This is a genomic window from Streptomyces sp. G45, from assembly GCF_049542095.1.
In the GTDB taxonomy this organism is placed as follows: Bacteria; Actinomycetota; Actinomycetes; order Streptomycetales; family Streptomycetaceae; genus Streptomyces.
The window spans coordinates 2,523,077-2,580,747 of record NZ_JBMUZU010000001.1 but is presented as its reverse complement, the minus strand read 5'-3'; the positions used below and the strand labels follow the sequence as shown (position 1 = coordinate 2,580,747).

The following is a 57,671-nucleotide window of genomic DNA, read 5'->3' as shown; positions in this document are numbered from 1 at the left end:
GCTGTTCACCCGGCCCGAGTACCCGGCCTGGTACGTCGAATCGATCATGGTGCACGAGCTGGCGCACCAGTGGTTCGGCGACAGCGTCAGCCCCCGCACCTGGTCCGACCTGTGGCTGAACGAGGGGCACGCCACGTGGTACGAGGGCCTCTACGCCCAGGAGAAGGCGGGCAAGTCCCTCACGGCCCGCATGCGGAACGCCTACCAGTACTCGGACCGCTGGCGCGCCGCCGGAGGGCCGCCCGCCGCTCCGAAGGGGGCGGCTCCGGGGAGAAGCTCAGCATCTTCCGGCCCGTGGTGTACGACGGCAGCGCGCTGGTGCTCTACGCGCTGCGCCAGGAGATCGGCCGCCGCGCCTTCGACCGCCTGGAGCGGAGCTGGGTGCTCCGCCACCGCGACGGGACCGCCACGACCGCCGACTTCACCAGCCTCGCCACCCAGATCTCGGGCCGTGACCTGCGGGACTTCTTCGACGGCTGGCTCTACGGCGAGAAGACGCCGCCGATGCCGGGCCACCCGGACTGGAGGGCGGCGGCACCGACGGCAGGGCAGCCGGGGGCGAGGAAGAACGGCTAGCCGGGGCGGCGCGTGGCCCGGGCGACGCGTTAACCAGGTGACGAGACGGGCCGTGCCGTGCAACCATCGTCAGGTCGACGGCGCGGCCCATCCGGGAAAACCCCTCGGGGACATCTCAGGGCCGGTCCCGGCCGGTCCGGGGAATCCTGGGACGGCCGAGCGCGTTGTCGCATGTGACGGGTGGCGCCGTCGCAGCCCGGGGGCGAGCCGTCTCCGGACGCGGCAGGCGCGGCAGACGCCCGCGACCTGCCCCGTATCGCATTCGCATCGACGTAAAGGACCCAATGACCTCCTCTTCTTCCTTTTCCCAGGACGCACAGAGCTTCGCGCAGAACTACACCGAAGGTCTTCGGGCCGATGCCCTGATGGAAGAGGACGTCGCCTGGAGCCACGAGATCGACGGAGAGCGCGACGGCGAGCAGTTCGACCGCGCCGAGCGCGCGGCCCTGCGCCGTGTCGCGGGCCTCTCCACCGAGCTCGAGGACGTCACCGAAGTCGAGTACCGACAGCTCCGTCTGGAGCGCGTGGTCCTCGTCGGTGTCTGGACCTCCGGGACGGTTCAGGACGCGGAGAACTCCCTCGCCGAGCTGGCGGCCCTCGCGGAGACGGCGGGCGCGCTCGTGCTCGACGGCGTCATCCAGCGCCGCGACAAGCCCGACCCGGCGACGTACATCGGCTCGGGCAAGGCCCTGGAGCTGCGCGACATCGTGCTCGAAACGGGCGCCGACACGGTCGTGTGCGACGGTGAGCTGAGCCCCGGCCAGCTCATCCACCTCGAAGACGTCGTCAAGGTCAAGGTGATCGACCGGACCGCCCTGATCCTCGACATCTTCGCCCAGCACGCCAAGTCCCGAGAGGGCAAGGCCCAGGTCGCCCTCGCCCAGATGCAGTACATGCTGCCCAGGCTGCGCGGCTGGGGCCAGTCCCTGTCCCGGCAGATGGGCGGCGGCAAGGGCGGCGGCCTCGCCACCCGCGGCCCCGGTGAGACCAAGATCGAGACGGACCGGCGGCGGATCCGCGAGAAGATGGCGAAGATGCGCCGGGAGATCGCGGAGATGAAGACCGGCCGCGAGCTCAAGCGCCAGGAGCGCAAGCGCAACAAGGTCCCGTCCGTCGCCATCGCGGGCTACACGAACGCGGGCAAGTCCTCCCTGCTCAACCGCCTCACCGGCGCGGGCGTGCTGGTCGAGAACGCGCTGTTCGCGACCCTCGACCCGACCGTGCGCCGGGCCGAGACCCCGAGCGGGCGGCTGTACACCCTGGCGGACACCGTCGGGTTCGTCCGCCACCTGCCGCACCACCTCGTCGAGGCCTTCCGCTCCACGATGGAGGAGGTCGGCGAGTCCGACCTGATCCTGCACGTGGTGGACGGCTCGCACCCCGCGCCCGAGGAGCAGCTCGCCGCCGTGCGCGAGGTGATCCGCGAGGTGGGCGCGGTGGACGTGCCGGAGATCGTCGTGATCAACAAGGCGGACGCGGCCGACCCGCTGACCGTCCAGCGCCTGCTGCGCACGCAGCGGCACGCGATCGCGGTGTCGGCCCGCACCGGGCTGGGCATCGAGGAACTGCTCGCGCTCATCGACGCCGAGCTGCCCCGGCCCGAGGTGGAGATCGAGGCCCTCGTGCCGTACACCCACGGCAAGCTCGTCGCCCGGGCGCACGCCGACGGCGAAGTGCTCTCCGAGGAGCACACGGCCGACGGCACGCTGCTCAAGGCACGGGTGCACGAGGAGCTGGCGGCGGAGCTGGCACCGTTCGTGCCGGTGGCGCACTGACACTGCCGAGGCTCGGCGCCGGGTGGCCTGCCCCGACAGGGGCGCACCGGCCGCCGGGCACGGCGGCGCCCTGATCGCCCGCGCCTGGGGCACCCGCAGACGCCGTACACCCCGCGGACCTCGTACGCCATGCACATGGTGAAGGCCCCGCCCTCCTTCAAGAGGGGGCGGGGCCTTCGTCGTATAGAGAGGGCGAGGGTGGCCGGAGGGGCCAGAGGGCAGGCGGCGGGCCACCGAGGCGACCCCGCCCGCCGGGGCGATCCCGCCCGCCGGGGCGATCCCGCCCGCCGGGGCGATCCCGCCCGCCGGGGCGATCCCGCCCGCCGGGGCGATCCCGCCCGCCGGGGCGATCCCGCCCGCCGGGGCGGCCCCGGCCCGCCCCCTCAGTGATCCGCGAGGATCACTGAGCCCCGTACTTCTCGCTCATCATGTCGAAGATCTGCTTCGCCCCGGTGCCGAGCTGGGGACCGGCCAGCCAGGTGTTCTGCGCCGGGCCGATCGAGGTGTTGGAGGCGAGCTTCGTCTTGCCGTCCACCACGCGGAACCAGCCGCCACCGGAGGACCCGCCGGTCATGGTGCAGCCGATGCGGTACATCGTCGGCTGCGCCGGGTCAAGGGACAGGCGCCCCGGCCTGCTGATGCACTTGTGCATGGTCAGGCCGTTGAACGGCGGCGCGGCCGGGTAGCCCCAGGCGCCCATCGAGCCCACGCTCTGCGCCGACGGAGTCGAGAAGTCGACATCCAGCGCGTTGCCGACCGTCTCCTCCAGCGACTTGGTGCCCTCCTGCGGCTTCACGTGCATCACGGCGTAGTCGTACGGCGCACCGGCGCCGCCCGACGCCGCGCCCTGGTCGATCCACTCGCCGGAGGTCGACACCCAGTCCGCCCACCACTGGCCGTACGGGGCGATCTCCTGCGGAGCCGCGTTGCTCAGCTCCGCCTCGGACTTGCCCAGGTCGTTGTACGCGGGCACGAAGGTGATGTTGCGGTACCAGCCGCCCTTGGAACCGGCGTGCACACAGTGGCCCGCGGTCCACACCAGGTTCGACTTGCCCGGGTTGCGCGGGTCCTTCACGACCGTGCCCGAGCAGACCATCGAGCCCTCGGGGGAGTCGAAGAAGATCTTGCCGACCGGCGCCGCGTTCTCGTGATACGGGGTCTTCTCGGGCTTCGCGCGCACGGGAGTGGGCTCCGGATCGGTCGCGCCCTGGTCGGCCGCCGCGTCCTTCGCCGCGATCGTCTTGTTCGGGTCCTTGGCCTTCCGCATCCGCTCGGGCTTCCACAGGCCCTCGATGACCGGGTTGACGAAGTCCTTGGCCTCGCGCAGCCAGTCGTCCTTGCTCCAGTCCTTCCAGGCACCGTCCTTCCACTTGTCCGGGTCGATGCCGTGCTCCTTGAGCCGGTCGGCGAGGTCGCCGGGCAGGCCGGAGCCCGAGTCGGAGCCCTGGTCCGCGCCCTGCGAGGCGGAGGCGTCCGGCTTGTCGCTCGCCTTGTCGTCGCTCGGCCCGCAGGCCGTGGCGGTGAGCGCCAGGGCCGCGGTGAGCCCGGTGGCGGCGAGAGCGGCACGGCGAGCGCCGCGGCGCCCGAAGGGCGCACGAATGGAACGCATGGAGCTGTAACCCCCGTGAGAACGTGTGTTTGCCATGTGCGTGTCAGGCATGGGCGCGGAGCCCGCCCCGCCGACGTGACATCCCACTATGCCTGTGGAGTTGAGGACGAACAGGGGCGGGGCCGTGAAGGTTTCGGCGACCTCGCGCTGCCCGGCGCGGGGTGGATCCGCCTCGGGGAGCGGAGCCACTCCGGGGAGCGGGGCCCGGGTGCCCGGGGGGCGGGCCCGCACCAGGGGGCGGGCCCGCCCATCACCGCGTCGACCGGCCTACCGGCCCGCGAACTTCTCGCTGACCGCGTCGTAGACGCCCTTGGCCTCGTCACCCAGGCGCGGCCCCGCGAGCCAGCCCGCCGTGACCGGGCCGATCGAGGTGTTGGACACCAGCGCGGGCTTGCCGTCCTTGCCCGTGGCCACCCAGCCACCGCCGGACGAACCGCCGGTCATGGTGCAGCCGATGCGGTACATCGTCGGGTCGGGCTTGTTGAGGGACAGCCGCCCGGGCTTGTCCGCGCACTGGAACTGCTTCTGGCCGTCGAACGGCGGCGCCGCCGGGTAACCGGTCGCCGTCATGTCCTTGATCTGCGGCACGGCCGGGGCGTTGAAGTCCACCGGCAGCGCCGCGCCGACGATCTCCTCGAGGGACTTGGCCTTGCTGCCCTTCTCCGGCGTCACATGGATCACCGCGAAGTCGTACGGAGCGCCCTTGCCGCCGGTCGGGCCGCCCTGCTCGATCCACTGGTCGGAGGTCTGCGCCCAGTCGCCCCACCAGACGCCGTACGGAGCGACCTCCTCCTTCGGCGCGCCCTGGAGGTCCGCGGTGGCCTTCCCGCCGTTGTTGTACGAGGGGACAAAAGCGATGTTCCGGTACCAGCCGCCCTTGGCGCCCGCGTGCACGCAGTGGCCCGCGGTCCACACCATGTTCGACTTGCCCGGGTTCTTCGGGTCCTCGACGACCGTGGCCGAGCAGACCATCGACCCCTCTGGCCCGTCGAAGAACAGCTTCCCGGCCGCGGGGACCTGGCTGTGGTACGGCGGCTTCACCGCGGCGGCCTCGACGGGCTCCGGCGTCGGGTCCGTCACGCCCTGGTCACCGGAGATGTCGTTGTCGTCGACCCCGCGGTCCGGGTTCTTGTCCGCGTCCCGCATGCGGTCCGGGTCCCACAGGCCCTCGATGATCGGGTTGACGAAATCGCCCGCCTCGCGCAGCCAGTCGTCCTTGTCCCAGTTCCGCCAGGCGCCGTCCTTCCACTTGTCGAGATCGATGCCGTGCTCCTTGAGCCGGTCCTCGATGTCGCCGGGAAGCTTGATCTTGCCGTCGCTGTCGCCGCCGCCCGGCTGCTCCGCGGACGTGTCGTCCTTGCCGTCGTCGCCGGGGCCGCAGGCCGTCGCGGTCAGAACCAGGGCCGCGCCGAGCGCGACAGCGGCCGCCACGGGGAGGTCCTACCGCGCGCGCTCCTCCCACGGCGAGCGGCGAAAAGCGGGCGTATGGGTCGCATGGTGAGAATCCCCCTGGGCCTCGAATCGTTCCAAAGTGCCGGACATCGCGCCGTCGGACGCCTTCTCGTACGGCGCCGACGCCAGTGGTGCTCAGGGGTGCTGAACACCTCGGTGCTGATGAACGGCCCCCCACACTATGCCGGTGCCGTCGGGGACGGCCGACGGGACTGCAACGGTTCCGTCACGGCAAGGATCTTCAGGCAACCCGTGATCCCCCGCACTCACCGTCGTTGGTACGTACGGGGGATACGCGGTCCGCGTTCACCCCCGCGCCAACTCGCCCGCCGCACCGGCCGGATGCGGCGGGTCCTGCCACAGTCCCAGCGGGAGGACCGAAAGCCGTGGCCGTGACCGAGCCTGCCCCCGCGGTGGTGTCCGCGGCGCACGAGGGGATCCTGCGCCGCCAGTCGGCGCGCGAGTCGGCCGCGCGCACCTATGCGCGCGCCCTGCCGATCGTGCCGGTCCGGGCGCGCGGGATGACGATCGAAGGCGCCGACGGACGGCGCTACCTCGACTGCCTCTCCGGCGCCGGGACCCTCGCGCTCGGGCACAACCACCCCGTCGTGCTGGAAGCCATCCGCGCCGTCCTCGACTCCGGGGCGCCGCTGCACGTCCTCGACCTGGCCACTCCCGTCAAGGACGCCTTCACCACCGAGCTGTTCCGCACCTTGCCGCCGGGCCTCGCCGAGCACGCGCGCGTCCAGTTCTGCGGGCCCGCGGGCACGGACGCGGTGGAGGCCGCGCTGAAGCTGGTGCGCACGGCCACCGGGCGCGACGGCCTGCTCGCCTTCACGGGCGCCTACCACGGCATGACCGCGGGGGCGCTCGAAGCATCCGGCGGCGCACAGGACGTACGGGTGGCGCGCCTGCCCTATCCGCAGGACTACCGCTGCCCCTTCGGCGTCGGCGGCGACCACGGCGCCGAACTCTCGGCCCGCTGGACCGAGTCCCTCCTCGACGACCCCAAGTCGGGCGTGCCCACCCCCGCGGGCATGATCCTCGAACCCGTACAGGGCGAGGGCGGTGTCCTGCCCGCCCCCGACGCCTGGATGCGCCGGATGCGCGACATCACCGCGTCCCGGGGCATCCCGCTCATCGCGGACGAGGTGCAGACCGGAGTCGGCAGGACCGGTGCCTTCTGGGCGGTCGAGCACAGCGGCGTGGTGCCGGACGTCCTCGTCCTGTCCAAGGCCATCGGCGGCAGCCTCCCCCTGGCCGTCGTCGTCTACCGCGACGACCTCGACGTCTGGCCGCCCGGCGCCCACGCGGGCACGTTCCGCGGCAACCAGCTCGCCATGGCCGCGGGCGCCGCCACCCTCGCCTACGTCCGCGAGCACCGCCTCGCCGACCGCGCCGCCGCCGTCGGCGCCCGCATGCTCACCGGCCTGCGCGCCCTCGCCGCCGACCACCCCTGCGTCGGCGACGTCCGCGGCCGCGGACTGATGCTCGGCATCGAACTCGTCGATCCCGACGACGCCCAAGGGGTCCGAAACAGGGGGAACAGGGGCAAGACGGCTCCCCGTCTCCGTACGCGGCCACGACCACCGCACCGGAACGGCCACCCCACGCCGCCCCGGACCCCTTGACGCACGAACCCGACAGCGCCGACCCCCGAAGCCATGCCCAAAGCAACGGCTCGCGCGGCGACGCGGCGCGAGCCGTGCCCGCCCCCCGACCCGCGACGCCCACCGGAGCCACCCACCCCGAGCCCACCGCACACCCCCGCGACCCCGCACCAGGCCACCAGTCCGACGCACACCCGCATCCCCACCAGCCCGACAACCCCCACGACGACGCGTACGGCGTCCCGCGCACCCAGCCCCGCCCACCAGCCCCCGAACTCGCCGCCGCCGTCCAACGCGAGTGCCTGCGCCGCGGACTCATCGTCGAACTCGGCGGACGGCACTCCAGCGTCGTCCGCCTCCTCCCTCCACTCACGATCACCGACGAACAGGCGACCGCGGTCCTCGACCGCCTCGCCGACGCCCTCGCCGCGGCCACCCGATCCCACCACCGGTAACCCCCTGCCCCGCGCCACCTTGCCCCCCCTGTGGACTTTTTCCTATCCATCCCCGTCCCCCCCCGTACCTCCCGCCCGTCCCAACCGACCCCTCCGGGTACGCACCGCCCCGGCGGCGCCGCGCATGTCCCGCCTGCCTCCCCGGCCCTGCCCGTCGCCCACGGAGCCCGCACACACCTCAAGGAAGCCCACTTGAACCCCACCCCCGCATCCGACGGCCGTCCCCAACCCCACCCGTCCGGCGCCTGCGGCACACAACCCCCGACGACCCCGGAGCCCGGCACCGTCCCCCGGCAGAAAGGCCGGGGCCAGGAGGCCGAGCGCCCGCGCCCCACCTGCCCCGACCTCCTCGACCACCCCGACCCGAACACCGCCGCGCAGGTCGCCGCCGTCGAGAACCTGCTGCGCTGCTGGGTGCGCGAGAAGGGCATCGCCCCACCCGACCACGGGACCCTCCGCATCCCCCTCGACGCCAGCGGCACCGCCCTCCTCGTCCCCGTCCTCTACTGCTCCCCGACCGGGTGGCACCGCTTCGGCCTGCCCCGCCTGGAGGACGGCCCACGGACCGCGCCCCCAGCGGACGCCGTCACCGTCGCCGCCCTCCTGAGCCGCGAGACGACCCGCACCACAGCATCCGAAGTCACGACACCCGACCCCACGGCTGCCACGCACTCACACGACGTCAAGGCGCCCAGGCGCCCCGAGGGGCCCGAACCGGCGGAGGGAGCCGAGTCTGCGGAGGCGCCCGAGGAGCCCGAGGCGCCCGACGTGTCCGACGTGTCCGCGGGGCCCGACACGTCCGCAGAGCCCGCGCCCGACGCCTCCAGCACCTCCGCCCCGCACGTCACGTCCGACACCCCCACCCCTCCCGGCGGAGTGACACTGGCCCCCGAAGCGTCGGCCCAGACTCCCGACCGCTCCGAGCCCTCTGAGCCCTCCGAGCCCTCTGATGGTGCCGACCTCGTCGCCCGCGTCGCCGACTCCGTACGCCGCACCGCCGACTTCATCGCCGACCGCCGCGAGAATCCGAAGGAGACCCCCGACCTCTTCCTGGCCGCCGAACAGTCCCTGCTCCTGGGCCATCCCCTGCACCCGACGCCCAAGAGCCGCGAAGGACTCTCCGACACCGAGGCCCGGCTCTACTCACCGGAACTGCGCGGAGCCTTCCCCCTGCACTGGCTCGCCGTCGACCGCTCCGTCCTGGACACCGAATCCGCCTGGACCGAACGGGGCCGCCAGGTCTCGGCGGAACAACTCACCGCGCGCCTTGCCGGGCCCGACCTGGCGGCACCGGACGGCCACGCCCTGCTCCCCGTACACCCCTGGCAGCTCCGGGAGCTGAAGCACCGCTCCGTAACGGCGGCCCTCCTGGACGCCGGACTGCTCAAGGATCTCGGCCAGCACGGCGACCCCTGGTGCCCCACCTCCTCCGTACGCACCCTCTACCGCTCGGGTGCCCCCGCCATGCTGAAGCTGTCGCTCGGCCTGCGCATCACCAACTCCCGCCGGGAGAACCTCCGCAAGGAGCTCCACCGCGGCGTCGAGGTCCACCGACTGCTGCGCAGCGGGCTCGCCGAACAGTGGCAGGCGGCGCACCGCACCTTCGACGTGGTCCGCGACCCCGCCTGGTTCGCCGTCACCGGCGCCGACGGCGTCCCCGTCACCGGGCTCGACGTCATGATCCGGCACAACCCCTTCAGCCCCGTCGACGACGCCACCTGCATCGCGGGCCTCGTCTCGCCCAAGCCCGCCGTGCGGCCCATCGGTCAGGACCGTCCGCCGATGCGCTCACGGCTCGCCGAGATCGTCATTCGGCTCGCCGGTCGCACCGGCCGCCCACGCGGAGCCGTCGCCGCCGAGTGGTTCCTGCGCTACCTCGAAAGCGTCGTACGCCCCGTGCTCTGGCTTGACAGCGAGGCGGGCGTCGCCCTGGAGGCACACCAGCAGAACACCGTGCTGCTGCTCGACCCCGACGGCTGGCCGAAGGGCGGACGCTACCGCGACAACCAGGGCTACTACTTCCGCGAGTCCCGCCGCGCCGAACTCGACAAGCGTCTCCCCGGCATCGGGCAGCACAGCGACACCTTCGTCTCCGACGCGGTCACCGACGAGCGCTTCGCCTACTACCTCGGCATCAACAACGTGCTCGGGCTCATCGGAGCCTTCGGAGCCCAACGCCTCGCCGACGAGAGGCTGTTGCTGGCGGCCTTCCGCCGCTTCCTCGCCGACGCCGCGTCAGGCCCCAGAGCGCTGCGCACCCCCCTGCCCTCCCGGCTGCTCGACTCGCCGGTGCTGCGCTGCAAGGCCAACCTGCTGACCCGGCTGCACGGCCTCGACGAACTCGTCGGCCCGGTCGACACCCAGTCCGTCTACGTCACCATCGCCAACCCCCTCCACGAATGAACCCCCGGCGGTGAACTCCCCTCACCGCCATGCCCCTTGTCCCCGCCTGCCCCCTTCCCGAGGACCGTGCCCCGCCTCCACTGAACCCGCCCCCTGCCGAGAGGAGCGACGCCGTGCCTCCCACCGACGCGAGCACCGACGCCGGAACCGAGCCCGCCACCGCGCGCACCCCGGACTGCGAAGACACCCTGGACCTGCGGCTGCCCGACGACCTCCTCGCCCTGATCGCCGAGCGCGGCGAACACCCCCCTCCTCGGCACCCGACGGCAACGGCGACCTGCCCGCGACGCCGAGCGGCCGCGCGGGCACGGCAGGCGCGGCAGGCATGGCAGGAACGGCAGCCGTCAGGCCAGGGGGCACGGCACGGGGCGCTCCCCGCGACCTGCTCGACCACGTGGCCGCCTGGCGCCCGGCCGCAACCGAAGCGGGCACCTTCCGCCTGGTCCCCGTCCGCCTCGAACGCGACCTGCCGCTCATCAGCCGGTGGATGAACGACCCGGCCGTGGCCGCGTTCTGGGAACTGGCGGGGCCCACCTCCGTCACAGAGGCCCACCTGCGGCCGCAACTCGACGGAGACGGCCGCAGCGTGCCCTGCCTCGGCGTCCTCGACGGCACCCCCATGAGCTACTGGGAGATCTACCGCGCCGACCTCGACCCCCTGGCGCGCCACTACCCCGTACGCCCCCACGACACCGGACTTCACCTCCTCATTGGCGGTGTCGCCGACCGCGGCCGGGGAATCGGCACCACCCTGCTGCGAGCCGTCGCCGATCTTGTCCTCGACCACCGCCCCTCCTGCGCACGCGTCGTCGCCGAACCAGACCTGCGCAACACCCCCTCCGTCTCCGCGTTCCTCAGCGCCGGCTTCCGCTTCGCCGCGGAAGTCGACCTGCCCGACAAGCGAGCGGCGCTCATGATCCGTGACCGAGCCCTGCGAGCCGTCCTCTGACCCGCCCGACCGGCCCGCGCACTGACCACTCACCTCTGTTGCACCGCTCGACTCTGTTACACCGCTCGACCCGATCCGGTTCCCTCACCGAGGAGTCCCCGTGCCGAATCCCGACGACCAGCAGCCGACCCGCAGCGCGCACAAACCGGCCCGCACACCGGTGCCCCACGACCCCACCGCGCTCTTCGACCCGCCCGAGCTGACCCAGGACCGCTGGGAGCAGGCCGGGCGGCGCCTCCTCGCCAAGATCGTCAGCGAGTTCGCGTACGAGGAGATCGTCGAGCCCATCCCCACCGGGCCGACCGAGGATGGCGCGTACGGCGGCACCGGCAGCTATCGCCTGCTCCTCGACGCCCCCGGCGGGGAGAGCCAGCCGCCCCCGCCGAGGGGGAACGCGATTGCGCCGACGGGGAGCCCGAGGCCTCCGCCGAGAGCGAGCGGGCCCGCCCCTGTCTGCTCTTCCGCGCACGCCGCGGCGCGTACGGCGGCTGGCGCGTGGACCCGGCCAGCCTCGCGCTCACCGACGGCGCCGGTGCGCTGCCCGCGACCGACCCGCTGTGGTTCCTGACGGCCGCCCGCCGGACCCTGGGCCTGGACGGCGCCACGCTCGGCCACCTCATCCGTGAGCTGACCGTCACCCTCAGCGCCGACGCCCGCCTCGACCACACCGCCCGCACCGCCGCCCAACTCGCCGACCTCGACTACGCGGAACTCGAAGGGCACCAGACCGGCCACCCCTGGCTCGTCCTCAACAAAGGGCGCATCGGATTCTCCGCGACCGACGCGCAGCGCTGGGCGCCCGAGGCCCGCGTCAGCTCCGCCATCCCCTGGATCGCCGTCCACGCGAGCCTCGCCACCTACCGGGGCGTGCCCGGCCTGGACGGCCCCGACCGGCTCTACGCCCGCGAACTCGACCCCGCCACCCGGGAGACCTACGCCGCCGTCCTCCGCTCACGGGGCCTCGACCCCGGGGAGTACCTCTACCTTCCCGTGCACCCCTGGCAGTGGGACGACGTCGTGCTGCCGCTGTTCGCCCCCTCCGTAGCGGCCGGACAGATCGTTCCGCTGCCCAGCGACGGCGACCAGCGCCTCCCGCAGCAGTCCATCCGCACCTTCCTGAACACCACCCGCCCCGAGCGGCACACGATCAAGCTCCCGCTGTCGGTCCTCAACACCCTGGTGTGGCGCGGCCTGCCCACGGAGCGCACGCTCGCCGCGCCCTCCGTCACCTCCTGGGTGCACACGGTGCGCGACGGAGACCCCTTCCTGCGCGACGAGTGCCGGGTGATCCTCCTAGGAGAGGTCGCCTCCGTCGCCGTGGAGCACCCCGTGTACGACGCGCTTCCGGAAGTTCCCTATCAGTACAAGGAGTTGTTGGGCGCCATCTGGCGCGAGCCGCTCAAGCGCTACCTCGCGCCGGGGGAGCGCGCCCGTACGCTCGCGTGTCTGCTGCACACCGACCCCCAGGGGAGGGCGCTCGTCGCCGAGCTGATCAGCCGCTCGGGGCTGCCGCCCACCGTGTGGCTGAGTCACCTGTTCGCGGCGCTGCTGCCGCCGCTCCTGCAGTTCCTGTACCGGTACGGCACCGTGTTCTCGCCCCACGGAGAGAACGCCATCGTCGTCTTCGACGAGAAGGACGTGCCCACGCGGCTCGCGGTGAAGGACTTCGTCGACGACGTCAACGTGAGCGCCGAGCCGGTTCCGGAGCACGCCGACATGCCCGACGACGTGCGCGCCGTCCTGCTCACCGAGCCACCGGCCTTCCTCACGCAGTTCATCCACGCGGGGCTGTTCGTCGGCGTCTTCCGCTACCTGGCGCCGCTGTGCGAGGAGCAGCTCGGCGTCCCGGAGCCGGACTTCTGGTCGCTGGTACGCGCCGAGATCCTGCGCCACCAGGCCCGCGCTCCAGAGCTCAAGGAGCGGTACGAGATGTTCGACCTGCTCACACCGCGGATCGACCGACTGTGCCTCAACCGCAACCGGCTCCACCTCGACGGCTACCGCGACCGGCCCGAGCGCCCGCACGCCGCCGTGCACGGCACGGTGCCCAACCCCCTCCACGAGCCTTGATCGTGGCGTTGTCAGTGGCGCACCGTAGGCTGGTCGGCCTATGACGAAGCCCTCTCTTCCCGAGCTCCTGCACGCCGCCGTCACCGCCGTCGGCGGCACGGAGCGCCCTGGTCAGGTGACCATGGCCGAGACCGTCGCCGAGGCGATCGACGACGGTTCCCACCTGCTGGTCCAGGCAGGCACCGGCACGGGCAAGTCCCTCGGGTACCTGGTGCCCGCGCTGGCGCACGGGGAGCGCGTGGTGGTGGCGACGGCCACCCTCGCGCTCCAGCGGCAGCTCGTGGAGCGGGACCTGCCGCGCACGGTGGACGCGCTGCATCCGCTGCTGCGCCGCCGCCCCGAGTTCGCCATGCTCAAGGGCCGGTCGAACTACCTGTGCCTGCACCGCCTGCACGAAGGGGTGCCGCAGGACGAGGAGGAGGGCCTCTTCGACCAGTTCGAGGCGGCCGCGCCCACCAGCAAGCTCGGCCGGGACCTGCTGCGCCTGCGGGACTGGGCGGACGAGACGGAGACCGGTGACCGCGACGACCTCACTCCAGGGGTCTCCGACCGGGCCTGGGCCCAGGTGTCCGTCTCGTCCAGGGAGTGCCTGGGGGCCACGCGGTGCGCGTACGGGCAGGAGTGCTTCGCGGAGGCGGCCCGCGAGCGCGCCAAGCTCTCCGAAGTGGTAGTCACCAACCACGCGCTGCTCGCGATCGACGCCATCGAGGGCGCCCCGGTCCTGCCGCAGCACGAGGTGCTGATCGTGGACGAGGCGCACGAGCTGGTCTCCCGCGTCACCGGCGTCGCCACGGGCGAGCTCACGCCTGGGCAGGTCAACCGCGCGGTGCGCCGTGCGGCGAAGCTGGTCAACGAGAAGGCCGCGGACCAGCTCCAGACCGCCGCCGAGGGCTTCGAGCGGCTGATGGAGCTGGCCCTGCCCGGCCGCCTGGAGGAGATCCCGGAGGACCTGGGGTACGCGTTGATGGCGCTGCGTGACGCCGCCCGGACGGTGATCACGGCGCTCGGCTCCACCCGCGACAAGTCGGTCCAGGACGAGGACGCCGTCCGCAAGCAGGCCCTGGCGTCCGTGGAGACGATCCACGACGTGGCGGAGCGCATCACGAACGGCTCCGAGTACGACGTCGTCTGGTACGAGCGCCATGACCGCTTCGGCGCCTCCTTGCGGGTGGCTCCCATGTCCGTGTCAGGGCTGCTGCGCGAGAAGCTCTTCACGGACCGCTCCGTGGTCCTCACGTCCGCGACGCTGAAGCTGGGCGGCGACTTCAACGGGGTGGGGGCGTCCCTCGGCCTCGCTCCGGAGGGCACGCAGTCCGAGGACAGCCCGGCCTGGAAGGGCATCGACGTCGGCTCCCCGTTCGACTACCGCAAGCAGGGGATCCTGTACGTCGCGCAGCACCTGGCCCGCCCGGCCCGCGAGGGCACGCGCGGTGACATGCTGGACGAGTTGGCCGAGCTGATCGAGGCGGCGGGCGGGCGCACGCTCGGCCTGTTCTCCTCGATGCGGGCGGCGCAGTCCGCGGCGGAGGAGCTGCGGGGCAGGCTGGACATGCCGATCCTGCTCCAGGGCGAGGAGACCCTGGGCGAGTTGATCAAGGGTTTCGCGGCCGACCCGCAGACGTGTCTGTTCGGCACGCTGTCGCTGTGGCAGGGCGTGGACGTGCCGGGTGCCAGCTGCCAGCTGGTGATCATGGACAAGATCCCGTTCCCGCGCCCCGACGACCCGCTGATGAGCGCCCGCCAGAAGGCCGTGGACGAGGCCGGGGGCAATGGCTTCATGGCGGTCGCGGCGACGCATGCGGCGCTTCTCATGGCGCAGGGCGCGGGGCGTCTGGTGCGTGCCTCGGGAGACCGCGGTGTGGTGGCCGTCCTGGATCCGCGCCTGGCCACCGCTCGGTACGGCAGCTATCTGCGGGCGTCGCTGCCGGACTTCTGGTACACGACGGACCGCAACCAGGTGCGCCGCTCGCTGGCCGCGATCGACGCGGCGGCGCGGGAGAAGGGCGAGTAGCGACGCGGGGCCTCTGCGCGGCGGCGGGGCGGGGTGCCCGTCGCCACGGGCGGGGCTCCGTGGGCGCGTGGTGGGCTCTGTCGGCCTCTTTCGGTGCCCCTGGCTGGGGTGGGGCCGATCTGATTGCGGGGCGCGGCCGTGACGGCTCTGAGCGTGTGCGGAGCGTACGGCGCCGGGGCCCAGGGCGGCCCGTCGGGGCCCCGTAGTGGATTCAGGAACCCCGTGGTGGACTCAGGTGCCCCGGGGCCCGGACATGGCAGGGCCCCGGAACCGGCGCAGTGGGTCCCGGGGCCGGTCAGGGGCGGGGGTCACACGCGCCGCAGCACGGCGACCACCTTGCCGAGGATGGTGGCCTCGTCGCCGGGGATCGGCTGGTACGCGGCGTTGTGCGGCAGCAGCCAGACGTGGCCGTCCTCGCGCTTGAAGCGCTTGACCGTGGCCTCGCCGTCGAGCATGGCGGCGACGATGTCACCGTTCTCGGCGACGGGCTGGCGGCGGACCGTGACCCAGTCGCCGTCGCAGATCGCCGCTTCGATCATGGAGTCGCCGACGACCTTCAGGACGAACAGCTCGCCGTCGCCGACGAGCTGCCGGGGGAGGGGGAACACGTCCTCGACCGACTCCTCGGCGAGGATCGGGCCACCGGCGGCGATGCGGCCGACCAGTGGGACGTACGAAGCGGCGGGCTTGCCCGTGGTGTCCGTGGCCTGGGTGCTCGGCTGGTCCGAGCCGCGGACCTCGTAGGCGCGGGGGCGGTGGGGGTCGCGGCGCAGGAAGCCCTTGCGCTCCAGGGCCATGAGCTGGTGGGCCACCGAGGAGGTGCTGGAGAGGCCGACCGCCTGTCCGATCTCCCGCATCGACGGCGGGTAACCACGACGCTGGACCGAGTCCCTGATGACTTCGATCACCCGGCGCTGGCGATCGGTGAGCCCCGAGCTGTCGGCGCGGATGCCTGGAGGTCGGCCCGGCAGGGAGCGCGTGGGCTTGGGCCCCTCCTGGTTCGTGGCTGCGTCAGTCATGGCATGCACCGGCTCGAATCGGCTCTGGGAGCGGTCCTGGGCAGTGATGGTGGCGCTGTCTGCGGTGGTGGTCACGTCGGTCGGCCCCTCTCGAAATGTTCTCCCTAGTTAGCCAACGGTAGTTGCTTTCGAAAGGTTGCGCCAAACACACGTTCGAGTGAAAAATCGTAGATTGCCTGACGTGATCATGTGTCTGGGTGTATGGCTAACGCGTGGACCGAAAGGCAATTCGGTTCATTACGGTACGCTTCACCGCCGGGGTCGTAACCCTGCCGGGTGAGAGTCTCATACTGCCACCCTGACCCCCGTCAACCCCGCACCGGTCTCACCGGCGGCGTTGCCCGTGTGGGCGGCGACATGGCCCGCATGGGCGCACTGGCGCCCGCGCGCGAGTCCGGCGGTGCGGCGCGCGGGCGGGCCTGGCGCCGTGAACGAGATGCCTGGCGCCGTGCGCGAGGGCGCGGAGGGCTGCGCCCAGGAGCGCCGGGCGCCATGCCTGAAGGGTGCCGAGCGCCGCCCTCGGAGGGGCTGAGCCTCCGCGCCCGCCGGGCGCCGGGCGCCGCGCCGCGAGCGGTGCGCGCCCGCGACACGCGACGGCGCCGAAATCACGGCAAACCCCAGATCTAGTGGTTGGATTGGTGCCGCAGCCCACAAGTTGTGGTCCCCGGTCTTCCGGGCCTCCGGGCATCGCCTATGCTGGGGGCTGCTTCGAGGGGCTCAAGGGCCCGCTGAGGCCTCTGAGTCGTGCCGTTAAGGAGGGTTGGACGTTCCATGCACTGCCCCTTCTGCAGGCACCCCGACAGCCGCGTGGTCGACAGCCGCACCACGGATGACGGCACGTCGATCCGCAGGCGCCGTCAGTGCCCGGACTGCTCGCGCCGTTTCACGACGGTCGAGACGTGCTCACTGATGGTGATCAAGCGCTCCGGCGTGACCGAGCCCTTCAGCCGCACCAAGGTCATCAACGGCGTCCGCAAGGCATGCCAGGGGCGGCCCGTGACGGAGGACGCGCTGGCCCAGCTCGGCCAGCGGGTCGAGGAGGCCGTGCGCGCCACCGGAAGCGCCGAGCTGACCACCCACGACGTGGGGCTCGCCATACTCGGCCCGCTACAGGAGCTCGACCTCGTCGCCTACCTGCGCTTCGCGTCCGTCTACCGGGCGTTCGACTCGCTGGAGGACTTCGAGGCCGCGATCGAGGAGCTGCGGGGCCAGCGGGACGCACGGCGCGACGACGCGCCGGACAGCTCCGGCACGGAGCGTGCCGCGACCGGCCGCGGGCCCGGAGGGACTCCCGAAGTCCCGCAGCCTGCCACCGCCGCCGACTGACCGTCCCACGGACGGTACGACGGCGCACCAGACCTGTCGCGGGGTGCCCCTGAGAGGGGTGCCCGCGACACCAGACACACACCGTGCTGCGGGAAGAACGTGGCACTTCAGGGCGTTTTAGCCTGATACAGGGAGGCGGCATGACCGAGACGACGAGCGGCCCGGCACGAGGTTCCCGCGCCAAGGGATCCAAGGGCGCCAAGGGCCTGCGTATCGAACGCATCCACACGACCCCCGGCGTGCACCCGTACGACGAGGTGACCTGGGAGCGCCGCGACGTCGTCATGACCAACTGGCGCGACGGTTCGGTCAACTTCGAGCAGCGTGGCGTCGAGTTCCCCGACTTCTGGTCGGTGAACGCGGTCAACATCGTCACGAGCAAGTACTTCCGCGGCGCGGTCGGCACGCCGCAGCGCGAGGTGAGCCTGAAGCAGCTCATCGACCGCATCGTGAAGACGTACCGCAAGGCCGGTGAGGACTACAAGTACTTCGCCTCCCCCGCGGACGCCGAGATCTTCGAGCACGAGCTGGCGTACGCCCTGCTCCACCAGATCTTCAGCTTCAACTCCCCGGTGTGGTTCAACGTCGGCACGCCCCAGCCGCAGCAGGTCTCCGCCTGCTTCATCCTGTCCGTCGACGACTCCATGGAGTCGATCCTCGACTGGTACAAGGAAGAGGGCATGATCTTCAAGGGCGGCTCCGGTGCCGGCCTGAACCTCTCCCGCATCCGCTCTTCGAAGGAGCTGCTCTCCTCCGGAGGCAACGCCTCGGGTCCGGTCTCCTTCATGCGCGGTGCCGACGCCTCCGCCGGAACGATCAAGTCCGGTGGCGCGACGCGCCGCGCCGCGAAGATGGTCGTCCTCGACGTCGACCACCCGGACATCGAGGACTTCATCGAGACCAAGGTCAAGGAAGAGGAGAAGATCCGCGCCCTGCGCGACGCGGGCTTCGACATGGACCTGGGCGGCGACGACATCACGTCCGTCCAGTACCAGAACGCCAACAACTCGGTCCGTGTGAACGGCGAGTTCATGCGCGCCGTCGAGTCGGGCGGCAAGTTCGGCCTGCGCGCCCGCATGACCGGCGAGGTCATCGAGGAGGTCGACGCCAAGGCGCTCTTCCGCAAGATGGCCGAGGCCGCCTGGGCCTGCGCCGACCCCGGCATCCAGTACGACGACACCATCAACCACTGGCACACCTGCCCCGAGTCCGGCCGGATCACCGCGTCGAACCCGTGCAGCGAGTACATGCACCTGGACAACACGTCCTGCAACCTCGCCTCGCTGAACCTGATGAAGTTCCTCAAGGACGACGGCAAGGGCAACCAGTCCTTCGAGTCCGAGCGCTTCGCCAAGGTCGTCGAGCTGGTCATCACGGCGATGGACATCTCCATCTGCTTCGCGGACTTCCCGACCCAGAAGATCGGCGAGAACACCCGCGCCTTCCGCCAGCTCGGCATCGGCTACGCCAACCTCGGCGCCCTGCTGATGGCCACCGGCCACGCCTACGACTCCGACGGCGGCCGCGCCCTCGCCGGTGCCATCACGTCGCTGATGACCGGCACCTCGTACAAGCGCTCCGCGGAGCTCGCCGCGGTCGTCGGCCCGTACGACGGCTACGCCCGCAACGCCGAGCCGCACAAGCGCGTCATGAAGCAGCACGCCGACGCCAACGCCGCGGCCGTCCGCATGGACGACCTGGACACCCCGATCTGGGCCGCCGCCACGGAGGCCTGGCAGGACGTGATCCGCCTGGGCGAGAAGAACGGTTTCCGTAACTCCCAGGCCTCGGTGATCGCGCCGACCGGCACCATCGGTCTCGCGATGTCCTGCGACACCACCGGTCTGGAGCCGGACCTGGCCCTGGTCAAGTTCAAGAAGCTCGTCGGTGGCGGCTCGATGCAGATCGTCAACGGCACCGTCCCGCAGGCCCTGCGCCGCCTGGGCTACCAGGAGGAGCAGATCGAGGCGATCGTCGCCCACATCGCCGAGCACGGCAACGTGATCGACGCCCCGGGCCTGAAGACCGAGCACTACGAGGTCTTCGACTGCGCCATGGGTGAGCGCTCCATCTCCGCGATGGGCCACGTCCGCATGATGGCGGCCATCCAGCCGTGGATCTCCGGCGCGCTCTCCAAGACGGTCAACCTGCCGGAGACCGCGACCGTCGAGGACGTCGAAGAGGTCTACTTCGAGGCCTGGAAGATGGGCGTCAAGGCGCTCGCGATCTACCGGGACAACTGCAAGGTCGGCCAGCCGCTCTCCGCCAAGAAGAAGGAGGACGAGAAGGCCGAGGTGACCGAGAAGGCCGAGGCGACGATCCGCGAGGCCGTCGAGAAGGTCGTCGAGTACCGCCCGGTCCGCAAGCGCCTCCCGAAGGGCCGCCCCGGCATCACCACGTCCTTCACGGTCGGTGGCGCCGAGGGGTACATGACCGCCAACTCGTACCCCGACGACGGCCTCGGTGAGGTCTTCCTGAAGATGTCCAAGCAGGGCTCGACCCTCGCGGGCATGATGGACGCCTTCTCCATCGCCGTCTCCGTCGGCCTCCAGTACGGCGTGCCCCTGGAGACGTACGTCTCGAAGTTCACGAACATGCGCTTCGAGCCCGCGGGCATGACCGACGACCCGGACGTGCGGATGGCGCAGTCGATCGTCGACTACATCTTCCGCCGCCTGGCGCTGGACTTCCTGCCCTTCGAGACGCGCTCCGCGCTCGGCATCCACTCCGCCGAGGAGCGCCAGCGCCACCTGGAGACCGGTTCGTACGAACCGGCCGACGAAGACGTCGACGTCGAGGGCCTGGCGCAGTCCGCGCCGCGTCAGACGGAGACCCTGAAGGCGGTCGCCGCGCCCAAGGCGCAGGCCGAGGCTCCGGCCCCGCAGCAGGCGCACACCAGCGCCGAACTGGTCGAGATGCAGCTGGGCATCCAGGCGGACGCGCCGCTGTGCTTCTCCTGCGGTACGAAGATGCAGCGCGCCGGTTCGTGCTACATCTGCGAGGGCTGCGGCTCCACCAGCGGCTGCAGCTGACGCCGGGGGCACCTGAGGCGGCGGTGGGAACGCGGCTGCTGAGGGTGCCCGGGCTCCGCGCCTGACGGGCCCGGGGCCCGAGGGTCCGGCCTTCGTACCGGAGGTGTCCGGGCCCTGTGCCTGAGTGCTCGGGCTCCGTGCCTGGAGAGAGGGTGCCGACTGTCGGTCGGCGCCCTCTCGTCTGTCTGCCGCCGGGGGCAGCCGTCCGCGGGCCGGGTGTGACCGTCCGCCGCCGGGGGCTCACCGCGCTGTCAGCGCACGCTCCCCATTGCGGCAGCGAAGGCCGTCAGGTCCGTGTCGAAACCCTGGACCAGCTCGCGGAAGGACCACTGCCCGCCCTCGTCGCGGCGGAACTCGCCGACCACGGCGGCCGTGCATCCGGTCACGTCCGCGAAGCCGTTCTCAGCCAGGACCGTGTACCCGTCGCGGAAACGGACCGATGCGTTCAGTATGTCGTCGAACACCCGCCCCTCCGGGGGCTGCTGGATGGCCACGCCGATGACCACGCGCACATAGCGCTCGGCGAGCCGCCCCAGCTCAAGGACCATCACCTCGTCGTACCCGAAGCCCTGCCCCGTCTTGCTGTCGCGGCTGAGCGTGATCGTGCCGTCCGGGGAGCGGCTGTCGAAGTGGACCAGGTAGGCGGGGCTGCCGTGGGGGTCGTCAGAGGTGTACGTCGCAGCGATGATGTCCAGGTCGTGGGACGGTGCGCCGAGAGGGCTCGGGTCCCATTTCAGGCCGACCTCGACCTTCGTGAGTCCCTTCCTGATGCTGCTCACCGAACTCCCCCTCACCGTTGGCCGGTTACCAGTGCTACGGACACGCTACGGCCTGCCACTGACATCGGTGCCGTGAACCCCGCGCTTTGCACCCGGAGAGACCGCCGGGATCATTGGGGACATGACATGGAGCGGGGAAGAAGTTGACCTTGAGGCCTATTTCGCCCGGATCGGATACGTCGGATACGAGGGAGAGGCCAAGCCCGATCTGGCGACGCTGCGCGCGCTGCACCGGGGGCACGTGACGTCGATCCCCTTCGAGAACCTGGAGATCATGGTCGGCCGCCCGGTCGTCCTGGACGTCGCCGCCCTCCAGGACAAGATGGTCCACCGCAAGCGCGGCGGCTACTGCTACGAGCAGAACCTGCTGTTCGCCGCCGTACTGGAGCGGATCGGCTTCTCCGTGACCGGACTCGGCGCCCGCGTCAGGGCGGGGGCCAGCACCACGCGACCGGTCACGCACATGCTCCTCAAGGTGGAGGTGGACGGCGAGCCCTGGCACTGTGACGTCGGCTTCGGAGGAGAGGGCCTCCTGGAGCCGCTGCCGCTGCGCGACGGTGTCGACCTGCGCCAAGGAGAGTGGCGGTTCAGCCTGTTGCGCGAGACGGACGACGTGTGGGTGCTGCGGACCGAGCACGCTGACGGCTGGTTCGACCTCTACGCGTACACGCTGGCGGAGTGCCTGCCCGTCGACTACGTAGTGATGAACCACTTCACCTCCACCTACCCCAGGTCCGCGTTCATGCGGCGTCCCGTGCTCCAGCGGGCGACCGCGGAGGCGCGCCGCCGACTGACCGGCGCGCGACTGGCCGTCGCACGCTCCGACGGCTCGGTGGACGAACGGGACGTTCCGGTGGGCGAGTTGCGCACCCTGCTCACGGGAGAGTTCGGGATCGAGCTGGATGACGCCGACTTCGCGGAGCTGATCCGGGTGCACTACCCCCGAGCGTGACCAGGGCCACGCGCTGCGCCGTACGATGGCGCGGTGCTGGTCAAGTGGATTCGCTGCACCGTCGTGGACCGCCGGGGATTCGAGCGGGCGCAGCGAAAGTGGGCGGGGCTTCTGGGGGAGCCGGGATTCCGGGGACAGGGCGGAGGGTGGAGCCGTGGTCGGCCCGACGTGGCCCATGTCTTCGCGTTCTGGGAGAGCCGGGCCTTCTACGACTCCTTCATGGCGCGCTCGCACGACCGGCTCGCCGCCGCGCAGACGGGCACGTACAAGGACAGCGAGGTCAAGCTGTTCGAGTACCGCTTCGACGTGAAGACGGGCTTCGAGCCGCGCTTCACCGACGCCGACGTGGTGCGCGTGGCGCACTGCCGGGTCCATGAGGACCGGGTGGAGCACTTCGCGCTGATGCAGGAGAAGGTCTGGAACCCGGCCATGGCGGGCTCGCCCGGCATGGTCCGGGGCTCTTCGGAGAGGCCCCCGGACATGAGTTCCTGATCCTCTCGATGTGGCAGTCGGCCGCCGAACATGGCAAGTACCGCGTGGAGCGCGTGGAACGGCTGTCCCTGCGTGCGCAGACGGAGGCGGACATCGCGGGGCTCACGGGGGACGTCGTCGATCTGGAGCCTTCGTGGACGGTGTGAGGCACCAGGGGGCGTCAGCCGCGGTGGAACGCGCCCGCCCGGACCGCGGCCAGAGCCGCCGCCGCTGACTGGTCCGCGAGCGCCGTGTCGACCGGCTCCCGGGTGACGAACAGGCGGAGCATCAGCGGCGCCGAGACGGCCCTGACCAGCGCCGCCGCGTCGACTTCCGCGTCCGCCTCGCCGCGCTCCACCGCGCGCGTGACGACGGCCTCGCAGCGCGCGAAGCGTTCGGCGTAGAAGGCGCGCAGGGCGTCCGCCGCGCGCGGGGACTGGAACGCGGCGGCGACGAAGGCGGTCGGGGCGGCGGCCTTCTCCGGGTCCGCGAACGCGTCGGCCACCTCGCGGGCCAGGGCGCGCAGATCGCCCTCCAGGGAGCCCGTGTCCGGCGGTGTCCAGGTGTCCTCGCCCGCCAGGTCGAGCGCATCGGCCACCAGGCCCTCCAGGCCGCCCCAGCGCCGGTACAGGGTGGTCTTATGGACGCCGGAGTGCTCGGCGACGTACTCCACGGTGAGGCCCGGGTAGCCGTGGTCGCTGAGGCCGCTCAGGACGGCGTCGCGCACGGCGGCGCGGGTGCGGGCGGTGCGGCCGCCGGGGCGGCGGGTGCCGGGGGTGGGGGTGGGCGGCTTCGGGGGCGCGGTGGGTGCAGTGGGTGCGGTGGGTGCGGCGGGGGGCGCGTCCGAGGTCTTCGGAGGCCGCGCCTTCGCGGCCGCCTTCTTCGTGGGCCGCGCTTCTGCGCGCTGCGCTTCCGCAGGTTGCGCTCCCGCGGGTCGCATTTCCGTGCGCGGCGCCATCGTGGCCTGCTCCTTCGTACCGCGGTCGCTCATCTCCGTACCTCTGTCCCGTCCGTCTGCCGTGTGGTCGTCCATCTGCCAGGTGGTGCGCCCGTTCCCGTGCCGGGCGCCAGGGGGTGTCGTGCCAGCAACACTTAATTACAACTTATGTTGCGTTAGTGCGGGCGGCTGTGTCAGACTCGCTGTAATGCGACAAGCGTTGCGTTAGCTTGCTCGCGGTACGGCGTGGTGCATGCGATAGCGGGGGTGTTTTTGCCTACTCAGATCTCGGTGCGCGGTATGACCAAGACGCGCGGTGACCGGCTGATCTTCGACGGGGTCTCCTTCACGGTCCGCCCAGGCGAACGCGTGGGCGTGGTGGGGGAGAACGGCGCGGGCAAGTCCACGCTCCTGCACCTGCTGGCGGGCATCGAGAAGCCCGACGGCGGCGAGGTGGTGACCGTCGCGGAGGGCGGCGCCCGACTCCTCGCGCAGACGCCCCAGCTCCCCGGAGACCGCAGCGTCGGTGACGCGATCGACGTGGCCCTGGCCGACCTGCGCGCCATGGAGCGACGCCTGCGCGAACTTGAGGCGGATCTCGGTGGCGTGTCGGAGGCGTCCGGAGCGGCCCTTGAGGAGTACGGAGACCTGCTCACGGCCTTCGAGCTGCGCGGTGGATACGAGTCCGACGCGCGAGTCGACAAGGCCATGCACGGCCTCGGGCTCGCCCACATAGAGCGTGGGCGCGAACTGGGCAGCCTCTCCGGTGGTGAGCAGGCGCGCCTTGGCCTGGCCTGCCTGATCGCGGCCGCCCCTGAGGTGATGTTCCTCGACGAGCCGACCAACCACCTCGACGAGGCCGCGCTCGACTGGCTGGAGACCGCCCTGCTCGCCCACCAGGGCACGATCGTCGCCGTCTCCCACGACCGGACCTTCTTGGAGCGCGTGGCCACCGCGATCCTCGAAGTGGACGAGGCCCGCCGCACGGTCGTGCGCCACGGAGGGGGCTATCAGGGCCTGCTCGCCGAGCGCGCGGCGTCCCGGCAGCGCTGGGAGCAGGCGCACGCGGAATGGCGGGAGGAGGTTCGCCGCCTGGAGGAGTTCGCGGCGACCACGGCACACGCGGTGGCAGGCGGCCGCCCGATCAAGGACAACAACAAGATGGCGTACGACCGCGCCGGAGGCCGCGTCCAGGCCTCCATCGCGGGCCGTGTCCGCAACGCTCAGGAACGGCTGCGCCGTCTGCGCGAGCACCCGGTGCCGAAGCCGCCAGAGCCGCTGCGCTTCGCCGCCCGACCGGCCACCGGGGCTGCCGAGGGGCACCTGGTGACGCTGCGCAACGTGCGCGTCGGCGACCGGCTCCAAGTGGCGGAGCTGACCGTGACCGCGGGCGAGCGGCTGCTCATCCACGGCGGCAACGGCGCGGGGAAGTCCACGCTGCTGCGCACCATGGCGGGGGTGCTCGAACCGGACGAGGGCTCGGTCGTCCGCCGCGGCCGCATCGGCTATCTGGCGCAGGAGATCCCCGTACGCCGCCCCACCGAGCGGGTCCTGGAGGCCTTCGGCAGGGGCCTGCCGCTCACTGAGGAGGAGCAGTCCGAGCTGCTGCTCTCCTATGGCCTCTTCCACCCCCGCGACCTCCATGTCCCCGTCGGCTCGCTCTCCGCCGGGCAGCGGCGGAGGCTCGGCCTCGCCCGGCTGCTCGCCAGGCCCGCCGACCTGCTCCTGCTGGACGAGCCCGCCAACCACCTCGCCCTGACCCTGGTCGAGGAACTGGAAGAAGCACTCGACCAATGGCCCGGCGCCCTCGTGGTCGTCTCCCACGACCGCCACCTACGCCGCCGCTTCACGGGCCGAATACGCCGGATGGAGGCCGGTCGGCTACCCGGCTGAGCCAGCCGCGCCGCACCCGATCTAGGGTCGAGCCATGGCACGACCCCGGCGCATCGTCCTCGTCCGGCACGGCGAGTCGGTCGGCAACGCCGACGACACCGTGTACGAGCGCGAGCCCGACCACGCGCTGGCCCTCACCGACACGGGGTGGCGGCAGGCGGAGGACACCGGCAAGCGCCTGCGGGACGTGTTCGGCCAGGAGCGGATCAGCGTGTACGTCTCGCCGTACCGCCGCACCCACGAGACCTTCCGCGCGCTGCGCCTCGACCCCCACCAGGTCCGTGTACGCGAGGAGCCGAGACTGCGGGAGCAGGACTGGGGGAACTGGCAGGACCGCGACGACGTCCGCCTCCAGAAGGCCTACCGCGACGCCTACGGGCACTTCTTCTACCGCTTCGCCCAGGGCGAGTCCGGCGCCGACGTCTACGACCGGGTCGGCTCCTTCCTGGAGAGCCTGTTCCGCAGCTTCGAAGCCCCCGACCATCCGCCGAACGTGCTCCTGGTCACTCACGGTCTGACCATGCGGCTGTTCTGCATGCGCTGGTTCCACTGGTCGGTGGCCGAGTTCGAGTCGCTGTCCAACCCGGGCAACGGCGAGACACGGACACTGCTCCTCGGGGAGAACGGCAAGTACACCCTCGACCGGCCGTTCGACCGCTGGCGGGAGCCAGAGCCGTACGGCATCACCGGATAGAGTGACAGGGCGATGACCGCTGACCTCTCTCCCGACTGGCGCCTGGACCGCGCCCTGGCCAGCCTGCGCGGTCTGGCGGTGGGAGACGCGCTGGGCTCCCAGTTCTTCACGCCCGCGCACTACCCGCTGCTCAAGCGCCGCGAGCTGCCCGACGACCCCTGGCCCTGGACCGACGACACCGAGATGGCCTGTTCCGTCCTGGCCGTCCTCGCCGACCACAGCAGGATCGACCAGGACGCGCTGGCCCGCTCCTTCGCCGACCGGCAAGACGCCGACCGCGGCTACGGCCCCGCCGTGAACCGGCTGCTCGGCCAGATCCGGGACGGCGGGGACTGGCGTGAGCTGGCATCCGCCCTGTTCAAGGGGCAGGGCTCCTGGGGCAACGGCGCCTCCATGCGGATCGCCCCGCTCGGCGCCTGGTACGCGGACGACCCGGAGCAGGCGACCCACCAGGCGGAGATCTCCGCCTACACCACCCATCAGCACCGGGAAGCCGTCGTCGGCGCCATGGCGGTCGCCGCGGCGGCGGCACTGGCTGCCGACCCCGCGGGTCCGCCCGCCTCCAAGGCGCTGCTCGACGGCGTGATCGCCCTGGTGCCCCGCAGTGCCGTGGAGGCGGGGCTGCGGCGAGCCCGCGACATGCTCGACTACGCCGACGCGGGGACGGTCGCCGCCGTCCTGGGATGCGGACGCCGTACGACCGCGCACGACACCGTGCCCTTCGCCCTCTGGTCGGCCGCTCGCGCGCTGGACGACTACGAGCAGGCCTTCTGGACCACGGCGGCGGTAGGCGGCGACATGGACACGACCTGCGCGATCGTCGGGGGAGTCGTCGCCGCGGCGGGCTCGGCGCCGCCCGCCCAGTGGCTGGAGCGGACCGAGCCGCTGCCCGCCTGGGTGCCGGTCGCCTGAATCGGCGCCTGAACCGGCGGTGGCCGGTGCCTCCTGGGACTCGGACTGCTGCCTTCAGGGAACGGGACGGCGGGAACGGGGTGGCTCCGTGCGTGCCGGGCCTGGCCCCGCCGTCGCGGACGGCCCGGCACACACGGCCCCCGTCAGCCCCCCGCTGGACCTGCCGCCTCCGCCGTACCGGCGAGCGCGTCCAGGTCGCTCTTCCGTACTCGGATCACCAACAAGGCGGTGGCCAGGGCGAGTACGGCCATGCCGACGGCCGGGATGAAGGCCGTGGAGATGCCCTCGGAGAGCACCTCGTGACCCCACGGCGGCGGCAACTCATGCGACTTGGCGAATTCGGCCTTCTGCTCCGGTGAGGCCTTCGCCATGAAGTCCGGTATCTGCTCCTTGGCCTCGTCCCGGCTCGCCGTGCCGAAGACCGTGGTCAGGATGGACAGGCCCAGTGAACCGCCCACCTGCTGCGTCGCGTTGAGCAGGCCGGAGGCGGCACCCGCCTCGTGCACGGCGACGCCGGAGACCGCGGTCAGCGTGAGCGTCACGAAGTTCAGCCCCATGCCGAAGCCGAACAGCAGCATCGGGCCGAGCACCCCACTGACGTACGAACTGTCCGGAGTGATGAACGTCTGCCAGCCAAGGCCCAGCGCGACGATCGCCGAGCCCGTGACCATGAACGGCTTGGGGCCGAGCGTCGGCAGCAGCCGCTGGGAGAGGCCCGCACCGATCACGATCGCCGCGGTGACGGGCAGGAAGGCCAGACCCGCCTCGATCGGGGTGTAGTCCAGCACGTTCTGAACGAAGAGCACGATGAAAAAGAAGATGCCGAACATCGCCGCGGCCAGGCTCAGCATGATCACGTAGGTGCCGGAGCGGTTGCGGTCGGCGAACATCCGCAGCGGAGTGATCGGCTCCTTGGCGCGGCTCTCGATGAACACGAAGGCGAGCAGCAGGACGGCCGCTACACCGAACGAGCCCAGCGTGACACCGTCGCGCCAGCCCTCCTCGGACGCCCGGATGAACCCGTAGACCAAGGCGGCCATGCCGACCGTCGACGTGAGCGCGCCCACGAAGTCGAAGCGTCCCGGATGGCGCTCGGATTCGCTGATGTAGAGCGGCGTCAGGAACGCGATGAGCACGCCGATGGGCACGTTCACGAACAGCACCCAGCGCCAGTCCAGCCACTCCGTGAGCATGCCGCCCGCTAGCAGGCCGATCGCGCCGCCGCCCGCGGAGACGGCCGCGAACACGCCGAAGGCGCGGTTCCGCTCGGGGCCCTCGGGGAAGGTCGTCGTGATCAGCGCGAGCGACGTGGGCGAGGCGATGGCGCCGCCTATGCCCTGAAGGGCCCGCGCGGCCAGCAACTGCCAGGGTTCCTGGGCGAATCCACCGAGCAGCGAGGCGACGGTGAACAGCAGGATGCCCGTCATGAACACCCGTCGACGGCCCAGGATGTCGCCTGCCCGGCCGCCGAGGAGCAGCAGCCCGCCGAAGGTGAGCGTGTACGCGCTGACGACCCAGGTCAGGTCGGTCGTCGAGAAGTCGAGCGCGTCCTGGATGTGCGGAAGCGCGATGTTCACAATCGTCGCGTCCAGGACCACCATGAGCTGGCAGGCGGCGATGATGGTGAGGGCCACTCCCCGGTGCGCCTCTCGACGGGCCGCACCTGGCTTTTGATCTTGCTTTAACTGAGAGGTTGTCACTATGGATCCCCCACAAGTGCGTTAGTGAACGCGCCCGTTCACTGTCGCGTCCTACGGTAGTGAATCCCGCTCAGGGAACGCAAGCGTTCACTGGCATCGTCTCGATTGCTCAACGGAGAGATGTAGATGGCTACTTCGCGTTGGACGGCCGCTTCCGCTCAGGCGGTCGCCTCGCGTCGTCGAGGGCCCGTGCTGGAGCGCGCGATCCTGGAATCCGCGCTGGAGCAGCTGAGCACCGTCGGCTGGAACGGGCTGACGATGGAGGGAGTGGCCGCGGGCGCGCAGACGGGCAAGGCCGCGGTGTACCGCCGCTGGCCCTCCAAGGAGGACCTCGTCGTCGACGCCCTGGAGGCCAGCCTGCCCAAGCTCGACGAGGTGCCCGACTGCGGCAGCGTGCGCGAGGAGCTGCTGCAGCTGTGTCGCCAGATGCGCGAGGCGATGACGTCCCGCCCCGGCTACGCCCTGATGTCCGTGCTTCACGAGTGCGACATGGCAACCGTCGAGCGCTTTCACGGCGTGGTCTTCGAAGGCGTCATACAGCCGGGCGTGGAGTTGATCAGGCGCGTGATGCGCCGCGGGATCGAGCGCGGGGAGGTGCGCTCCGGGGCTACGGACGCGTACGTCTGCGATGTGATCCCGGCGATGATGATGTACCGCTCCAAGGTGTGCGGAAGCGAATGGTCCGACGAGGAGTTCGTCGCCCTCGTCGACCAGGTCATGATGCCGCTGCTGCGCCCGTGAGCTCGACGGGGCCGCGACCGCGACCGCCTGGCGCGGGGCGGCTCTGGCCGTAGCGGGAGGGGGTGCCCCGTCCAGGGCGGTCCCCGTCCAGGGCGGTGGAACGGTTACCTCCGGGGCGGCGGAGCGATCGCCTCCGAGGTGTCGGAACGGATGCCTCCAAGGCGGCGGAATGGCTTCGTCCGGGGCGGTGGAACGGCCGGGTCCGAGGTCGCGGAGCGGCTCCGTCCGAGGCGGGCCGGGCGGAGCCGTGGCTCACACCTGGCCCGGCGCGGCGATCCGGGGTGTCGCGAGTGGTCGTCGGCGGCGTACGCTGTCTGGCGCCATGCCGTACGAAGCACCCACTCACACCGTCGAGCGCTCCCTGCGCGCCACCACTGGAGCGAAGATCGTCGCCGGTGTCGACGAAGTCGGCCGTGGGGCGTGGGCAGGGCCCGTCACCGTCTGCGCGGCGGTCACGGGACTGCGCAGGCCACCCACCGGGCTCACGGACTCCAAGCTGATCAGCCCCAAGCGGCGGGCCGAGCTCGCCGAGGAGCTGACGGGCTGGGTCACGGCGCACGCGCTGGGTCACGCTTCGCCCGAGGAAATCGACGACCTCGGAATGACTGCCGCGCTGCGGCTCGCCGCCGTGCGCGCGCTGGAGGGCCTGCCGGTCCGCCCGGAAGCGGTCATTCTCGACGGGAAGCACGACTACCTCGGAGCGCCGTGGCGGGTACGTACGGTGATCAAGGGTGACCAGTCCTGCGTGGCCGTCGCCGCGGCGTCGGTGATCGCCAAGGTGCAGCGCGACAAAATGATGGCCGAACTGGGCATCGAGCATGCAGACTTCGGTTTTGCGGCCAACGCCGGTTATCCGTCGCCGGTGCACAAGGCCGCGCTGGCGGAACGGGGCCCACTCCGTACCACCGGCTTTCGTGGGCGTATCTTGATGCGCTGCCCCAGTGGCGGCACCTCAAGAAAGTCCGCAACTGTGCGGAGGGAAACGTTCCGGAAATCGAGGGCCAGCTCGGCTTTGAGTTCTGATGTTTTCCGCAGTTCCGGTCGCACTCATGTGCCACCCGCCGACGCGTGTCGCATCGGCGTTTGATAAATAACTACGCATGCCTCTCATTCCCGAGGAGCCTCAGATTCACGAGAGTGCCCAGGGTCCCCGCGCCACTCCGGCCAACGGCCGTACCGCGCCGACCCCTCGCCCCGTACCCGGCCCCCGTCCCGCGGCTCCGCCGCGGCCCGGCCGCCCGGGTCCCGCACGGCCGATGCCGCCCGCGCAGCGCGCGGCGCGTGACTCGGCCGCCAAGCCCGGGCCGCAGGCCCAGGCCCCCGCGCCCGGGCCGTCCGCCCCGGCCGCACCCCGAGCTTCCGCCAACGACAGCGCCACGGTTCCGCAGATCCAGCTGATCCCGGCTTCCGCTGAAGGCGCCTTGGACGCCGCCGAGGAAGCCGTCGACCTGCTGCTCGACTCGGGCCGTGCCCCCGGCGACATCCTGGTGATCACCACCGGCGAACCGCACCCGTGGGCCGCGCACGAGCTGTCCTTCGGCGAGGACGCCTACTGGACCCAGCACGACGCTGGTGACGACGTCTTCTACGCCGATGCCGCCGCCCTGTCGCGAGCCGCGACCCGCCCCGTGGTCGTCGTGGCCGTGAACGGCGGAGGCGACGACACCGCGGTCGCTGCCCTGCCGACGGCGCTGACCCGTGCCGGGACGCTGCTGATCGTCTGCGGCGATCCGAAGCGCATCAACGCCATGCTGGGCGCGGGCGTCTGACGCCTCCGCCCGGCGGGTGCGTCACGCCCGGCGTGATGGGTCGCGCTACCGTCGGCGGCGCGGCTGCCGCGCTGTCGGCCGTGCGCTACGCCGCGCTCGGTCGTGGTCGCGGTCGTGTCATGGCGTTGCGGTGTCGCGGCGCTGCGCACGGTGCACGCTGTGACGTGTGCGGCAGGTGTGATGCGTGCGGTAGGTGTGACGTACGTGGTGCCGGTCTCGGTCGGCTCACGCTGCCAGGGGGTCGGGCTTGCGTGCGTACGGCCCGGCATGACTCGTCGGTCGACCCGCGTGTGCGCGAGGTGCACGGGCCGCGGCGCGTAGGGCGGACGGCGCGTAGGCGGACGAGGCGGTCCCCGCGAGCGTCGGCGGCGGCTCCACCCCAGCCTGGTGGCACGTGCCACGGCGGCCGGTCGAAGCGCCCAGCGCCCTGCCTCTCCTGAGTGGCTGCTGATCCGCTCGACGGCACTGGCCGGGCCCGGCTCGACGGTCACACTTCAGGGGCTGCCCCTGGCACCGCCAGCCGTTGGCGTGGCCCATCATCCGTGATGCGTCGGCACGCTCACGTCGTACGCGGTACGCACCCAGCCCAGCACCCCGCACGCGTCGGCCCACCCAAGCCGGGCCAGTGCGCCGGGACGCGCACCTCAGCGCGCTGCCACGCGACGCAGCGCCTCCGATGCCGCTCCGCTGGCGCGGGGCTGCCGCGGCTCGGGGTCCCCGAGGCCCTCAGGCTGTGAGGAGGCGGTCGGCCGTCGCCCTCCGCGGCCTTCGCCGAGCACCTGCCAGCCGTCCCGGGTCAGCGTGATGTAGGCGCCGCAGCGCAGCCCGTGCAGGGTGCAGGCGTCCCGCAGCCCCCACATCCACGCGCCGTCCTCCTGCGTCCAACGCGCGTCCCCCTCACGGCAGTAGAGCAGCACCGCCGTGCGCACCGGCGTGCGGCGGCGCAGGTCGTGCGGGATGACCCGACGCAGCTGGGCGAGCAGCGCGTTGCGGAACACCCAGCCGTCCGCCGCGCTCGCCCGCCGCGCGAACGACGCGGAGGCTCGCACGCGTTCCTCCGGATCGAGCACGGCGACGACCGCGGTGGCGGGGGTCGGTCGATGGCGGCTGTGCAGACCGCTCACGACCTCACGCGGGTTCCTCAGCAACGGGATCTCGGCGGCTGACCACTCTGACAGCTCCAGCATCCGGGTCGGCAGGTCGCTGGAATCGGGCATCGCGGCAGCGGAGAGGGGTTCCGACGACGATGCCGCAGCGGACGGAGCGAATCCGAAGGTCACGGTCCTCCCTTCGGCTACACGCCTCTACTGAGGGCGGGGTCGGACTGGGGGAGCGCACCGCGACACAGCCCTACCGGACCACGGGAGCCGCGCGGGAGCGCTTCAATTCTTCCCGTCGTACTGGCTTGCGGCAACGAGCAATTGACGCCGCTGGCCGGTATCCGGTGATACGTCTCGCATATCCCTGCCCAAGCCGACCCACATCAATGCCTGGTCACCCTTGCACGGCCAGGACCAGTGGCAACACCCCCTCGGCACCCGCCCGGCGGAGCAGTCGCGCGGCCACCGCGAGTGTCCATCCGGTCTCCATGAAGTCATCCACCAACAGGACGGGGCCCCGTGCCTCCTGGAGGGCCTCGGCCAGTGCGGGCGACAGGGTGAGCGCGCCGTCCAGAGCACGCAGGCGCTGAGCGCTGTTGCTCCGGGGCACGCGTGCCTCCGCGGCCTCGGAGGTGTACTCGATCGAGCCGAGCAGCGGCAGGCGCCCGATCTCCGCGATCCGAGCCCCCAGGGACTGGATGAGCTGGGGCCTGGCACGGGAGGCCGTGGTCACCACGCCCACCGGGCGGGGCCCCGCGTCAGCGGCGCCCGATGCCCAGCCGCCCGGCCCCTTGGCCCAGTCGGACAGGACTTCGACGACGGCCTTCGTGACATCGTCGGGCACCGGCCCGTCCGGCGCCTGGGGCGCGAGCATCGGACGGAGCCGGTTGCCCCAGCCGATGTCGGAGAGGCGGCCCAGGGCCCGCCCCGGGGAGGCCTGCTCGCTGGCGGGGATGCGGCCCTTGAGGGGCATGCCCACGGCCGTGAGCCCGGTCGGCCACATCTTCCTCGGCTCGACGTCCACCCCGGGGCGGGCGAGCTCACCGCGGGCCGACTCCAGCGCGGTCGACGACACGGCGTCGTCGAAGCGGCTGCCCGCGCAGTTGTCGCACCGCCCACACGGCGCGGCCTGTTCGTCGTCGAGCTGGCGGCGCAGGAACTCCATGCGGCAGCCGGTCGTGGCGGCGTACTCCCGCATCGCCTGCTGCTCCGTCTGCCGCTGCTTGGCGACCCACTGATAGCGCTCGGTGTCATACGTCCAGGGCATGCCCGTGGCGATCCACCCGCCCTGCACGCGCCGGACCGCTCCGTCGACATCGAGCACCTTGAGCATCGTTTCGAGCCGCGAGCGGCGCAGCTCCACGAGCGGCTCCAGCGCGGGGAGCGACAACGGCCGGTCCGCCTCCGCCAGAACGTTCAGCGTGCGGCGCACCTGCTCCTCGGGCGGGAAGGCGAGTGAGGCGAAGTAGTCCCAGATCGCCGCGTCCTCCTTGCCGGGCAGGAGCAGGACCTCGGCATGGGCCACTCCACGACCGGCGCGGCCCACCTGCTGGTAGTAGGCGATCGGTGACGAAGGGGAGCCGAGGTGGACGACGAAGCCCAGGTCCGGCTTGTCGAAGCCCATGCCGAGCGCGGACGTGGCCACCAGCGCCTTCACGCGGTTGGCGAGCAGGTCCTCCTCCGCCTGCTGGCGGTCCGCGTTCTCGGTCCGCCCGGTGTATGAGGCCACCGTGTGGCCGCGCTGGCGCAGGTAGGCGGTGACCTCCTCGGCGGCGGCGACCGTGAGGGTGTAGATGATCCCAGAGCCCGGAAGATCGTTGAGGTGGTCCGCCAGCCACGCCAACCGGTGTGCGGCATTGGGCAGTTGGAGCACGCCGAGACTGAGGCTCTCGCGGTCCAGCGGCCCCCTCAGGACCAGGGCGTCCGACCCGCCGCCGGTGCCGAGCTGGTCGGCGACGTCCGCCGTCACGCGCGCGTTGGCCGTGGCCGTCGTGGCCAGGACCGGGACGCCCGGCGGGAGCTCGGCCAGCATCGTGCGCAGACGGCGGTAGTCGGGCCGGAAGTCATGCCCCCAGTCGGAGATGCAGTGCGCCTCATCGACGACGAGGAGGCCCGTCGCCGCGGCGAGCTTGGGCAGGACCTGATCACGGAAGTCCGGATTGTTGAGCCGCTCCGGGCTGACCAGCAGCACGTCCACCTCGCCCGCGGCCACCTCCGCCTGGATCGTCTCCCACTCCTCCGTGTTGGACGAGTTGATCGTCCGGGCGTGGATACCGGCGCGCGCGGCCGACTCCACCTGGTTGCGCATGAGCGCGAGCAGCGGAGAGACGATCACTGTCGGCCCGCTGCCTCTCTCCCGCAGCAGCGCTGTCGCCACGAAGTACACCGCGGACTTGCCCCACCCCGTGCGCTGCACGACCAGGGCCCGGCGCTTCTCGGCGACGAGCGCCTCGATCGCGCGCCACTGGTCCTCGCGCAGCCGCGGGCCCTCCGGCGAGGGCTTACCGGCGGATGCGGCGGAGGGGCTGCCGACGAGGCGGGCGAGGACGGCATCGGCCGCTGTGCGCAGGTCTTCGTTGCTCATGGCTCCATGCAACCCGATGGGTCCGACATTCGGCCAACGGGTCCGCCAGTCTGTGGATAACCCTTGATGTGCCCCTGATCAGGGTTATCCACAGGCTCAACCGGAACAAAGGAATCCGGTGCAGAGTCGGCGTATGACGAATCACAGCGAACGGGCCGACGAGGCCCCCGAGTCCGTCGTCACCCTCCGCACGCCCGCCGAACTGGCCGACGCCTTGCCGTACTTGCTCGGATTCACGCCCGAGGACAGCATCGTCCTCATCGCCCTGCACGGCCCGCGTGGCCGCTTCGGCGGGCGTGTGCGCATCGGCATCCCGGAGCGTGCCGACGACTGGCAGTCCGTCGCGAAGGAACTGGCGCAGTGCCTGGTGAGCGGCTGCCAGCAGCGCGAGGCCCGGCCCGACGGGGTCGTCGCCTTCCTCTGCCAGGAGCCGGGAGGGTCCGCGGGGACACCTCCGGGCGGCAGGTGATGGCGCGCCTCAAGCCCCTGGCCCAGGAACTGCGCACGGCGTGCGGCAGCCTCGACGTCCCGGTCCTCGAAGTCGTCTGCATCTCCGACGGCCACTTCTGGACCTACTGCTGCCCGAACCAGCGCTGCTGCCCGCCCGAAGGCGTCCCCCTGCTCCCGGCGGGCACCTCGGTCCTGGCGGCGGCCACCGTGTACGCCGGGTACCAGGTGGGACCGGCCCAGGGGCAGATCAGGGCGCGGCTCGCACCATGGCGGACCGCTGCCGCGGCGGAGCAGGAGCAGATGCTGCACGCCGTGAGCTTCACGCTCGTGCCGAGGATCCTGTCCGAGGCGGACCATGGCGAGGTCGCGACCGAGACCCTGGACCTGGCGGACCGGCTCATGGCGCGCTTCGCCACCGCCCCACCGATCCTCGACCCGCTGGAAGCGGACCTTCAGGACGACGCGCTGATCAGCCACGATGAGGCCGCCGCCCTGATCCTCGGCCTCCAGGACCGCTCGACGCGCGACCGGGCGGCGGAGTGGATGGAGGGCGACGAGGCGGCTTGCGCACTCCGGCTGTGGCGGGCGCTGGCCCGTCGGTGCGTCGGCGCCTTCCGGGAGCACGCCGCCGCGCCCCTGACGCTCGCGGGCTGGGTGGCCTGGTCGCTCGGAGATCTCGCCGAAGGCCAGGAAGCCCTGACCATGGCCCTGATCGCCGACCCTCGCTACGCCTTCGCGCTCCTGCTGCACCCTGTGTGCAGCGCGGACGGAGACCCGGAGCCGATCCGCCGCATCCTGCGCGGAGAGCGGGCTCAGCGGGAGGCCGCGAACGCGCGCCGCGATCAGCGCGTCCTCAAGTCCGCTGTCGCGCACAACGCGGAGGCAGGGGCCGAGGCGCGAGCGGGCCTGAAGGCCGAGGCGCCGGATGCGTGGGCCATGGACGCGGACTCGTTCGGCGACTCGCCGGAACAGGCGGAGGCCGATGACCGCGTGAGCGGCGCTGCCGCTGCCGCCGGTAGGGGCGCCGAAGGCGACGGGATCGCGGAAAGCGGCGGAACTGCCGCAACCGGCGGCGGATCCGTGGGTGGGGCCCAGGACGAGGTCGCCGTCGTCGCTGCCGGGTCCGCGGGCGGCGGCGACTCCGTGACGGGCGCCGGGGGCGGCCCCGCGCCGCGCGGGCACCGCCGCTCTCCCCGGCCCGCAGCCCGGGACTCCCGCGCTACGGGCGCCGCGGGAAGGGGCCCCGGCCGAGGAGCCGTCGACCGGGCGGGCACGGGACCGCAGAACCGCCGCCGCACCCTCCGGCGCAGCGCCAGGAACGGCCGGTGACCAGGCGTGCCAGGCACCGGCTGACCTGGCCGGTGCCAGCACGCGCGGCGGCGATCGCCCGGAGAGTACGCCGCCAGATGGGCGGCTTCCTGGAGTCCGTGCGTGACTTGGGGCGACCCAGCGCCGTTCACCTGAGTGGCGGTATCCCTGTCCGGGGCGTGCCGCCGTTCCGTGATCGAGTCTCCGTAGCGCAGACACCGCAGAAGAGGCTGTCCCATGTCCGTTCCCGCCTCGTCTCCCGTCTCCCGCAGATCCGAGCGAGCCGACAGCACGGAGCCCGACGGCCTCCGTCCACCCCTCTCGGCCTCCAGACGGCCACCCGGCGCCAAGCCCCCGCCGCCCCCAGGGCGCGGCCCGGCGGTGCTGCCCCTGCGCACACGTCCCTGATCTGCGTGGCCCTGCCCGCACTGGCGGTCTCCACGGACCAGGGGCAGATGAACGGCCAGGGACTCGAAGGGTTCTACCGCGCGGGGCGTCGGCTCTTGTCCCGGTGCCAGGTGCGCGTGGCCGGGCGCGAGCCGGTCGCCGTGCAGGCCCGGATGCTCTCGGCGGACAGCGCCCGCTTCGTGGCGACCGTCCTTCCCTCAGCCGACGGGGGACCGGACCCGGACGTCGTGGTCGAGCGGACCCGCCACGCCGACGGAACGGAACGGATCACGCTGCGCAGCGCGGCCAGCCGCCCTCTGCGCCTGCCCATCGAAGTGTCCCTGGGCACGGACCTGGCGGAACTCGGCGCGGTCGCGTCCGGCAGGGCAGGACCCGAACTGCCCGCCAGCGTCCACGACTCCGGGATGCGCTGGTCCTCAGGGACGGGTCACTGCATGGTCACGGCCGTCCCAGCGCCCAAGGACGCGCTGGCCTCAGCGGGGCTGCTGCGCTGGGAGCTGCACCTGGCGCCGGGCGGCACCCAGAGCGTGGAGCTGCGGGTGCGCCCCGACGGGGGCGGGCCGGTCCGGGCCGTGGGGCACGGGGCGACCAGCCCGCTCTCCTCGGCCCGCGCCGCGGGCGACGACCCTGCGGCGCAGCGCCTGCTCGACGCGTCCGTCGCGGATCTGAGAGCACTGCTGCTGCGCGATCCCGCCCACCCCGCAGATGTGTACGTCGCGGCGGGCGCCCCTTGGCGCTGCGGCCTGGCCCCGGCCGAGGCGCTCACCACGGCCCGGATGGCGCTGCCGCTCGGCACGCGGCTCGCGGTGGGGACGCTGCGCACGCTCGCTCGGGGCCAGCTCACGGAAGCGGGGCCGCGCACGGGCATGATCCCGGGACCGATACGAGACGCCGGACCCCACCTCCCGCCCAGCTGCACGGGGATCGAGGCCACCCTGCTCTTCCCCGCGCTCCTGGCCGAGGCCTGGCGCTGGGGCACGCCGGAGAAGGACGTCGAGGAACTGCTGCCCCCGGCGGAGCGGTGCCTGCGCTGGCTGCTCGGCGCTGTCGAGGACGGAGAGTTCGTGCGGGACCCCCACCCCGACCGGCGCTCCGACGGGCTCGCGCGCTGCGAGATCCAGGCCCACGCGCACCGGGCAGCACTCCTCGGAGCCGATCTGCTCGACGGCCACGGGCGTGCTGGCGGCGCGGACCTGCGCGCGTGGGCCGGGCGGATGCGCGCCCGGTTCCGCGAGGAGTTCTGGCTGGCGGACCGGGTCGGCGGCCGACCGGCGGCGGCCCGCCTCGGCGACGGCCGACCCGTGCCGTTCCTCACCGGAGGCGCGGCCCACCTCCTGGACACGGGCCTGCTCGGGTCCGGCGCGCTCGCCCCCGGACTGCTGGACAAGGTGCAGACCGAGCAGCTCGCCAGGCTGCTCGGCGGGCCCGCCATGGACTCGGGCTGGGGGCTGCGCAGCCTGGGCGCGAAGGAAGCGGCGTACAACCCCTTTGGGCACCGCGGGGGAGCCGTACGCGTTCACGAGACGGCGGTCGCCGTCTCCGGACTGGCCGCCGCTGGCTACGAGAAGGAGGCCGGTTCGCTGCTGCGCGGAGCGCTGGCCGCGGCCATGGCCTTCGAGTGCAGGCTGCCGGAGATGTACGGGGGCGAGCAGCGGTCGGAAGGCGGCGCTCCGCTGCCGCACCCCGCGGCCTGTCGGCCCGCAGCTATCAGCGCGGCGGCGGGTGTGCAGCTCCTGACGGGGCTCGCGGGTATGCGTCCCGACGCCCCGGCGGGCACGGTGACCTTGCGGCCGGTCCGCAGCGCGCCGCTGGGTGAGGTCGGGCTGACGGGCCTGCGGGTGTCGGGGGCTCCGTTCTCGGTACGGGTGAGCAGGCTGGGGCTCGCCATGGTCGAGGAAGCAGCCGACGGGCTTCAGTTGGGGGTGTGATGGCGCGCAGTGGCGGTGTGGGGGACCTGGTGGGCCGGACTGACGGCTCCGCGGGAACAGGGCCGGAAGGGAATGCCGTAGGAGGTGTTTATCGTCAGGCAGACGACTATGATCGCGGCATGTCGCCCTACGACCCGTCGGCCTTCCCGCCCTTCGCTGTCACCGTCGATCTGGTCGTGCTGACCGTGCGCCGCCACGCCCTGTGCGCGTTGGCCGTACGTCGCGGTGAGCCGCCGTTCCAGGGGCGTTGGGCGCTGCCCGGAGGGTTCGTGCGGCCCGATGAGGACCTGTCGGCGGCCGCGGCCCGGGAACTGGGTGAGGAGACGGGGCTCTGCGCCCATGACCCGGACAGTCCGGTTCAGGCCAATGGCGCGCACCTGGAACAGCTCGCTACGTACGGCGACCCGAAGCGTGACCCGAGGATGCGCGTGGTCAGTGTCGCGCACCTCGCGCTCGCCCCGGATCTGCCCGCGCCGCGGGCGGGCGGCGACGCGAACAGCGCGCGCTGGGCCCCGGTCGAGGCCCTGCTCCACCAGGGTGGCTATGGGAGAGAGGGCGAGCAGGCGGCACCGCTGGCCTTCGACCACGCGCAGATCCTGGCGGACGGAGTGGAGCGCGCGCGTTCGAAGATCGAGTACTCGTCTCTGGCCACGGCGTTCTGCCCGCCCGAGTTCACGGTCGGTGAGCTGCGCCGGGTGTACGAGGCCGTATGGGGCGTGGCGCTCGATCCGCGCAACTTCCACCGCAAGGTCACGGGCACCCCCGGATTCCTCGTGCCCACCGGCGGAACGACGACCCGCCAGGGCGGTCGCCCGGCTCAGCTCTTCCGGGCGGGTGGAGCGACGCTCCTCAACCCGCCGATGCTGCGGCCGGACGTCTGATCCCACGCCGTTCCCGGCCTGCGGGGAGGCACCACACTCCTTCGCCCGGCGCGCGTCCCGCCGTCCCAAGGGCGCGCCTGCGTGAACGTGTCGATGGACGCGGGGCGCATGTCGCGACGCATGCCTGTCGCCCTGTCGTGCAGCCGTGCTGGGCTGTCCGCACGCCTGCCTCGGCCCCTGCCCGTCCGCCAGCTGGCTTGACGCACGTCCTCGCCGTGAGGCTCGTGCCCGAACGCGGCACGCGGACCGCTGCCCCCGGCGCCTCTGGCGCCCGGCCGACGGGCGCTGTTGTGCGTGCCGGATCCCGCGGATGACACCTGCGGCCCATGTCGTCAGCGAAAAGCCGGAAATGTCGCGTTATCTTGCTGCGGTACCCACGGGGCTGGTCCGTCCCCGATCCGGCGGACCCAACCCGGCCGCCGAGCGGTCGCACATCCTGCGAGAGAAGCGATGATCCAGGCCATCGGACTGACCAGCAACCCCCGCAAGGAGCACCCACCCGCCGTCGACGACGTGTCCTTCGAGGCGCGGCCGGGTCGCGTCACCGCGCTGCTCGGCGCCCCGGGCGCGGGCAAGACGACGGCGCTCAGGCTGATGCTCGAACTCCAACAGGGCCGTGGCATCACCTACTTCAGAGGCCGCCCACTGCATCGCGTCGCCCATCCGTCCCGCGAAGTGGGCGTTCTGTTCGGCGACGTGCCCGGCAACCCGGCCCGTACGGTCCGTGGGCATCTGCGGATGCTGTGTGCGGCGGTTGGGGTGCCGGTACACCGTGCTGACGACGTGCTGGAGGCCGTGGGACTGGTCAGCCTGCGCGATCAGCGGCTCGGCACGCTGTCGCGGGGCATGGACCGCCGTCTCGGCCTGGCCTGCGCGCTGCTCGCCGATCCGCACGCACTCGTGCTCGACGGGCCCACCGAGGGGTTGTCGGCACGGGAGAGCGGCTGGCTGCACGGCGTTCTGCGAGCGCATGCCGCTCGGGGCGGCACCGTCCTGTTCTCCACGGGCGATCCCAAGGAGGCCGCGCGGGCCGCCGACTGGGTCGTCACGTTGGAGGCGGGCAGGTTGGTCGCGGATCAGGGCGCGGCGGAGTTCGCCCGTACCCGCCTCAGGCCCCGGGTGGCCGTGCGCAGCCCCTATGCGGCGCGCCTCGCCGCGCTGTTGACCAAGGAGGCCCGTTCGCGCCGCCAGCCCGTCGAGGTGGCCAAGGAGGGCGGAACGAGGCTCTCAGTGTACGGAAGTACGTGCGCGGAGGTGGGGGAGACCGCGTTCCGCCACGGGATCCTCGTTCACCAACTCGCCGACGAGATCGGGGATGCGGGGCCGCCTGCCCGTACCGATCCTCCAGCGAATGCTGAGACGGAGCTGAACGATTCTGCGGGTGTCAACGCTGAGCCCGAAACGCCGTCCCTACGTGAGGGCGCATCGGCCACTGAACTGCCGCCGGTCGCAGCGCAGTGCGAGTCCGCTGGAGGTGGTGCGCAGCAGCAAGGCAGCACTCAGGGGCCTGCCGACTCCTCTGCTGGGGGCCCGCTTTCCCTTGCTGAGGACCCGCGCCCCGTAGAAGTGGCCTCCGCACCCCAGCCAGAGACTGACGCGGCGGCGCCCGCCAGCACGCCCGTCACCCCACTAACCTCAGTCACCTCATACGCATCAACAGCGTCCCTCGCCCCATTGCCACCCCCCATCACGGTCCGCGCCACACCCCGACCTCTGCGTCCGCTGCGCTACGAACTGCGCCGCGCCACCGGGGTCGCTGTCGGATACCTCACGGCGGCCGCCGTCCTCGCCGCGTCCGCGATCCTCAGCGTCTTCCTCGCCCGGACCGGACACACCCCTCAGGCGCGCCTGCTCGCCGCGTGGCCCGACGAACTTCCCCTGCCACCCGCCGCCCTTGGGGCGGGACTGCTCGGCGCGCTCGCCTTCGGAGAGGAGTTCCGCTACCCCGCCCTGGCCACGGATCGCGGCACCGTGCCCCGCCGCATCGGCCTCCTCGCCGCGAAGCTCGCCGTCGCCACCGCCACCGCTCTGCTGCTGGCCGCCCTCACGGTGGGCTTCGATGCCGCGCTGCTTCACCTTGTATACGGCGGAGAACTCACGGAAGTTCCCGCCGACTGGCCTACGTTGAGCGCGAGTTGGATCTCCCTGCTGGTGGCCTGCGCCTGGGCGGGGGTGCTCGCCGCGGGTGTGTTCCGGTCCACGACCGCCGGGCTGGCCGCCGTGCTCGCGGTGCCCATCGTCGTCGTACCGCTCGTGCAGAAGGCTCTGGAGGGCCCGACCGTGCGGTCGGCGGCCGGGCTGCCGACGCGCCTGCGCGAGCTGACCCTGGTGGAGTGGCCGTTCGGCGCCGAACGCTATCTGGCCGCCGGGCTGCGGATGCTGGCCCAACCTGTCGGCGGCGCACTGACGTTGTCGCTGACCGCACTGCTCTGCGCTTACCTGCTCACGGCGGTGCGCAGCAGGGCCCGCTGACAGGGGTCCGCTCCCGCCCGCGCCTCTGTGCAGACCGTGTATCGCCCACTCCGTAGCGCATCCCGTCTCTCCTTGGTGCGCGTTCTGCGCACAACTCTCCATGGGGTGGCGACTTCTTTCCGATAAGGCGTCAATTGGAGCGAGGTAAGCGATCACCCTTTCGTGTGCTTTTCACCAAAGACCTCAAGGGACTTGGGGGCCGGGCCGACAACTGATCCGTGAGTACCCTTGCGCACACCATGATGACCACCGCCCGCACCGCAGACACCGGCCTCGCCGGTCCGGCAGGCGAACTCGACCGCTACCCCTACGCAGAGACGCCCGACCGCGTGGTCGCGCCCGCGTGGGACAGCGCCGACCAGGACCTCGGCCGCGTGGGCCGACGAGCGGCAGGCAGCCGCGGCCGTGGACTGCACGGCCAACTCGTCCAGCAGCTCGGCCAGATGATCGTCTCCGGAGACCTGGGCGCCGACCGCCCCCTCGTCCCGGAGGAGATCGGCCAGCGGTTCGAGGTCTCCCGCACCGTCGTCCGTGAATCGCTGCGCGTCCTGGAGGCCAAGGGCCTCGTCAGCGCCCGCCCCAACGTCGGTACGCGCGTGCGCCCGGTCAGCGACTGGAACCTGCTCGACCCGGACATCATCGAGTGGCGGGCGTTCGGCCCGCAGCGCGACGACCAGCGCCGCGAGCTCAGCGAGCTGCGCTGGACCATCGAGCCCCTGGCCGCCCGCCTCGCCGCCGGACATGGCCGCGAGGAGGTGCAGCAGCGCCTGAGCGACATGGTGGAGATCATGGGGCACGCCATGGGCCAGGGCGACTCGATCACGTTCTCCCGCGCGGACGCCGAGTTCCACGCGCTCCTCATCCAGGTCGCTGGCAACCGCATGCTGGAGCACCTGTCCGGGATCGTCTCGGCCGCGCTCCAGGTGTCCGGCGGTCCGGTCACCGGCTGTGACCGCCCCTCCGAGGCCTCCCTGGCGCTCCACTCCCGGATCGTCGAAGCACTCGCCTCCGCGGACGGCGCCGGAGCGGAGACCGCCATGCGGCAGCTCCTGACCGTGCACCCGGAGGTGGAGCGCGTAGTGCCCGCCCCGCGCGAGCACTGACCGCCCATCCGCGTCGGCACGACCGCCGTGCGCGCCCCGCAGCATCGTTTCGCTGCTCCGCCTCCCCTGACGCCCCACCACACTCCCGTGGACGCCTCCCGCGCCGCCGGACCCGCACCACGGCCCGACAGGGCCGGACGGGTCCGGCGCCACGGGCCCGGGAGCGACACCCGGGGCGGCACCCCCGGGGGCGGTGCCTTGAGTCCCTCGACCCGCGCGGCCCCAGGTGCGCGGCTGCGCGGCCCTCAGCCCTGCGGCTGTCCTGCCCGCGACTGCCCGGCCCACGGCTGTACGGGGCCCTGGAGTGCGGCCCGGCCCACGGCTGTACAGGTCCCCCTGGAGTGCGGCACGCTCGGAGTGCGGTTCTCCTGGAGTACGGCACGTTTCCCGGGGCGCGTTCGACCCGGGCCGCAGGCACATGGCGGTGGAGCCGCCCCGCCGGACGGAGGGCGGTGTTCCGCTCCGCTGGCCGTCGCACCCCGGTCTCTTCTGACCGTATCTGGACGTTTTTGGACACTTACGGGGTGTGACTCGGGCCACGTAGATTGGGCGTAACGCTCCTAGGAACAGCGCGATGACCTAAGAGGTGATAGCCGAGGAGGGAATACAGCCGTCGTTCCAGACGCTGTGCAGCTCCACGGTCCCGCCCGCGCCGTCGGCCCAATCCCCAGCCGCCGGTCGTCGGCTCCGATCCACGGTGGACGGGGCCGGAAGCCGTTTTCCAACGTTCCGAGAGGTTGTTCGTGTCGGCCAGCACATCCCGTACGCTCCCGCCGGAGATTGCCGAATCCGTCTCTGTGATGGCGCTCATCGAGCGGGGAAAGGCTGATGGGCAGATCGCCGGCGACGACGTGCGTCGTGCCTTCGAAGCTGACCAGATCCCGGCCACTCAGTGGAAGAACGTTCTGCGCAGCCTCAACCAGATCCTCGAGGAAGAGGGTGTGACGCTGATGGTCAGTGCCGCGGAGCCCAAGCGCCCCCGCAAGAGCGTCGCAGCGAAGAGTCCGGCCAAGCGCACCGCGACCAGGACGGTCGCGGCCAAGACGGCCACGGCTAAGCCGGCCACCGCCACAGCCGCCCCCGCGAAGTCGGCCGCCGAGGCCACCGAGGACGGTACGGCTGCCAAGAAGGCCGCCGCCAAGAAGACCACGGCCAAGAAGGCCGTCACGAAGAAGACCGCCGCCAAGAAGACGACGGCCAAGAAGACCGCCGCCAAGAAGGACGCGGGCGAGCTTCTGGAAGACGAGGTCACCGAGGAGACGCCCGCCGTCGGCAAGCCCGGCGAGGGCGAGCCCGCGGAAGAGGGCGCCCAGGGCTTCGTGCTCTCCGACGAGGACGAGGACGACGCGCCCGCACAGCAGGTCGCCGCGGCCGGCGCCACCGCCGACCCGGTCAAGGACTACCTGAAGCAGATCGGCAAGGTCCCCCTGCTCAACGCCGAGCAGGAGGTCGAGCTCGCCAAGCGCATCGAGGCGGGCCTGTTCGCCGAGGACAAGCTGGCCAACGCCGACAAGCTCGCCCCCAAGCTCAAGCGCGAGCTGGAGATCATCGCCGAGGACGGCCGCCGCGCCAAGAACCACCTCCTGGAGGCCAACCTCCGCCTGGTGGTCTCCCTGGCCAAGCGCTACACGGGGCGCGGCATGCTCTTCCTGGACCTCATCCAGGAGGGCAACCTCGGTCTGATCCGCGCGGTCGAGAAGTTCGACTACACCAAGGGCTACAAGTTCTCCACGTACGCCACCTGGTGGATCCGCCAGGCGATCACCCGAGCGATGGCCGACCAGGCCCGCACCATCCGCATCCCGGTGCACATGGTCGAGGTCATCAACAAGCTCGCGCGCGTGCAGCGCCAGATGCTCCAGGACCTGGGCCGCGAGCCCACTCCGGAGGAGCTGGCCAAGGAGCTCGACATGACCCCGGAGAAGGTCATCGAGGTCCAGAAGTACGGCCGCGAGCCCATCTCCCTGCACACGCCCCTCGGCGAGGACGGCGACAGCGAGTTCGGTGACCTCATCGAGGACTCCGAGGCCGTCGTCCCGGCCGACGCCGTCAGCTTCACGCTTCTCCAGGAGCAGCTGCACTCGGTCCTCGACACCCTGTCCGAGCGTGAGGCGGGCGTCGTCTCCATGCGCTTCGGTCTCACCGACGGTCAGCCGAAGACCCTCGACGAGATCGGCAAGGTGTACGGCGTGACGCGTGAGCGCATCCGTCAGATCGAGTCGAAGACCATGTCGAAGCTGCGGCACCCGTCGCGCTCGCAGGTCCTGCGCGACTACCTGGACTAGGTCCTCGCCCTCCCGGCGCGCCCAGCGGCCCACGAGCAGCGCTTGAGAGCCGCGCCAGACGATGCCTGGGCGCACGGCGCGACAGCGCATACAGCGCATACAGAAAGGCCCGGATGTCTCCCATTGGAGGCTCCGGGCCTTTCCGATGCCTGTGTGTGGCGGGCGCGTGGACGGCGCCACAGTGGTTGACTCTGAGTGCGCGAACGCAACCCAGAGTGAGGAGCTCGTATGCGTCGTCCCTTCGCCCGAACGCTGGCGGGAGCGCTGGCGCTGGCCACCGCCGCCACGGCGGCGGCCCTGGCCGCCCCGGCGCCCGCGACGGCCGACAGCGTCGTGATCGGAGGCACGCCCGTGCGGGTGGCCGACAGCCCTTGGGTCGTGGCGCTCTCCAGTCGTGACCAATTCGGGGGGATCAGATCCGGCCAGTTCTGCGGCGGAGTCGTCGTGGCGCCGAAGACGGTCCTGACCGCGGCGCACTGCCTCAGCCGCGAAGTCCTCGGTACGCCCCTGTCACAGGTGCGCGACCTGAAGGCCATCGTGAGCAGGGGTGATCTGAACTCCGACGAAGGGCGCGAGATCCCGGTCAGCCGGTCGTGGGTCAATCCTGGGTACGACAGCGGCACGAACGCCGGTGACGTCGCGGTGCTCACCCTCGCCCAGCCGCTTCCCGAGCGACACGTCCTGGGCATGGCGGCCGCCGGGGATCCGGCGTACCAACCCGGCACGAAGGCCACCGTCTACGGCTGGGGTGACACTACGGGGAGGGGTGATTACGCCCAGACACTGCGCTCGGCGCAGGTGACGGTCCTGTCGGACGCGGTCTGTCAAAAGGCGTACCAGGGCAGCTCGGCCGGGACGTACGTCGCCTCGTCCATGCTCTGCGCGGGCGAACTGGAGGGCGGACGGGACGCCTGCCAGGGCGACAGCGGCGGGCCACTGGTGGCGCGTGGGCGGCTCATCGGGCTGGTGTCGTGGGGCAGCGGCTGCGGCAGGGCGGGCAGCCCGGGGGTCTACACGCGGATCTCGGACGTGATCCGGGTGACGAAGTGGTCCGGCTGAGAGGGCCTAGGGGAGGGCGTCAGGGCTGCTCCGCCGCTGGTTTGCCCGGGAGCTGCGCCGGGTGACCAGCAGGCCCGAGCGGCCCCGCAGGAGCGCCGTGCGCGGGGGCCTGGCGTGCCCCCAGGGGGGCGTTGGCGGCCGCGGTCCCGTGGCTGTCGGATGCCCCCAGGGGACGTGACTCCCGGGGACGTGACCTCCGGAGACGCGCGCGGTCGCGGCACGCGGAAATGAGACCGGGCGGCTGCCCCTGGGGTGCAGGGACAGCCGCCCGGTCGCCGGTCTGGTGGTCCGGCGCTCGCTCGTCGTGGTGCGCGGCCTCAGCGTTCGTCTTCGGACGCGCTGGCCGGAACGGCCGTCAGGCGCTCCGTCTCGTCCTGTATCTCGGCGGCGATCTTCTTGAGTTCCGGCTCGAACTTGCGGCCATGGTGGGCGCAGAAGAGCAGTTCACCGCCGCTGAGCAGCACGACGCGCAGGTATGCCTGGGCGCCGCAGCGGTCGCAGCGGTCAGCGGCCGTCAGGGGGCTCGCGGGGGTCAGAACAGTAGTCACGTCGCCTCTTCTCTAGCTCGACGAGCTGTCGTACCAGGGTCAACATCCAACCAGGCCGAAAACGTTCCCGCTCGTGGCTTTTCCTCGAATTTTTCTTTCGAGGAGGCTGTCTGCTACCGGTTGGCGGCGAATGTGCCGTATTGCGTGTCTTACGTGTCGTACGGTTTCGCGCTGTGCTGGGTCAGGTCCTCGTCCGGCTGGCTTGCCGGTTGTTCATGAGGACGTGCCCGGAGCCTAAATGGTTCATGCCTGGATGGGAACGTGACGTGCGCTTCACTCCAACGAGGGATCGAACATGTGTACGCATCTGGATTACCCTGGGTCGAGTCGAGGGTGGCGTGACAACGGCTCTACCAGGCCTCGGTACCCTCTGACCGGCACCCGAAGCCGAGCCCTTACCCTCAAGGGCCCCCTTGAAATTCAGCGAGGAGCGAACCGCGTGACCGCCGAGACGTCCGTGCCGTCCACAGCGTTGCTGACCGGAGCAGACCGGGACGGTTCCAACTACACCGCGCGGCACCTTCTCGTCCTGGAGGGCCTGGAGGCCGTCCGCAAGCGCCCCGGCATGTACATCGGGTCGACGGACAGCCGCGGCCTGATGCACTGCCTGTGGGAGATCATCGACAACTCCGTCGACGAGGCCCTGGGCGGGTACTGCGACCACATCGAGGTCATCCTCCACGACGACGCCTCCGTGGAGGTGCGGGACAACGGCCGAGGCATCCCGGTCGACGTCGAGCCGAAGACCGGCCTCTCCGGTGTCGAGGTCGTCATGACGAAGCTGCACGCGGGCGGCAAGTTCGGCGGCGGCTCCTATGCCGCGTCGGGCGGCCTGCACGGCGTCGGCGCCTCCGTGGTGAACGCCCTGTCGGCCCGTCTCGACGTCGAGGTGGACCGCGCCGGTCACACCCACGCGATCAGCTTCCGCCGAGGTGTCCCCGGAGCCTTCGCGAAGTCCGGGCCGGACGCCGCGTTCGACCCCTCGGCGCGTCTGACCAAGATCAAGAAGATCCCCAAGGCCCGCACGGGCACCCGCGTGCGGTACTGGGCGGACCGGCAGATCTTCCTGAAGGACGCCAAGCTCAGCCTGGAGACGCTCCACCAGCGTGCGCGGCAGACCGCCTTCCTGGTGCCCGGCCTGACCATCGTCGTACGCGATGAGTTCGGCCTCGGCGAGGGCGGCACCAAGGGTGAGGAATCCTTCCGCTTCGACGGCGGCATCAGCGAGTTCTGCGAGTACCTGGCGCAGGACAAGGCGGTCTGCGACGTCCTCCGCTTCTCCGGGCAGGGCACCTTCAAGGAGACCGTGCCCGTCCTCGACGAGCGTGGCCAGATGACGCCGACCGAGGTCACCCGCGAACTGGGCGTGGACGTCGCCCTGCGCTGGGGCACGGGGTACGACACGACGATCAAGTCCTTCGTCAACATCATCGCGACCCCCAAGGGCGGCACCCACGTCACCGGCTTCGAGCGGTCGCTCACCAAGACCGTCAACGAGGCGCTGCGCGCCCAGAAGCTGCTGCGCGTCGCCGAGGACGACATCGTCAAGGACGACGCCCTGGAGGGCCTGACAGCCGTCGTCACGGTCCGCCTGGCCGAGCCGCAGTTCGAGGGCCAGACCAAGGAGGTCCTCGGTACGTCCGCGGCCAACCGCATCGTGGCCAACGTCATCGCCAAGGAGCTCAAGGCCTTCCTGAGCTCCACCAAGCGCGACGCCAAGGCGCAGGCCCGAGCCGTCATGGAGAAGGCCGTCGCGGCCGCCCGGACGCGCATCGCCGCCCGTCAGCACAAGGACGCCCAGCGGCGGAAGACCGCGCTGGAGTCCTCCTCGCTGCCCGCGAAGCTCGCCGACTGCCGCAGCGACGACGTGGAGCGCAGCGAGTTGTTCATCGTCGAGGGCGACTCCGCGCTCGGCACCGCCAAGCTCGCCCGGAACTCCGAGTTCCAGGCCCTCCTGCCGATCCGCGGCAAGATTCTCAACGTTCAGAAGTCATCCGTCTCGGACATGCTGAAGAACGCCGAGTGCGGCGCGATCATCCAGGTCATAGGAGCCGGGTCGGGCCGGACCTTCGACATCGACGCGGCGCGCTACGGAAAGATCATCCTGCTCGTCGACGCCGACGTCGACGGCGCGCACATCCGCAGCCTGCTCCTGACGCTCTTCCAGCGATACATGCGGCCCATGATCGAGGCAGGCCGCGTGTACGCCGCCGTCCCGCCGCTGCACCGCATCGAGCTGACCCAGCCCAAGAAGGGCCAGGACAAGTACGTCTACACGTACTCGGACCGCGAGCTGCGCGACACCCTGCTCGAGTTCGAGCGCAAGGGCGTGCGATACAAGGACTCGATTCAGCGGTACAAGGGCCTTGGTGAGATGGACGCCGACCAGCTGGCCGAGACCACCATGGACCCGCGCCACCGCACTCTGCGCCGGATCAACATCGCCGACCTGGAATCCGCCGAGCAGGTCTTCGACCTGCTGATGGGCAACGAGGTCGCACCCCGCAAGGAGTTCATCACCAGCTCCGCCGCGACGCTGGACCGCTCCCGCATCGACGCCTAGCCGCCGCGGACGGCCTCAGGGCCCCGGACCGTTCACCCGGTCCGGGGCCCCGCGCGTTACCGCGCGGTGGCACCTGACTCCACCCACGGGTGGAGATCCCGGATCCACCCATGATCCACCCGCCATCCACCCCTGCTCCGATCTCCTGACCAGCCCGGTTCCGTACCGTCGAAGGCGTAGTACTTCGTCGTCCGCGCACGTCATCGGAGGCCGCGATGCCCGGGTTCGCCAACGCTCTGCTGATCCTCGCCGCGGTCGTGCTGATCGTCGCACGACAGCTCAAGCCCCAGCGCATGACCGGCTCCCAGCGCTGGTGGCTGGCGCCCGCCGTCCTCGCCTACATCGGCGCGCGGGGATCCGGCCTCATCGACCCGCACCACCAGGCGGAGTCCATAGCGCTGCTCGTCTGCGAGGTCCTGGCCGGTCTCCTGATAGGCGCTGCCTGGGCCCGGACCAGCCACATCTGGGCCGAGCCGGACGGATCCATATGGAGCCGGGGCACCAGGGCCACGGCGGCCGTGTGGGGCATCGGCATAGCCACCCGGCTCGGGCTGATGGGCGTCGGCCTGCTCCTCGGCATCCGCCAGGGTTCCGGCGCGCTGCTGCTCGCCCTCGCCGCGTCGCTGCTGGTGCGAGCGGGCCTGCTGGAGCTGAGGGCCCGGCCCCTGCGCCCGGCTCAGGCGATCCCCAGCGGCGTACGGTGACGGTGTCCTCGGGACGGCAGGGAAGGAGCGCGCGTGACGCGTGATACCTGGACGCGTTGGCCCGCGCGGGAAGCGCTCGCCTGGGATGAGCTGACGCGCCCCCGGCGGCTGCTGAGCTGGGTCGTGCGCGCGGTGTTCCTCGGCTTGCTGCTGTGGAGCACCCTCTTCCGCGGGGGCGTCCCCACCTGGGGGCTCGGCCTGGCGGTGCTGGTGATCCTGGCCTGCGTGGCCGCGGTCGTCTGGTACTTCCGCGCCACGCTGGAGCGGAGGCCGTGGTCCTCGCTGGCGTCCCTGAGCGTGCTGGCCGCGGCGGGCCTCCTGGCCCATGGGACCGGGTTCGACCTGCCCGCGGTCGTGCTCTGGTGCTCCAGCGCCGTCCTGGCCCTGGAGCGGTTGCCGCTGGCGGTGGCGGTGAGCGCCGCCGTGGCCACTCTCGGTGCGTTCGCCCTGGTGAACGACGATCCCTGGCCAACGACGACAGCCGTGACCGCGGGGCTCGGCCTCTCCGGCTATGTGCTGCGCCTGGACGCCGAGGCGCGGGGCAACGCCCAGCGGCTGCTCGCCCAGGAGCGCGCGGCGCGTGCCGCCGAGGCCGAGTCGGCGGCCCTGGCCGAGCGCGCCCGGATCGCCCGGGAGATCCACGACGTGCTGGCGCACAGCCTGTCCGCACAGCTCGTCCACCTGGAAGCGGCCCGTCTGCTCATCGAGGCGGACGCGGAGCGGGACCGGATTCACGAACGGGTGGTGGCGGCGCGGGCCATGGCGGCCGACGGGCTCGCCGAGACCCGCCAGGCGCTATCGGCGCTGCGGGGCGAGATGACACCCGTCGAAGAGTTCCTACGGGACCTGGTCGCGGCGGACGGGGCGTCGGTCGCCGTCTCGGGGGAGCGGCGGGCCCTGCCCGCGGAGGCGTCGCAAGCGGTCCGCAGGGTGGCGCAGGAGGCGCTGACGAACGTGCGCAAGCACGCGCCGGGCGCACGGGTGAGCGTGCGGCTGGAGTACGGGGAGAGCGAAGTGACGCTGGACGTAAGGGATTCGGGCGGAGAGCCAGGCGAACTCGCCGCCTCCGGATCCGGGTACGGTCTGCTGGGCATGCGCGAGCGTGCCGAGCTGCTCGGCGGCTCGCTGGAGGCAGGTCCGGAGGAGGAGGGCTTCGTGGTGCGGCTGAGGGTGCCGGGATGACGACAGAGGGCGGGAGCCCCGAGCAGGCCGCGGCGGCTGAGGGCCGGGGAGGCCCCGCGGAGCCGGTGAACGGGGGCAAGAAGCCCGCGCGCGTGCTGGTGGTCGATGACCAGACCGTGGTGCGCGAGGGCATCGTGATGCTGCTGGGGCTGTTGCCCGGCGTCGAGGTCATCGGTTCCGCGGGTGACGGCGAGGAGGCGGTGGAACTCGTCGCGGAGCTGTCCCCGGACGTCGTGCTGATGGACCTGCGGATGCCCCGCTGCGACGGAGCGGAGGCCACCCGCCGGATCCGGGCGCGGTACCCGGACACGCAGGTGGTCGTGCTCACCACGTATGCCGATGACGAGTCGCTGTTCCCGGCGCTCAGGGCGGGGGCCCGCGGATATCTGACCAAGGACGCGGGCGGCGAGGAGATCGTGCGGGCCATCGAGGACGTGCTCTCCGGGGACGCGGGGCTGTCGCCGAAGATCCAACGGCGTCTGCTGGAGCGCCTGTCAGAACCCGAGCAGCCCGCCAAGCCAGTGGAGCCGCCGGACGGGCTGACCGTGCGGGAGACGGAAGTGGTCGGGCTGATCGCGGAGGGGATGACCAACCAGGAGATCGCCAGAGCGCTGCACGTCTCCACCGCCACGGTGAAGACACACATCAACAACCTCTTCGCCAAGGCAGGCCTCAAGGACCGTGCCCAGGCCGTGCGTTACGCCTATCAGCGCGGACTCGCGCGTCCACCGGGCAGCACCAGCAGGTGAGACGGGGGGACACACGCAGGTGAGCACGTTCATCACCTGATGGGGTGAAGAGCGAAGAGAGAAGAGTCAGGGATCTTCCTGGTCTGTCCATCCTTGGGCTCGCGGCCGAACGTGGCCGCGGACAAGGAGAGTGCGGTGGAGAAGCAGGACGGCCGCGATGCCGGGCGGGCCCGGCCCGGCGATCTGACAGATCCCTGGTCTGACGAGCTGGTCTCCGGGTGGGGCGAGCGGGACAGCACCGGCGCGCCCGCGCCCACGGTGCCCACCCCGGCCGTCGCGCCGGAGCGCGGCGCGGCCGACATCTACCTGGAGGTGCAGGCGAGCGCCGCCTTCCAGGAAGTGCGGCGCCGGTACCGCAGGTTCGTCGTACCCGCGGCGGTGGCCTTCTTCACCTGGTACGTGGCGTACGTGGTGACGGCGACGACGGCCCCGGAGCTGATGGCGCGGCCGGTCAGCGGGGCGGTGAACGTCGCGATGGTCGCGGGCCTGGCGCAGTTCCTCACCACGTTCCTGCTGACCTGGGCGTACGCGCGGCACGCGCGGCTGCGCCGGGATCGGGCGGCGCTCGATCTGCGCTGGGCCGTGTTCGAGCAGAGGCGGGAGCAGGAGCGGGAGCACAGGCAGGGGGCCGAGCGGTGACCGGTGACCATCAGACGCTGGCGCTGGTGCTGTTCGGCGTGTTCGTGGCGGTCACGCTCGCGATCACGACGTATGTGAGCCGCAACCGGCATGGTTCGGCGGAGGAGTTCTACGCGGGCGGGCGGCTCTTCTCGCCCATGGAGAATGGTTTTGCCATCGCGGGTGACTACATGTCGGCCGCCTCGTTCCTCGGCATCTCGGGCCTGATCGCGCTCTACGGCTACGACGGGCTGCTCTACTCCGTGGGGTTCCTCGTCGCGTGGCTCGTCGTGCTGCTGCTCGTGGCCGAACTGGTGCGCAACTGCGGGCGGTTCACCCTCGCCGACGTGATCGCGGCGCGGATGAGGGAGCGGCCCGTAAGGATCGCGGCGGGAACTTCCTCGGTGACCGTGTCCGTTCTCTATCTGGTGGCGCAGATGGTGGGGGCGGGGTCGCTGGTCGCGCTGCTGCTCGGCGGGACGGGCGAGGCGGCGCAGGCGTGGACGGTGATCGGCGTCGGCGCGCTCATGGTCATCTATGTGTCGTTGGGAGGGATGCGGGCCACCACGTGGATCCAGATCGTCAAGGCGGTCCTGCTGATGGGCGGCGCGATCGCGCTCACCGTGCTCGTCCTGATGCGCTTCCACGGCGATGTCGACCACCTGTTGCGTAGTGCCGCCGAACGCAGTGGGCACGGCAGTGAGTTCCTGGCGCCAGGGTTGAAGTACGGGGGCGACTGGACCGCGCGGCTTGACTTCATCAGCCTCGGGCTGGCTCTGGTCCTCGGCACGGCCGGGCTGCCGCACATCCTCTCGCGCTTCTACACCGTGCCGACCGCGCGGGCCGCCCGCCGCTCGGTCGTCTGGTCCATCGGGCTCATCGGCAGCTTCTATCTGATGACGATCGTGCTCGGCTTCGGGGCGGCCGCGCTGGTCGGCGGTGACGCGGTGCGCGGGTCGAACGCGGCGGGCAACACGGCGGTGCCGCTGCTGGCGTTGGACCTGGGCGGTGGCGCGGATTCCACGGGTGGAACGGTTCTGTTCGCGGTCGTCGCCGCCGTGGCCTTCGCCACCATCCTCGCCGTGGTCGCCGGGATCACGCTTGCCTCGTCGGCGTCCGTGGCCCACGACCTGTACGCCTCCCTGCGGCGGCCGGGCTCCGAGCCGCGCAGCGAGGTGGCGGTGGCGCGGATCGCCGCGGCCGGGATCGGGGTGGTGGCGATCGGGCTCGGCCTGCTCGCCCGCGACCTCAACGTGGCCTTCCTGGTGGGCCTGGCCTTCGCCGTCGCGGCGTCGGCCAATCTGCCGGTGCTGCTCTACTCGCTGTTCTGGCGGGAGTTCACCACGCGGGGCGCCGTGTGGTCGGTGTACGGAGGGCTGGTGCCCGCGCTCGTCCTCGTCGTGCTGTCACCCGTGGTCTCCGGGGACCCGAACTCGCTGTTCCCCGGGGTGGACTTCCAGTACTTCCCGTTGGAGAACCCCGGCGTCGTGTCGATTCCGCTGGGCTTCCTCGCGGGCTGGCTCGGCACGCTCATGTCGCCCGAGCGTGCGGATGAGGCCAAGCACGCGGAGACGGAGGTCCGTTCGCTGACCGGGGCCGGGGCGGTGTGACGCCGGAAGCCGGTCGGCTGGCCGACCGGGTGGCAGGAGGGCGCTAGCGGCCGTACGACCAGGTGTAGCGGTGCTCCGGCCGACCCGTGTCGCCGTACTTGAGGCTCAGGCTCACCCGGCCCGTGCGCTCCAGAAGCTTCAGATAGCGCTGTGCGGTCTGGCGGCTCAGACGGGTGCGCTCGGCCAGCTCCTGCGCTGACAGCGGCCCGTCAGCGGCCATCAGGGCGCGGCGGACCAACTCCGCGGTCGTGGGGGAGTGCCCCTTGGGCAGTTCGGGGGCCGCGGTCGCCGACAGCGCGCCGAAGATCCGGTCGACCTCCGCCTGTTCGGCCTCGCCCCCGTTGTCCAGGGTCCGGCGCAGCGTCGCGTACGCGTCGAGCTTGGTGCGCAGGCCCGCGTACGAGAACGGCTTGACCAGGTACTGGAGCGCGCCGTGCCGCATCGCCGCCTGCACGGTGGCGACGTCACGTGCCGCCGTCACCATGATCACGTCGGTCTGGTGGCCGCGTTCGCGCAGGGCGCGCACCACCGTGAGGCCCGTCTCGTCCGGAAGGTAGTGGTCGAGCAGCACCAGGTCGACGGGCAGTTCCTCGACCAGCCGCAGGGCCTCGGCGGCGTTGTGGGCCCGCCCGGCCACGCGGAAACCCGGCACCTTCTCTACGTAGGCGGCGTTCACGTGCGCCACGCGCACATCGTCGTCCACGACCAGTACTTCGATCATCGTGTCTCCTCCGAGGTGGCGGATGGGGCGACGGGCGGGCCGACAGGTGGGGCGAAGGGCTGAGATTCCGCGAGCGCTTCGGGCAGGACGACGGTGAACTCGGCGCCCCCGCCGGGCGCCGCGCCCACCCGTGCGCTGCCGCCCTGCCGCTCGGCGAGCCTGCGCACCAGGGCGAGGCCGATGCCACGCTTGCCGTGCGTGGGCGCCTCCTTGGTGGTCCAGCCCTCCGTGAACACCGACTCACGCTGTTCGGGCGGCACTCCAGGGCCCGTGTCACGCACCCGCAGGACGACCGTGCGCCCTTGAGGCCCCTCCGTGCGCACGGCGACCTCCACGCGCGCGTGGCGGGTGCCCGCCGCGGCGTCCAGCGCGTTGTCGACGAGGTTGCCGAGGACCGTGACCAGGCCACGGGGGTCGACGAGCCGGTCGGGCAACGTGGTCTCTTCGGAGAGGGCGAGCGTCACACCGCGCTCCGTAGCGACGGTGGCCTTGCCCACCAGGAGGGCCGACAGAAGCGGATCGTGGACCTTCTCGGTGATCTGCTCGGCGGTCACCCGGTGCGCGCCCGCGACCTCACCGACGTAGTCGGCCGCCTCCTCGTACATCTCCAGCTCCAACAGGCCGAGCAGCGTGTGCATGCGGTTGGCGTGCTCGTGGTCCTGGGCGCGCAGGGCGTCGATCAGGCCGCGCGTGGAGTCGAGTTCGCGCCCGAGCTGCTCCAGTTCCGTACGGTCGCGCAGGGTCGCGACGGCGCCCCCGTCATCCGTGGGCATGCGGTTGGCGACCAGGACGCGCTGACCGCGCACGGTCAACAGGTCGGTGCCCGTAACGCGCCCCGCGAGCACGTCGGTGGTCCGCCCCGGGCCGAGCACCGCGTCCAAGGGCTGGCCGATGGCCTCCGCACCGAGCCCGAGAAGCCGCTGGGCCTCGTCGTTGAGCAGCCGGACGCGTCCCGCGCGGTCGAGGGCGACGACGCCCTCGCGGATGCCGTGCAGCATGGCCTCGCGCTCCGCGAGCAGCGCCGAGATGTCGGAGAAGGCGAGGTCCCGGGTCTGGCGCTGCACCCGCCGTGAGATCAGGTAGGCGGCCAGCGCCCCGGCCGCGAGCGCCCCGCCCGCGTACGCGAACAGGCTCGGGATCGTGTGGATGAGCCGCGCGCGGACGCTGTCGTACTCGATGCCTACGGAGACGGCGCCCACGATGGCGCCGTCCGTGTCCCGCAGCGCCACCTTCCCGCGTGCCGAGCGGCCCAGCGTGCCGTTGTCGATCTCCATGACCCGGCGTCCGGCGAGCGCGTCGCTGGGGTCCGTCGAGACGACCCTGCCGATCTCGTCCGGATCGGTGTGGGACCAGCGCACGCCCTGCTTGTTCATGATCACGACGTACTCGGCGCCGCTGGCCTCGCGGATCCGCTCCGCCGCCGCCTGCACGGGCCCGTCGGCCGAAGCGCGCGTGGACGTCAGGTCCTCGGCGATCCGCGGCTGCGCCGCGGTGGTCTGGGCGATGGCGAGCGCACGGCGCATGGCCTGGTCGTCCAGCTGGTCGCTGAGCGGCGCGAGGAAGAGCCCGGTGGCGAGCACGGCGACCCCGGCGGCGATCGCCACCTGCATCAGCAGCACCTGCGAGAACACCCGCCGCGGCAGACCGAGGCGCAGCCGTCTGGCAGGCGGAGCGGGGGAGGCGGGCTCATGGGTAGGAACGGTACGGCGGGGGGTGGCCCACTCCGAAGGGAGTGTGGCGGGGATCTCTCCAGGGGAGGCCCGCTGACTTGCCGGGGAGGGGAGGGTGCCCCCTGGTCAGGCGTGCCGGGTGCCCCGCGCGGGTGTGCTGGGCAGCTCCTGCCCGGGCGCCGTGTCGTCGGCCGCCGAGGCCTCGCGCATCGCCACCACGTCCATCCGCGCGGGCGTGCCCAGGGCCGCGCCGCAGCTCTCCGGGCGCGGGGGCCGGGCGGCGCCCTGGGCGACGGTGACCTGCCAGCGCCGCCCGTCGGTGTGCGCGACGGTCACGTCCCAGCGGGGGGCGGCGCCGGTGGTGCCCAGGACGGTCAGGGCATCCGCCGAGTCCTCCCGGGCCGCCCTGCGCACGGCGAGTTCGGCGGCCTGCCCGGGGCGCTCCCAGGCCGAGCTGCCGCGGCACCCCTCAGTGACGATCCGTCCCTCGCGTACGCCCTGGAGGACCTCCTTGACCGTGTGGGCCGCGGTCCGTCCGTACGCGTAGCCGTACGGCAGCACCAGAAGCGTGGGTGAGAAGCGATGACCACCTA

Annotated in this window: 38 protein-coding genes and 5 pseudogenes (2 of these 43 running past the window's edge); 31 read left to right on the top strand and 12 right to left on the bottom strand. The window is 71.8% G+C overall.

Translation table 11 applies throughout. From position 1 onward, the window contains the following. Positions 1 to 576, top strand: a pseudogene (locus ACOBQU_RS10165) (M1 family metallopeptidase); it begins 968 nt to the left of the window's first position. 284 nt (positions 577 to 860) lie between these two features. Continuing rightward, positions 861 to 2,351 carry a GTPase HflX gene (gene hflX, locus ACOBQU_RS10160; protein ID WP_423625953.1) on the top strand — a complete coding sequence of 497 codons (1,491 nt, stop codon included), beginning with the start codon at positions 861 to 863 and terminating at the stop codon, positions 2,349 to 2,351. A gap of 400 nt (positions 2,352 to 2,751) precedes the next feature. Here the strand turns inward: hflX and ACOBQU_RS10155 are convergent, their stop codons facing one another. Then, on the bottom strand, positions 2,752 to 3,960 hold the full coding sequence (locus ACOBQU_RS10155) for a trypsin-like serine peptidase (protein WP_423625952.1): 1,209 nt from the start codon (positions 3,958 to 3,960) through the stop codon (positions 2,752 to 2,754). A gap of 267 nt (positions 3,961 to 4,227) precedes the next feature. Next, a complete protein-coding gene (locus tag ACOBQU_RS10150) occupies positions 4,228 to 5,391 on the bottom strand; it encodes a trypsin-like serine peptidase (protein WP_423625950.1) in 1,164 nt (387 codons plus the stop codon). Positions 5,392 to 5,798: 407 nt separating this feature from the next. Between ACOBQU_RS10150 and ACOBQU_RS10145 the strand changes: the two are divergent. From ACOBQU_RS10145 to ACOBQU_RS10125, 5 genes and pseudogenes are all read left to right on the top strand, one after another. Beyond that, positions 5,799 to 7,402: pseudogene (locus ACOBQU_RS10145) on the top strand (diaminobutyrate--2-oxoglutarate transaminase family protein); the annotation flags it as partial. 267 nt (positions 7,403 to 7,669) lie between these two features. After that, positions 7,670 to 9,880 (top strand): IucA/IucC family protein, encoded by a 2,211-nt coding sequence (locus tag ACOBQU_RS10140; RefSeq protein WP_423625948.1) that lies wholly within the window; start codon positions 7,670 to 7,672, stop codon positions 9,878 to 9,880. A 175-nt stretch (positions 9,881 to 10,055) separates the two neighbouring features. Continuing rightward, positions 10,056 to 10,829, top strand: coding sequence for a GNAT family N-acetyltransferase (locus ACOBQU_RS10135; RefSeq protein ID WP_423634380.1), 774 nt, complete (start codon positions 10,056 to 10,058; stop codon positions 10,827 to 10,829). A gap of 213 nt (positions 10,830 to 11,042) precedes the next feature. Further along, positions 11,043 to 12,899, top strand: a pseudogene (locus ACOBQU_RS10130) (IucA/IucC family protein); the annotation flags it as partial. A 40-nt stretch (positions 12,900 to 12,939) separates the two neighbouring features. Then, positions 12,940 to 14,910, top strand: coding sequence for an ATP-dependent DNA helicase (locus ACOBQU_RS10125; RefSeq protein WP_423625946.1), 1,971 nt, complete (start codon positions 12,940 to 12,942; stop codon positions 14,908 to 14,910). 308 nt (positions 14,911 to 15,218) lie between these two features. On the opposite strand, the gene lexA is transcribed toward ACOBQU_RS10125, so the two are convergent. After that, entirely contained in the window at positions 15,219 to 16,004 is a 786-nt protein-coding gene (gene lexA, locus ACOBQU_RS10120; RefSeq protein WP_423625944.1) for a transcriptional repressor LexA, read from the bottom strand. 696 nt (positions 16,005 to 16,700) lie between these two features. Between lexA and nrdR the strand changes: the two genes are divergently transcribed. Both nrdR and ACOBQU_RS10110 read left to right on the top strand, forming a co-directional pair. Further along, entirely contained in the window at positions 16,701 to 17,255 is a 555-nt protein-coding gene (nrdR, locus tag ACOBQU_RS10115) for a transcriptional regulator NrdR (RefSeq protein WP_423625943.1), read from the top strand. 140 nt (positions 17,256 to 17,395) lie between these two features. After that, positions 17,396 to 20,287, top strand: coding sequence for a vitamin B12-dependent ribonucleotide reductase (locus ACOBQU_RS10110; protein ID WP_423625941.1), 2,892 nt, complete (start codon positions 17,396 to 17,398; stop codon positions 20,285 to 20,287). A gap of 251 nt (positions 20,288 to 20,538) precedes the next feature. Here the strand turns inward: ACOBQU_RS10110 and ACOBQU_RS10105 are convergent, their stop codons facing one another. Next, the gene (locus ACOBQU_RS10105) at positions 20,539 to 21,066 is read right to left on the bottom strand and encodes a TerD family protein (protein WP_423625939.1); all 528 of its coding nucleotides are present in this window, start codon (positions 21,064 to 21,066) and stop codon (positions 20,539 to 20,541) included. 121 nt (positions 21,067 to 21,187) lie between these two features. On the opposite strand from ACOBQU_RS10105, the gene ACOBQU_RS10100 reads away from it, so the two are divergent. Together ACOBQU_RS10100 and ACOBQU_RS10095 are read left to right on the top strand one after the other, a co-directional pair. Further along, positions 21,188 to 22,018 (top strand): arylamine N-acetyltransferase family protein, encoded by an 831-nt coding sequence (locus ACOBQU_RS10100; RefSeq protein ID WP_423625938.1) that lies wholly within the window; start codon positions 21,188 to 21,190, stop codon positions 22,016 to 22,018. A gap of 33 nt (positions 22,019 to 22,051) precedes the next feature. Beyond that, positions 22,052 to 22,656, top strand: a pseudogene (locus tag ACOBQU_RS10095) (YdbC family protein). A 14-nt stretch (positions 22,657 to 22,670) separates the two neighbouring features. Here ACOBQU_RS10095 and ACOBQU_RS10090 read toward each other — a convergent pair. Further along, positions 22,671 to 23,480, bottom strand: coding sequence for a TetR/AcrR family transcriptional regulator C-terminal ligand-binding domain-containing protein (locus ACOBQU_RS10090; RefSeq protein ID WP_423625936.1), 810 nt, complete (start codon positions 23,478 to 23,480; stop codon positions 22,671 to 22,673). 219 nt (positions 23,481 to 23,699) lie between these two features. Between ACOBQU_RS10090 and abc-f the strand changes: the two genes are divergently transcribed. The 3 genes from abc-f to ACOBQU_RS10075 are packed head-to-tail and all read left to right on the top strand — an operon-like array spanning position 23,700 to position 26,925. Then, positions 23,700 to 25,319: a ribosomal protection-like ABC-F family protein gene (gene abc-f / locus ACOBQU_RS10085; RefSeq protein ID WP_423625935.1), complete on the top strand. Its 1,620-nt coding sequence runs from the start codon at positions 23,700 to 23,702 to the stop codon at positions 25,317 to 25,319. 34 nt (positions 25,320 to 25,353) lie between these two features. Then, positions 25,354 to 26,013 carry a histidine phosphatase family protein gene (locus ACOBQU_RS10080; RefSeq protein WP_423625933.1) on the top strand — a complete coding sequence of 220 codons (660 nt, stop codon included), beginning with the start codon at positions 25,354 to 25,356 and terminating at the stop codon, positions 26,011 to 26,013. A 12-nt stretch (positions 26,014 to 26,025) separates the two neighbouring features. Then, a complete protein-coding gene (locus tag ACOBQU_RS10075) occupies positions 26,026 to 26,925 on the top strand; it encodes an ADP-ribosylglycohydrolase family protein (RefSeq protein WP_423625931.1) in 900 nt (299 codons plus the stop codon). A 143-nt stretch (positions 26,926 to 27,068) separates the two neighbouring features. Here ACOBQU_RS10075 and ACOBQU_RS10070 read toward each other — a convergent pair whose 3' ends face one another. Further along, complete coding sequence (locus tag ACOBQU_RS10070) at positions 27,069 to 28,625, bottom strand: MFS transporter (protein ID WP_423625930.1); 1,557 nt, start codon at positions 28,623 to 28,625, stop codon at positions 27,069 to 27,071. A 126-nt stretch (positions 28,626 to 28,751) separates the two neighbouring features. On the opposite strand from ACOBQU_RS10070, the gene ACOBQU_RS10065 reads away from it, so the two are divergent. The 3 genes and pseudogenes from ACOBQU_RS10065 to ACOBQU_RS10055 all read left to right on the top strand — a co-directional run bounded on the left by ACOBQU_RS10065 (position 28,752) and on the right by ACOBQU_RS10055 (position 31,135). Further along, positions 28,752 to 29,366: a TetR/AcrR family transcriptional regulator gene (locus ACOBQU_RS10065; protein ID WP_423625928.1), complete on the top strand. Its 615-nt coding sequence runs from the start codon at positions 28,752 to 28,754 to the stop codon at positions 29,364 to 29,366. Between the two features lie 322 nt (positions 29,367 to 29,688). Further along, positions 29,689 to 30,389: pseudogene (locus tag ACOBQU_RS10060) on the top strand (ribonuclease HII). A 77-nt stretch (positions 30,390 to 30,466) separates the two neighbouring features. After that, positions 30,467 to 31,135, top strand: a complete 669-nt coding sequence (locus ACOBQU_RS10055; RefSeq protein ID WP_423625926.1) for a hypothetical protein — start codon at positions 30,467 to 30,469, stop codon at positions 31,133 to 31,135. Positions 31,136 to 31,779: 644 nt separating this feature from the next. Here ACOBQU_RS10055 and ACOBQU_RS10050 read toward each other — a convergent pair. Further along, positions 31,780 to 32,415, bottom strand: a complete 636-nt coding sequence (locus tag ACOBQU_RS10050; RefSeq protein WP_423625924.1) for a hypothetical protein — start codon at positions 32,413 to 32,415, stop codon at positions 31,780 to 31,782. Between the two features lie 214 nt (positions 32,416 to 32,629). Further along, positions 32,630 to 34,819, bottom strand: a complete 2,190-nt coding sequence (locus tag ACOBQU_RS10045; RefSeq protein ID WP_423625922.1) for a RecQ family ATP-dependent DNA helicase — start codon at positions 34,817 to 34,819, stop codon at positions 32,630 to 32,632. Positions 34,820 to 34,952: 133 nt separating this feature from the next. Between ACOBQU_RS10045 and ACOBQU_RS10040 the strand changes: the two genes are divergently transcribed. The 8 genes from ACOBQU_RS10040 to ACOBQU_RS10005 all read left to right on the top strand — a co-directional run bounded on the left by ACOBQU_RS10040 (position 34,953) and on the right by ACOBQU_RS10005 (position 46,713). Beyond that, a complete protein-coding gene (locus ACOBQU_RS10040) occupies positions 34,953 to 35,288 on the top strand; it encodes a DUF4192 family protein (protein ID WP_423625921.1) in 336 nt (111 codons plus the stop codon). Then, the gene (locus ACOBQU_RS10035; protein WP_423625919.1) at positions 35,288 to 36,598 is read left to right on the top strand and encodes a DUF4192 domain-containing protein; all 1,311 of its coding nucleotides are present in this window, start codon (positions 35,288 to 35,290) and stop codon (positions 36,596 to 36,598) included. The genes ACOBQU_RS10040 and ACOBQU_RS10035 overlap by 1 nt, the downstream gene beginning before the upstream one ends. Positions 36,599 to 36,990: 392 nt before the next feature. Continuing rightward, on the top strand, positions 36,991 to 38,913 hold the full coding sequence (locus ACOBQU_RS10030; protein ID WP_423625917.1) for a glycogen debranching N-terminal domain-containing protein: 1,923 nt from the start codon (positions 36,991 to 36,993) through the stop codon (positions 38,911 to 38,913). A gap of 119 nt (positions 38,914 to 39,032) precedes the next feature. Further along, positions 39,033 to 39,794, top strand: coding sequence for an NUDIX hydrolase (locus ACOBQU_RS10025; RefSeq protein ID WP_384795701.1), 762 nt, complete (start codon positions 39,033 to 39,035; stop codon positions 39,792 to 39,794). Positions 39,795 to 40,244: 450 nt separating this feature from the next. After that, positions 40,245 to 42,266: an ATP-binding cassette domain-containing protein gene (locus ACOBQU_RS10020; RefSeq protein ID WP_423625914.1), complete on the top strand. Its 2,022-nt coding sequence runs from the start codon at positions 40,245 to 40,247 to the stop codon at positions 42,264 to 42,266. Between the two features lie 218 nt (positions 42,267 to 42,484). Beyond that, positions 42,485 to 43,369: a FadR/GntR family transcriptional regulator gene (locus ACOBQU_RS10015; RefSeq protein ID WP_423625912.1), complete on the top strand. Its 885-nt coding sequence runs from the start codon at positions 42,485 to 42,487 to the stop codon at positions 43,367 to 43,369. A 743-nt stretch (positions 43,370 to 44,112) separates the two neighbouring features. After that, positions 44,113 to 45,654, top strand: a complete 1,542-nt coding sequence (locus ACOBQU_RS10010; RefSeq protein ID WP_423625910.1) for an RNA polymerase sigma factor — start codon at positions 44,113 to 44,115, stop codon at positions 45,652 to 45,654. A 228-nt stretch (positions 45,655 to 45,882) separates the two neighbouring features. Continuing rightward, a complete protein-coding gene (locus ACOBQU_RS10005) occupies positions 45,883 to 46,713 on the top strand; it encodes a serine protease (protein WP_423625908.1) in 831 nt (276 codons plus the stop codon). Positions 46,714 to 47,030: 317 nt separating this feature from the next. Here the strand turns inward: ACOBQU_RS10005 and ACOBQU_RS10000 are convergent, their stop codons facing one another. Continuing rightward, a complete protein-coding gene (locus ACOBQU_RS10000; RefSeq protein ID WP_423625906.1) occupies positions 47,031 to 47,261 on the bottom strand; it encodes a DUF7455 domain-containing protein in 231 nt (76 codons plus the stop codon). 439 nt (positions 47,262 to 47,700) lie between these two features. Here ACOBQU_RS10000 and ACOBQU_RS09995 point away from each other — a divergent pair, with 439 nt between their 5' ends. The 6 genes from ACOBQU_RS09995 (at position 47,701) to ACOBQU_RS09970 (ending at position 54,687) form a co-directional block, all read left to right on the top strand. Continuing rightward, positions 47,701 to 49,824 carry a DNA gyrase/topoisomerase IV subunit B gene (locus ACOBQU_RS09995; protein WP_423625905.1) on the top strand — a complete coding sequence of 708 codons (2,124 nt, stop codon included), beginning with the start codon at positions 47,701 to 47,703 and terminating at the stop codon, positions 49,822 to 49,824. Positions 49,825 to 50,039: 215 nt separating this feature from the next. Beyond that, the gene (locus ACOBQU_RS09990) at positions 50,040 to 50,528 is read left to right on the top strand and encodes a DUF1453 domain-containing protein (RefSeq protein ID WP_423625903.1); all 489 of its coding nucleotides are present in this window, start codon (positions 50,040 to 50,042) and stop codon (positions 50,526 to 50,528) included. Positions 50,529 to 50,561: 33 nt separating this feature from the next. Beyond that, entirely contained in the window at positions 50,562 to 51,710 is a 1,149-nt protein-coding gene (locus tag ACOBQU_RS09985) for a sensor histidine kinase (RefSeq protein ID WP_423625901.1), read from the top strand. Next, positions 51,707 to 52,459: a response regulator gene (locus ACOBQU_RS09980; RefSeq protein WP_423625899.1), complete on the top strand. Its 753-nt coding sequence runs from the start codon at positions 51,707 to 51,709 to the stop codon at positions 52,457 to 52,459. The genes ACOBQU_RS09985 and ACOBQU_RS09980 overlap by 4 nt, the downstream gene beginning before the upstream one ends. Positions 52,460 to 52,594: 135 nt before the next feature. Continuing rightward, positions 52,595 to 53,098 carry a DUF485 domain-containing protein gene (locus tag ACOBQU_RS09975; protein WP_423625897.1) on the top strand — a complete coding sequence of 168 codons (504 nt, stop codon included), beginning with the start codon at positions 52,595 to 52,597 and terminating at the stop codon, positions 53,096 to 53,098. Then, entirely contained in the window at positions 53,095 to 54,687 is a 1,593-nt protein-coding gene (locus ACOBQU_RS09970; protein ID WP_423625896.1) for a solute symporter family protein, read from the top strand. Before ACOBQU_RS09975 ends, ACOBQU_RS09970 begins: the two co-directional genes overlap by 4 nt. A gap of 43 nt (positions 54,688 to 54,730) precedes the next feature. Here the strand turns inward: ACOBQU_RS09970 and ACOBQU_RS09965 are convergent, their stop codons facing one another. The 3 genes from ACOBQU_RS09965 to ACOBQU_RS09955 form a co-directional block, all read right to left on the bottom strand. Further along, positions 54,731 to 55,408 (bottom strand): response regulator, encoded by a 678-nt coding sequence (locus ACOBQU_RS09965; protein ID WP_423625894.1) that lies wholly within the window; start codon positions 55,406 to 55,408, stop codon positions 54,731 to 54,733. Beyond that, positions 55,405 to 57,039 carry a sensor histidine kinase gene (locus ACOBQU_RS09960; protein WP_423625892.1) on the bottom strand — a complete coding sequence of 545 codons (1,635 nt, stop codon included), beginning with the start codon at positions 57,037 to 57,039 and terminating at the stop codon, positions 55,405 to 55,407. The genes ACOBQU_RS09965 and ACOBQU_RS09960 overlap by 4 nt, the downstream gene beginning before the upstream one ends. Before the next feature lie 165 nt (positions 57,040 to 57,204). Continuing rightward, positions 57,205 to 57,671: the end of a sucrase ferredoxin gene (locus tag ACOBQU_RS09955; RefSeq protein ID WP_423625890.1), read on the bottom strand. 505 nt of this gene lie beyond the right edge of the window; the window shows 467 of its 972 coding nt (coding positions 506–972); its start codon lies off the right edge, out of view; the stop codon is at positions 57,205 to 57,207.

Coding starts and splice junctions, on each gene's coding strand:
- hflX (WP_423625953.1), top strand. CDS start 861: ATGACCTCCTCTTCTTCCTTTTCCCAGGACGCACAGAGCTTCGCGCAG.
- ACOBQU_RS10155 (WP_423625952.1), bottom strand. CDS start 3,960: ATGCGTTCCATTCGTGCGCCCTTCGGGCGCCGCGGCGCTCGCCGTGCC.
- ACOBQU_RS10125 (WP_423625946.1), top strand. CDS start 12,940: ATGACGAAGCCCTCTCTTCCCGAGCTCCTGCACGCCGCCGTCACCGCC.
- nrdR (WP_423625943.1), top strand. CDS start 16,701: ATGCACTGCCCCTTCTGCAGGCACCCCGACAGCCGCGTGGTCGACAGC.
- ACOBQU_RS10110 (WP_423625941.1), top strand. CDS start 17,396: ATGACCGAGACGACGAGCGGCCCGGCACGAGGTTCCCGCGCCAAGGGA.
- ACOBQU_RS10100 (WP_423625938.1), top strand. CDS start 21,188: ATGACATGGAGCGGGGAAGAAGTTGACCTTGAGGCCTATTTCGCCCGG.
- ACOBQU_RS10090 (WP_423625936.1), bottom strand. CDS start 23,480: ATGAGCGACCGCGGTACGAAGGAGCAGGCCACGATGGCGCCGCGCACG.
- ACOBQU_RS10080 (WP_423625933.1), top strand. CDS start 25,354: ATGGCACGACCCCGGCGCATCGTCCTCGTCCGGCACGGCGAGTCGGTC.
- ACOBQU_RS10075 (WP_423625931.1), top strand. CDS start 26,026: ATGACCGCTGACCTCTCTCCCGACTGGCGCCTGGACCGCGCCCTGGCC.
- ACOBQU_RS10065 (WP_423625928.1), top strand. CDS start 28,752: ATGGCTACTTCGCGTTGGACGGCCGCTTCCGCTCAGGCGGTCGCCTCG.
- ACOBQU_RS10055 (WP_423625926.1), top strand. CDS start 30,467: ATGCCTCTCATTCCCGAGGAGCCTCAGATTCACGAGAGTGCCCAGGGT.
- ACOBQU_RS10045 (WP_423625922.1), bottom strand. CDS start 34,819: ATGAGCAACGAAGACCTGCGCACAGCGGCCGATGCCGTCCTCGCCCGC.
- ACOBQU_RS10040 (WP_423625921.1), top strand. CDS start 34,953: ATGACGAATCACAGCGAACGGGCCGACGAGGCCCCCGAGTCCGTCGTC.
- ACOBQU_RS10035 (WP_423625919.1), top strand. CDS start 35,288: ATGGCGCGCCTCAAGCCCCTGGCCCAGGAACTGCGCACGGCGTGCGGC.
- ACOBQU_RS10025 (WP_384795701.1), top strand. CDS start 39,033: ATGTCGCCCTACGACCCGTCGGCCTTCCCGCCCTTCGCTGTCACCGTC.
- ACOBQU_RS10020 (WP_423625914.1), top strand. CDS start 40,245: ATGATCCAGGCCATCGGACTGACCAGCAACCCCCGCAAGGAGCACCCA.
- ACOBQU_RS10005 (WP_423625908.1), top strand. CDS start 45,883: ATGCGTCGTCCCTTCGCCCGAACGCTGGCGGGAGCGCTGGCGCTGGCC.
- ACOBQU_RS09990 (WP_423625903.1), top strand. CDS start 50,040: ATGCCCGGGTTCGCCAACGCTCTGCTGATCCTCGCCGCGGTCGTGCTG.
- ACOBQU_RS09980 (WP_423625899.1), top strand. CDS start 51,707: ATGACGACAGAGGGCGGGAGCCCCGAGCAGGCCGCGGCGGCTGAGGGC.
- ACOBQU_RS09965 (WP_423625894.1), bottom strand. CDS start 55,408: ATGATCGAAGTACTGGTCGTGGACGACGATGTGCGCGTGGCGCACGTG.